Genomic DNA, 56,085 nt, shown 5'->3' on the forward strand with positions numbered 1-56,085 from the left:
GCGTAGCGGCCGAACTCGTCGAATGCGCGCTGCGTTTCCACCAGCGGGTTGGCCACGAACTGCCCATCGACCTTCAGCGCCGGCACCACGCCGGTGATCATTCCCATCTGGTAGGCCTTGTGCGCCGAGAACGGCTCGCACAGCACGCAGGCCGCCATGGCGCGCTCGGCGCCGATGATCACCGGCAGGAAGTCGGTGGCACCGCCGATCGGGGCCGAGCCGTGCTTGGGGCCGGCCTGGCCGAACCGGGCCAGGTCCTGCGCCACCGTGAAGTCGCAGGCCATGCCGATCTCCTGGCCGCCGCCGATGCGCATGCCGTTGACGCGGCAGATCACCGGCTTGTCGGCCGCCAGGATGGCGCTGACCATGTCGTTGAACAGCCGCATGTACTGGCGGTACTCCTGCGGCTGGCCGGCGTAGTACTCGGCGTACTCCCTGGTGTTGCCGCCGGTGCAGAAGGCCTTGTCGCCGGCGCCGGTGAAGACGATGCAGTTGACGTCGCGCGCATTGGACGCGGCGCGGAACGCCAGGATCACCGCCTTCACCATGTCGGTGGTGTACGAGTTGTACTGGGCCGGGTTGTCCAGCGTGATCCAGGCGTTGTACAGCCCGGGCACCTCGGTGCCGTCGGGCAGGCGCGCGGGGCGCTTGTCGTAGCGCACGCCGGGCGTGCCCGGTTGCGGCGCCAGGTCGTGGTCCTTGAAATCCAGTCGGGGCAGCAGGCGATCGGGGGCGTTCATGGCTTTGTCTCCTTCGGGGGTCAGTTCGGTTGCAGCACCACGCGGGCGCGGATCTCGTGGCGGTGCACGGCTTCGAATACGGGGTTGATGTCGTCCAGCCGGTGGGCCTCGACGAAGGGCGCGACCTGCACCTTGCCGGCCAGCACCAGCTCCAGCGCGGCCGGGTACTGCTCGGGCGGGCAGCCCCAGTTGCCGAGCGCGCGCGCATCGAACGCCATCAGGTTGGACAGGCGCAACTCGACCTTGTCCATGGTGAAGCCGACCACGCTCAGGGTGGCGCCGTGCACCAGCAGGTTCCAGGCCGACTGCTGGCCGGCGGCGGTGCCCGAGCACTCGAAGATGAACCACTCGGTGGCGCGCAGGCCGCGTTCCTTGGCGAAGGCGGCGACCGCCTGCTTGACGGCCTTGGCATCCAGGCCGCGGCTGTTGAGCGTCTGGGCGGCACCGAAGCCCGAGATCGCTTCCAGCTTGCGGTCGTCGACGTCGATCGCCAGCACGCCGGCGCCGAAGGCGTTGGCGACCTGCACGCAGTAGCCGCCGACGCCGCCGGCACCGATCACCACCGCCAGGCTGCCGGGCGTGACGCCGGCGCGGCGCACCGCCTGGTAGGGCGTGGTCAGGGCATCGGCCACCACCGACACCTGCCACAGCTGCAGGCCGGCGGCCGCCAGCCGCTGCTCGTCGACCTCGCACAGGCCGCGCGCCGGCACCACGATGTGCGAGGCGAAGCCGCCCTGGATGTCGTTGCCGGGCATCTTCTGGCCGCGGCAGATGGTGCCCAGCCCGCGCCGGCACAGGTCGCACTCGCCGCAGGGCAGCACGGCCGGCACGATGACGGCCTTGCCGAGCCAGGCTTGCGCGCCCTCGCCCGCCGCCGCCACCCGGCCGCTGACCTCGTGGCCCAGCGCCAGTGGCAGCGGCTGGTTGGTGCGCACGCCGTCGTAGAAGTAGCCCAGGTCGGTGTGGCAGACGCCGCAGCCGGCCACTTCCACCACCACCTCGCCGGCGGCCGGCGCGGCCCGGAAGCCGCGCCGCTCCATCGGGGCCTTCGGCTGCGTCATCACCCAGCGGTATGCGTCGATGCCCATTGCGTCTCCATCTCTCGTTTGCTTCCGCTCAGCTCGCGGATGCGGGTTTGTCCGGGGGCAAACGGTAAATTGGTACTCGATTGCCGATTTAGGGCATTCTGGGCAGCCGTTCCCGGCCAATCCTTGATCTGGTTCAAGGCCGCCGACGCATCGCGGGCGGTTTACTCCCACTCCACGAACCCGAGGAGACAAGCCCTGTGGATGCGAGCATCACCACCGAACAGCCGGCCCGCGCCGCGCCGGCCCACCGACTCGACAGCGTGTCGCTGGCCATCGCCGGCAGCGGCGGCAGCGGCGTCATGACCGCCGGCACCTGGCTGCTGGACGCCGCCGCCCGCAGCGGCCTGTACGGCCTGATGGTGCGCACCAGCGGCCCGCAGATCCGCGGCGGCGAGGCGGCCGCGCTGCTGCGGCTGGGCACGGCCCAGCTCGAGTCGCTGGACGACGCCTTCGACGTGCTGCTGGCGATCGACTGGCAGAACGTGCACCGCTTCGCCGACGAGATCCCGCTGCGCGCCGACGGGCTGCTGGTGTGCGACGCCGACGCCGGCGAAGTGCCCGAGGTCTTCCGCGCCACCGGCGCGAAGGTGATCGCCCTGCCGCTCAAGAAGATGGCCAAGGCGCACCCCGGCAGCTGGATCAACATGCTGGCGCTGGGCATCACCGGCACGCTGGCCGGGCTGGCGATCGAGCCGCTGGAGGACGCCGTGCGCGCCGGCTGGAAGCGCGACGGCGAGGTGCTGCAGGCCAACCTGCGCGCCCTGCGCGCCGGCGCCGAGGCGGTGGCCGCGCACGCGCTGGTCCAGCGCCCGCCGGCCCCGCCCAGCCAGCGCCGCTGGCTGCTCAGCGGCAACGAGGCGGCCGGCTTCGGCGCGCTGCGCGGCGGCGTGCGCTTCGTCGCCGCCTACCCGATCACGCCGGCCACCGAGCTGCTCGAGTGGATGGCGCCGGCGCTGGCCCAGGCCGGCGGCTGCCTGCTGCAGGCCGAGGACGAGCTGGCCTCGATCAACATGATCATCGGCGCCTCCTTCGGCGGCGTGCCCTCGCTCACCGCCACCGCCGGCCCCGGGCTGGCGCTGATGACCGAGGGCATCGGCCTGGCGGTCGCGGCCGAGGTGCCGATCGTGGTGGTCGACGTGATGCGCGGCGGCCCCTCCACCGGCATCCCGGCCAAGAGCGAGCAAAGCGACCTGTCGTTCGCCGTCGGCGGCCTGCACGGCGACGCGCCGCGGCTGGTGCTGGCGCCGACCTCGATCTCCGATTGCGCCGCCACCACCCAGTGGGCGGTCGAGCTGGCCGAGGCGCTGCAGGCGCCGGCGATCGTGCTGTCCGACCAGTTCATGGGCCAGTCGCGCGCCATCGTGGCGGCGCCCGAGCTGCCGCCACCGGCCGCCCGGCGCCTGCTGGCCGAGCCGCATGCCCCCGACTACAAGCGCTACCGCGACACCCCCAGCGGCGTCTCGCCCATGGCCATTCCCGGCGCGCCCGGCACCACCTACACGGCCGACGGCCTGGAGCACACCGAGGCCGCGATTCCCAGCAGCCAGGCGCGCGACCACGCCCGGCAGCTCGACAAGCGGCTGCGCAAGCTCACCGGCCACGACTACGGCGCGCGCTGGGCCGACATCGAGGGCGACGGCCCGCTGGCCGTGATCACCTTCGGCTCGGCCAGCGGCCCGGTGCACGAGGCGGCCCGGCGCGCCGCCGCCCAGGGCGTGCCGCTCAAGCGCGTCACGCTGCGGCTGCTGGCGCCGCTCGAGCCCGAGCTGCTGGCGCAGGCGCTGGCCGGGGTCGAGCGCGTGATGGTGGTCGAGCAGAACCACGGCGCCCAGCTGCTGCGCTACCTGCGGGGCATCGCCGACCTGCCCCACCCGCACAGTTTCCACAAGCCCGGACCGCTGCCGCTGCGGCCCGCCGAGATCTGCGCCGCCCTGGTGGAGTGGGCCGCGCGCCAGGAGCAGACCGCATGAACGACATGTGCCAACCCCCGGCCCTGGCGGCCGCGGCCGAACCCTTCGCCGCCAGGGACTACAAGTCCGACTACAAGCCGATCTGGTGTCCCGGCTGCGGCGACTACACGGTGCTCAACTCGGTGACCAGGGCGCTGTCGATCGTGCAGCGCCCGCCGCACGAGGTGGCCGTGGTCTCGGGCATCGGCTGCTCCTCGCGCATCCCGGCCTACACCGCCTGCTACGGCTTCCACGGCGTGCACGGCCGCGCGCTGGCGGCGGCCACCGGCCTGAAGGTGGCGCGCCCCGACCTCACCGTGCTCGTGGCCAGCGGCGACGGCGACGGCTATTCGATCGGCGGCAACCACTTCCTGCACGCCTGCCGGCGCAACGTGGACCTGACCTACATCGTGATGGACAACCACGTGTACGGCATGACCAAGGGCCAACCCTCGCCCACCACCGAGCCCGACTGGGACAGCAAGCTGTCGCCCGGCGGCACCGGCGTGCGCTCGTTCCATCCGCTGGTGATCGCGCTGGCCTCGGGCGCCAACTTCGTGGCGCGCTGCTTCTCGGGCGACCAGAACACCACCGCCGAGATCATCGCGGCCGGCATCCGCCACCCCGGCTTCTCCTTCATCGAGATCCTCAGCCCCTGCGTGACCTTCCGGCCCGAGCAGCGCGGCTGGAAGGACCTGGTGCACCCGGCCAGCGTGGCGCCGACCGACGATCCGGCGCGCGCGGCCAAGCGCATCATGACCGACGACGGCTTCAACATCGGCATCCTGTACGCCGGCCACCGCGCGCCCTACGGCGGCGGGCCGGTGCCTGCCACGCGCACGCCCGAGGAGATCGGCGAGGAGTTCGCGCTGTGAAGGCCGCCCTGCTGTCCCCGCCGCGCAGCATCGACGAGCTGATGGCGCGCGCCTGGCTGCTGGAGCAGGAGGCGACGCAGCGCTACACCGAGTTCGCCGAGGTGATGGAGACCCACAACAACCGCGAGGTGGCCGACCTGTTCCGCTCGCTGGCGGCGCAGGAGGCGGCCCACGCCGACCACATCCACAAGCGCATGGGCTGGGCGCGCCCGCCGGACGCCGCGGCCACGGTCGCCGCGCCCGAGGCGCCGCCGCTGGAGGAGGCCCACTACCTGATGCAGCCCTGGCATGCGCTGACGATCGCGCTGCAGGCCGAGCAGCAGGCGCACGACTTCTTCGCCTGGCTGGCCCAGTCCTGCGACGACCCCGAGCTGCGCCGCGCCGCCACCGACCTGCAGGCCGAGGAGAAGGAACACATCGCCCTGCTGCAGTCCTGGCTGCGGCGCGTGCCCGAGCCTGCGCCCGACTGGGACCAGGATCCCGACCCGCCTCGCTATACCGACTGACATGAAACACCCCCGAAGCGCCTTCGGCGCTCACCCCTCAAGGGGGCGCCGCGAGCGGCCCGGCAAAGCCGGTTCCGCGATGGCACTGGGTTTGGCCGTGCGTTTGCGTGCGCTGCGTGCCGCACGGCGCATGGTGGAGAACTGACATGCGTGTCTTGCTGCCCGAAGGCTGGACCCCGCCGCAGGGTTACGCCAACGGCATCGAGGTGCCGGCCGGCCGCATCGTGTTCATCGCGGGGCAGGTGGGCTGGGATGCGCAGCAACGCTTCCAGTCGGAACAGATCGCGCCGCAGTTCGCCCAGGCGCTGGACAACGTGCTGGCGGTGCTGGCGCAGGCCGGCGGCGAGCCGCACCACATCTGCCGCATGACCGCCTACTGCTGCGACAAGCCGGCCTACCTGGCCGCGCGCGCGGAACTGGGCGCGATCTGGCGCGCCCGCATGGGCCGCCACTACCCGGCCATGAGCATGATCTTCGTGTCGGACCTGCTGGACCGGCCCGGCCTCATCGAGCTGGAGGCGACGGCGGTGCTGCCCGCCGCATCATGAGCTCACACGCCCAGCAAGGCCTGCAGCGCCGGCTCGTCGGCGGCCAGCTGGGCCGAGGGGCCGGCCAGCGCCACCCGGCCCTTGCGCAGCACCAGCGCGCGATCGGTGTGGCGCAGCACCGAGCGGTAGTTGCGATCGACGATGAGGGTGCTGATGCCGCTGGCGCGGATCTGCGCAATCACCTGCCAGATGTGCTCGACGATGCGCGGGGCGAGGCCTTCGGTGGCCTCGTCCAGGATCATCAAACGCGGGTTGGTCATCAGCGCGCGGCCGATCGCCGCCATCTGCTGCTCGCCGCCCGAGACCTGCTGGCCGCCGGTGTCCAGCCGCTCCTTCAGCCGCGGGAAGGTCTCCAGCACCCGCTCGCAGGTCCAGTCGCAGCGGCCGTCGGGGCCGGGGCGCTGCGCCATCAGCAGGTTCTCGCGCACCGACAGGTTGGCGAAGATGCCGCGGCCCTCGGGCACGTAGCCGATGCCCAGGCGGGCGATCTCGAACGGCGTGCGGCGCGTGACATCCACGCCGGCGACGCGCACGCGCCCTTCGCGCGCGCGCACCAGGCCCAGCAGGGTCTTGATCAGCGTGGTCTTGCCCATGCCGTTGCGCCCCAGCAGGCCCAGCGCGCAGCCGGCCGGCAACTGCAGGTCCACGCCGTGCAGGATGTGGCTCTCGCCGTAGTAGCTGTGCAGGTTGGCGACATCGAGCATGGCGGCCTCCGGTTGCGGGCCATCGTAGGCAGGCGCGTCGCGCCGGCCTTGAACTCCTTCAAGAAATCCCCGAGCGGAGGACCCGTCCGATGAAGGTCGAAGAGAAGGCCGGCGCGCGCACCGAAGCCGCGGCCGCCGACGGCGGGCGCAGCGCCGAAGCGATGCTGGAGATCATCGTGCAGGGCCGCGGCGGCCAGGGCGCGCAGACCGCGGGCCAACTGCTGGCGCGCGCGTTCTTCGCCTCGGGCCGGCAGGTGCAGGCCTTCGCCAGCTACGGCGGCGCCCGGCGCGGCACGCCGGTCAGTTCCTTCCTGCGCGTGGCGGACCGGCCGATCCGGCTGCGCTGCGACATCGAGCGCGCCGGCGCCATCCTGTGCTTCGATGCCAGCCTGCTGGCGCCGCCGCTGCTGTCGCGCGCCGACGCCAGGACGCTGGTCGTGGTGAATTCGGCGCGGCCGCCCTCCGCGTTCGCGGCCGAGCTGCCGGGCCATCGCGTGGTGCCGGTGGACGCGCTGGCGATCGCGCGCAGCCAGGGCATGGGGCGCATCGTCAACTCGGCCCTGATCGGGGCCTTCGCGCGGGTGCTCGGATCACCCGCCCTGCCGGTGCTGCAGCAGCTGCTGCTGGCGCAATCGCCGACCAAGCCCGAGGAAAACGCCGCCGCCTGTGCGCTGGGCTGGGAAGCGGCCGGTGCACGGCTGCAGGACGTGAAGGCATGAGCATGAACGCGGCACTGACCCCCACCGCCTGGACCACCGGCAGCACCGAGGTCTTCAAGACCGGCACCTGGCGCGCGCTGCTGCCCGAGCACGTGATGCGGCCCTCGCCCTGCCAGCAGGCCTGCCCGGTCAACGGCGACATCGCGCAGTGGATCGGCCACGCGCGCGACGGCGACCTGCGCCGCGCCTGGGAAGTGCTCACCCTCCACAACCCGTTCCCGGCGATCGCCGGGCGCATCTGCCACCACCCGTGCGAGACCGCCTGCAACCGCGGCGCCTACGACGAGGCGCTGTCGATCTGCCGGCTGGAGCGGGCCGCCGGCGACGCCGCGCTGGCCGCCGATTGGCAGTACGCGCCGCCCGAAGAGGAACGGCCCGGCCACATCGCCGTCGTCGGCGGCGGCCCCTCGGGGCTGTCGGCGGCCTACCAGTTGCGCCGGCGCGGCTGGCGCGTCAGCCTGTACGAAGCGCGGGCTGAACTGGGCGGGCTGATGCGCTACGGCATCCCGCCGTATCGGCTGTCGCGCGCGGTGCTCGACGGCGAGATCGAACGCATCGTCCGGCTCGGCGTGCAGGTGCACGTGAACCGCGCGCTGGCCGGCCCCGGCGACCTGGAGCAGCTGGCCGCCCGCCACGACGCCGTCTACCTGGCCACCGGCGCGGCGATCAGCCGGCCGCTGCCGCAGTTCCCGGCCGACGCCCCCTGGCTGATGCAGGGCAGCGACTACCTGGCGCTGTCCAATGCCGGCAAGCCGCCGCGCCTCGGCCGGCGGGTCGCCGTGATCGGCGGCGGCAGCGCCGCCATGGACGTGGCGCGCAGCGCGCGCCGGGCCGGCTGCGAGGTGCTGCTGCTGGCGCTGGAGCCGCGCGAGCGCCTGCCGGCGCAGCGCGAGGAACTGCAGGAGGCGCTGGAGGAAGGCGTGGTGCTGCACGACGCCACCCTGCTGCGCACGGTGGTCGGCGATGCCGGCCAGCCCCTGTCGCTGGGCTGCATCGGGGTGCGGATGGAATCGGCCGTGCGCGGCGAAGCGCCGCGCATCACGCCGGTCGAGGACAGCAGCTTCACGCTGGAGGCCGACGCCGTGCTGGTGGCGATCGGCCAGCAGGCCGACCTGCAGCCGTTCGGCGCGCTGGAATCGGCCGGCAGACTGCTGAAGGTCGATGCCGGCCAGTCCACCTCGAACCCGCGCATCTGGGCCGGCGGCGACGTCGCCAGCCTGGCCCGCTTCGTGACCGAGGCAGTGGGCATGGGCAAGCGCGCGGCGCTGGACATCGACCGCGCCCTGCGCGAACTGCCGCGCGTGCGGCCGGTGCTGCCGCCGCGCACCACGCTGGCCGACATCGCCACCTGGTACTACCCGCCAGCGCGCCGGCCGGGCGAGCGGCGGCTGCCGCCCGGGCAGCGCCTGGCCGACGGCGCCGAGGTGCAGCTGGCGCTGACGCCGCAGGAAGTCGCGGCCGAGGCGTCGCGCTGCTTCTCCTGCGGCACCTGCACCAGTTGCGACAACTGCTTCCAGTTCTGCCCCGACCTGGCCATCACCCACGTCGACGGCGGCTACGCGGTGCTGGCCGACTACTGCAAGGGCTGCGGGCTGTGCGTGCGCGAATGCCCGACCGGATCGATGCTGATCCGCGAGGAGACGAAATGAACCAGTCCCAGACCCTGCTGCTGGACGGCAACCATGCCGTCTCCTGGGCCGCCCGGCTGGCGCGGCCGCAGGTGGTGCCGGTCTACCCGATCACGCCGCAGACGCCGATCCTGGAGCTGATCACCGAGTTCCACGCCAACGGCGAGATGGACGCCGAGATCCTCACGCCGGAGTCCGAGCACTCGGTGCTGGCCGCCTGCGTGCCGGCCTCGCTGGCCGGTGCGCGGGTGTTCACCGCCACCGCCTCGCAGGGCCTGCTGCTGATGCACGAGGTGCTGCACTACGCGGCCGGCGCCCGGGCGCCGATCGTGATGGCCAACGTCAACCGCACCGTCGCCTCGCCCTGGGCCTTCTGGCCCGACCAGACCGACAGCCTGGCGCAGCGCGACACCGGCTGGCTGCAGTACTACAGCGAGAGCCCGCAGGAGTCGCTCGACTCGGTGCTGCAGGCGTTCCGGGTGGCCGAGCAGGTCGGGCTGCCGGCCATGGTCAACCACGACGCCTTCTACGTCTCGCATTCGCTCGAGCCGGTGCAGGTGCCGGCGCAGGCGACCGTGGACGGGTTCCTGCCGCCCTACGCGCCGGCGCAGCGGCTGTCGCCCGAGCTCGGTTCGTCCTGGGGCAACGTCGTGAGCCAGGACATGTACTACCGGCACCGCCAGGCGATGGACGAGGCGATGGCGCGCGCGCTGGCGGCGGCGCAGGAGGCCGACCTCGAATGGGCGCGGCTGACCGGCCGGGCCTGGGGCATCCTGGAGCGCTACCGCTGCGAAGGCGCGCGGGTGGTGCTGGTGGCGCTCGGCAGCCTGTGCGGCACCACCCGCGAGGCCATCGATGCGCTGCGCGCCGAAGGCATCGCGGCCGGCCTGCTCAAGCTGCGGCTGCTGCGTCCGCTGCCGCAGGCCGCGCTGCGCGCCGCGCTGGCCGGCGTGCCCGACGTGCTGGTGCTGGACCGCGACCACTCGCCCGGGCTGGGCGGCATCCTGCACCAGGAGATCCGCGGCGCCCTGTACGGCCTGGAGCGCGCGCCGCGCGTGCACGGCCTGCTGGCCGGCGTCGGCGGCGTCAACGTGCCGCCGCAGCGCATCTGCGAGCTGGTGCGGGCGGCGATCGGCCGCGCGCCGGCCTTCGAATCGACCTGGGGATGACCACCATGCACGCCCTCGCACCCGCTGCCGACCCGATGCTGTGCTCCGGCCATGCCGCCTGCCCGGGCTGCATGGACGCCCTGTCGGTGCGCCACGTGCTGGCCCGCATCGGCACCAACGCCGTCGCGGTGATCCCGCCGTCGTGCATGGCGATCATCGCCGGGCCGCAGCCCTACAGCTCGCTGAAGATCCCGGTCTACCAACCGACGCTGGAAGCCAGCGCCGCCGCCGCGTCCGGGCTGCGCCGCGCCCTCGACGCGCAGGGCAAGCACGACACCCACGTGCTGGTGCTGGCCGGCGACGGCGGCACCTACGACATCGGCCTGCAGTGCCTGTCGTCGGCCGCCGAGCGCAACGAGAACATCCTGTACGTGTGCCTGGACAACGAGGGCTACATGAACACCGGGGCGCAGAAGTCGTCGTCGACGCCGCGCTACGCCCGCACCAGCTCCACGCCGGTCGGCAAGCCCACCCGCAAGAAGAACCTGACGGCCATCATGGCCGCGCACGGCGTGCCCTACGCCGCCACCGCCAGCATCGGCTTCCTGCCCGACCTGCTGCGCAAGGTGGACAAGGCCAAGGCGATCCGCGGTTTCCGCATCCTCACGCTGCTGGTGCCCTGCGTCGACGGCTGGGGCCTGGACGACGACGCCGGCCTGCGCGCGGCACGCCATGCGGTCGAGTGCGGCGCCTTCCCGCTGTACGAGGTCGAGGACGGCCACCGCTACACCCTGAACCACACGGCGCGCAACCGGCCGGTGGCGGACTACCTGGCCGTGCAGAAGCGCTACCGCGGCATGTCGCAGGCCGACATCGACGCGTTGCAGGCGGAGGTGGACGAGGGCTGGCGCTGGCTGCTGCGGCTGGCGCAGCCGGACGAAGGGCAGGTGGCGCCGTGAGGTATCTCAAGCCTGTGTCATGAGCCCGCCCGCTTTCCAGGCCACCCAGCCGAATGGGTTCTTGCACCCGCGCTGCGGTCTCCGCGGCGGACGGTGCCTGACGGGGCCGATTTGTGGGGCGCCGTGAAATTTCTCCGGCCTGGGGCCGCGCGCCGCAGGCGCGCGATCGTGATCTGACTGGCGGCATCTGTTTGAGCAGCGCGACGAAGGAGCGCAGCGAGTTATGCCGCCCGCCCCGGGCCGGAGAAATTTCGCGGGAAGCCCTGCGAGCGAAGCGTGCAGGGCCGTCACACCATGAGGCAGCGGCAGGCGCCGTCCGCCGCGCGCCCCGGACGTAACGCCGGTTTCCGCCAGCGCGTTGCGCTGGATCCCTCCTCGCGGAACGACGATGTCCATGGCTGTCGCCGATGCGGCGTCAACCCGCCTTCTGCACCAGCTTGAGCATCGTCGCGATGGTGATCGAGCTGAACGTGGCGCGCGCGATCTGGTCGATCTCGGACAGCACCTGCGAGATGGCCCGGTCGGCCGGAGCCACCGCCTCGCCGGCGCCCCGGTGCGGCACCGACGAGATGTCCTCGAACTGCCCGATCACGTCCATCAGCGTCAGCCGTTTCGCATTGGCGGCGAAGCGGTAGCCGCCGCCGACACCGCGCACCGACTCGACCACGCCGGCGCGCGCCAGCTCGGCCAGCACCTTGGCCAGGTGGTGCGCCGACACGCCGTACTTGGCGGCGATCTCCGAGGCCGGGATGTGCCGCTGCGGGTCGGCCGCGAACTCCAGCACGCTGTACAACGCCAGCAGGGTGTTGACCTGCAGCTTCACCGGCGCGCCCTCGGTGCCGGCTGCACGTCCATCTCCAGCGGGATCATCGGCGCGGCCATCATGCCCTGGCTGCGGAAGAACGACAGGATCAGCGTGTTGTCGCTGGCCAGCAGCGTGCGCAGCTGCCGCACCCCGGCGGCGCGCAGCGCATCGCACAGGGCGCCGAGCAGGCGCGTGCCGATGCCGGCCTGCCGCACGCGCGGGTCGATGTCGATGGCGAACACCCAGCCGCAGGGCGGCGAGCCGAACTCCCAGTCGCGCACCTCGCCGATCAGGAAGCCCACCACGTCGCGGCCGGCCACCGCGACCAGGAACCAGCGCTGCTCGCCGCGCGGCGCATGGCCGTAGCGGCGGTACACGCGCTCCCAGTAGCTGCGCTTTTCCACCCCGGTGACGGTGGCGTCGAGCGCGATCACCTGGTCGAGGTCGGCGCGGCGCACGGCGCGCACGGTGACGGCTCCCGAGCTCGGCGGTATCGGCGGCGGCGCGGGGCGCCGCGCGGTGGCGCGCGCAGCGGCCGGGGGGGCGTGGCGGATGGCGATGGCGGGACTCCGGGAAAGCTTATGCCAGATCAAGGAATTACGGCATCAGGCTACCAGAATGCCCTGCACTGCGGCGAACTCCATTCAGCCGCGGGCAACGAACACAGGAGACAACGGCATGGGCATGTTCAGGTTCAACCGGGCGCTGGCCCGGCAGGTGGCGGGCGCTGCGCTCGCCGTGTGCGGCGTGGCGGGCTTCGGCAGCGCCGGCGCGCAGGAGCAGCCGATCCGCATCGGCGCCTTCCTCTCGGTCACCGGGCCGGCGGCCTTCCTGGGCGACCCCGAGCTCAAGACGCTCGAGCTGTACGTCGATCGCATCAACGCCGAAGGCGGCCTGCTGGGCCGCAAGCTGCAGCTGTTCTCCTACGACGACGCCGGTGACGCCGAGAAGGCGCGCACCTTCGCCAAGCGCCTGATCGAGCAGGACAAGGTCGACGTGATCGTCGGCGGCTCCACCACCGGCACCACCATGGCCGCGATGCCGCTGGCCGAGCAGTCGTCCACGCCCTTCATCTCGCTGGCCGGCGCCGTGACCATCATCGAGCCGGTCAAGAAGTGGGTGTTCAAGACCCCGCACACCGACCGCATGGCGTGCGAGAAGATCTTCGTCGACATCAAGGCGCGCAACCTGTCCAAGGTCGCGCTGATCTCCGGCAGCGGCGGCTTCGACAAGTCGATGCGCGCCGAGTGCGTGAAGGTCGCGCCCAAGTACGGCATGGACCTGGTGGCCGACGAGACCTACGGCGCCACCGACACCGACATGACCGCGCAGCTCACCAAGATCAAGGGCAGCGGCGCGCAGGCGGTGCTCAACGCCGGCTTCGGCCAGGGCCCGGCGATCGTCACCCGAAACTACCGCCAGGTCGGCCTGGCGCTGCCGCTGTACCAGTCGCACGGCGTCGCCTCGCGCGAGTACATCAAGCTGTCCGGCCCGGCCGCCGAGGGCGTGCGCCTGCCCGCCGCCGCGCTGCTGGTGTCCGACATCCTGCCGGCCGAGGACGCGCAGAAGCCCGTGGTGGTGGCCTACCGCAAGGCCTACGAGGACAAGTTCAAGTCCGACGTCTCCACCTTCGGCGGCCATGCGTACGACGGCCTGATGATCGCCGTGAACGCCATCAAGGCAGCCAGGTCCACCGACAAGGCCAGGCTGCGCGACGCGATCGAGGCGACCAAGGGCTACGTCGGCACCGGCGGCGTGGTCAACATGTCGGCCGCCGACCACATGGGCCTGGACCTGAGCGCGTTCCGCATGCTCGAGGTCAAGGACGGCAACTGGTCGCTGGTCAAGTAGGCCCGTCCCGCCCCCCGAGGACCCCGGCAATGAGCGCCGCACGGCCGCCCGAAGGCGCTCGCACCGCAGTGCGCAGCACGGAGGTGATCAAGTGACTTCCGCCTGGCTCCAGTTCATCGCCAGCGGATTGACCGCCGGGGCGATCTACGCCCTGGTGGCGCTCGGCTTCGCCATCGTGTTCAACGCCAGCGGCGCGATCAACTTCGCCCAGGGCGAGTTCGTGATGGTCGGCGGCATGAGCGCGGTGAGCTTCCTCGCCATGGGCGTGCCGCTGCCGCTGGCCATCGCGCTGGCGGTGGCCGCCTCGGTGGTCGTGGCGCTGCTGATCGAGCGCGTCGCGGTCTCGCCGGCGCGCAACGCCGGCACCGTCACGCTGATCATCATCACCATCGGCGTGGCGCTGTTCCTGCGCGGGCTGGCCCAGCTGGTCTGGGGCAAGGGCGTGTTCCGCCTGCCCGGCTTCTCCGGCGAGGAGCCGATCGCCTTCTTCGGCGCCACCCTGCTGCCGCAGAGCCTATGGGTGATGGGCGGCGCCGCGCTGGCGGTGCTGGCGCTGGGCGCCTTCTACGGCCGCACCCTGGCGGGCAAGGCGATGCTGGCCACCAGCTACAACAAGCTGGCCGCGCAGCTGGTGGGCATCAACACCCGCGCCGTGCTGTTCGCCAGCTTCGGCCTGGCGGCGGCGCTGGGCGCCATCGGCGGCGTGCTGATCGCGCCGATCGCCTTCACCTCCTACGACGCCGGGATCATGCTGGGCCTCAAGGGCTTCGCCGCCGCCATGCTCGGCGGCCTGGGCAGCTTCGCCGGCGCCGTGCTCGGCGGCGTCGTGCTGGGCCTGCTCGAAGGCCTGGGCGCCGGCTTCGTCTCATCCGCCTACAAGGACGCGATCGCCTTCGTGGTGATCCTGGCCGTCCTGTTCTTCCTGCCTGGAGGGCTGCTCGGTGCACGCCACAGCGACCGTGTCTGAACCCGTGGCGCCGCGCCACTGGGCCGCGCACCCGCGCAGCGGGGGCACGCTGCTGCTGGCGGCCATCGTCGCCCTGCTGCCGCTGGCGCTGCCCAACAACTACGCCTGGGACGTCGCCATCCAGGTGGCGCTCAACGGCATCGTCTGCGTCGGGCTGAACCTGCTGATCGGCTATGCCGGCCAGATCAGCCTGGGCCATGCCGGCTTCTTCGCCCTGGGCGGCTACGCCAGCGCCATCGCGGCTTCGCGCTGGGGCGTGCCGGTGTGGCTGGCGCTGCCGGGCGCCTGCGCCGCGGTCGGCGCGCTGGCCTACGTGATCGGCCGCCCCACCCTGCGGCTGAAGGGCCACACGCTGGCGATGGCGACGCTGGGGCTGGGCGTGATCATCTCGATCGGCCTGACCACCGAGGACCGCATCACCGGCGGCCCCGACGGCATGCCGGTGCCGCCGCTGGTGCTGTTCGGCCTCATCGTGCAGGGCGAGAAGGTCTGGTACTGGATCGCCGGCGCGCTGCTGGTCGCCACGGTGTGGCTGGCGCTGAACCTGATCGACTCGCCCAATGGGCGCGCGCTGCGCGCGCTGCACGGCTCCGAGGTCGCCTCGCAGACGCTGGGCATCGACAGCGCCCGCTTCAAGCTGCAGGTGTTCACGCTGTCGGCGGTGCTGGCGGCGCTGGCCGGCGCGCTGGCGGCGCACTACGCCGGCTTCATCACGCCGGCCAAGTCGTCCTTCCTGCACTCGGTCGAGCTGGTGATCATGGTGGTGTTCGGCGGCATGGCCTCGGTGTTCGGCGCCGTGATCGGCGCCGCCGTGCTGACCATGCTGCCGCAGGTGCTCACGGTGCTGAAGGACTACGAGATGATGGTCTTCGGCGCCGTGCTGGTGGCCACCATGGTGCTGTTCCCCGAGGGCCTGGTGCCCGGCATCGCGCGCCGCTGGGCCGGGAGAAAACCATGACCGCCGCCCCGTGCCTGTTGCACGTCAGCGGCCTGTCCAAGGCTTTCGGCGGCGTGCACGCGGTCGCCGACGTCGAGATGCGCATCGCCCCGGGCGCGGTGCATTCGGTGATCGGCCCCAACGGGGCCGGCAAGACCACCCTGATCAACATGCTCAGCGGCGTGTACCGCCCCAGCGCCGGCTCGATCCGCCTCGACGGGATCGAGCTGGCCGGCCAGCCGGTGCACCGCTTCGCCGCCGGCGGCATCGGCCGCACCTTCCAGAACCTGCAGGTGTTCTTCAACATGACGGCGCTGGAGAACGTGATGACCGGGCGGCACCTGCGCGAGCGCTGCTCGCTGGCCGCCTCGCTGCTGCGCACGCGCGCCCTGGTGCGGGCCGAGGCCGAGTGCCGCGCCGTCGCCCGCGACCTGCTGCGCCAGGTCGGCCTGGCCGGCTTCGAGGACTCGCCCTCCGACGCCATGCCCTACGGCGCGCTCAAGCGGCTGGAGATCGCCCGCGCCCTGGCGGCCCAGCCCAAGCTGCTGCTGCTGGACGAACCGGCCGCCGGCCTGAACGCCACCGAGGCGCGCGAGATCGACGCCCTGATCCAGCGCCTGGCCGAGGGCGGCACCACCATCGTGCTGGTCGAGCACAACATGGCGCTGGTGATGGAGGTGTCCGACCACGTGTTCGTGATGGACCACGGCCGCAAGCTGGCCGAGGGCACGCCGGCCGAGGTCTCGCGCGATGCGCGCGTGATCGAGGCCTACCTGGGCAGCGAGACCGCGCCCGCAGCGCAAGCGGAGGCGGCCGATGCTTGAAGTCGAGCAGCTCCGGTCGCACTACGGCCGCATCCCCGCGCTGGGCGGCGTCAGCCTGCGCGTGGACGCCGGCGAGCTGGTCGCGCTGGTCGGCGCCAACGGCGCCGGCAAGACCACGCTGCTGCGCGCCATCTCCGGCGTGCAGCCGGCCAGCGGCGGATCGATCCGTTTCGACGGCCAGGACCTGGCGCGGCGCCATGCCCGCCAGCGCGTGCAGCTGGGCATCGTGCAGGTGCCCGAGGGCCGGCAGGTGTTCGGCCCGCTGTCGGTGGAAGACAACCTCAGGCTCGGCGCCTTCGCCCGCGGCAAGGCCGACGAGCTGGAGCCGGTCTACGCCCTGTTCCCGGTGCTGCGCGACAAGCGGCGGCAGGCGGCCGGCAACCTGTCGGGCGGCCAGCAGCAGATGCTGGCGATCGGCCGCGCGCTGATGGCCCGGCCGCGCCTGCTGCTGCTGGACGAGCCCGGCATGGGGCTGGCGCCGCGCCTGGTGGCGGAGATCTTCGCGCGCATCGCCGCCCTGCGAAAGCTGGGCACCACCATCCTGCTGGTGGACCAGAACGCCCGCGCCGCGCTCGGCGTCGCCGACCGGGGCTACGTGATGGAAACCGGCCGCATCGTGCTGGCCGGCGCCGCCCGCGACCTGCTGGCCGACCGCGCGGTGCAGCAGGCCTACCTCGGCGCCGCCGCCTGAACCCCACGGAAAGAGAAGGAACCATGAAACCCAGCCTGCAACCCGGCCTGCGCCACACCGCCCGCTTCGAGGTCACGCGCGAGCGCACCATCGACTTCATGGGCGAGAAGGCCCGCGTCTATGCCACGCCGATGCTGGTGCGCGACGTCGAGGTCGCCTGCCGCGAGCTGCTGCTGCCGCACCTGGACGCGGGCGAGGACTCGGTCGGCACCCGCATCGAGCTGGACCACACCGCCGCCACGCTGCAGGGCATGGCGGTCACGCTGGAGGTGGAACTCACCGCGCTCAAGGGCCGGGCCGCCACCTTCAGCATCACCGGCAGCGACAGCGTCGAGCCGATCTGCCGCGCCACCCACCACCGCTTCATCGTCGACGTCTGCACCACCGAGCAGCGGCTGGCCGCCAAGGCGGCCAAAGCAGGATTGGCATGAGCGTCGCCGGGCCGCCCCAAGACGCTCGCACCGCAGTGCGAAGCACGGAGGTCTTCCCATGACGGCTCAGGCCGCCACCCGCAAGGTCCCCACGTACTGCTACCAGTGCGTGGCCGGGCCGGACCTGCTCACCGTCAAGGTGCAGGGCGGCGTGGCGACCGAGGTCGAGCCCAACTTCTGCGCCGCCGAGGTGCACCCGGGCGGCGGCAAGGTCTGCGTCAAGGCCTTCGGGCTGATCCAGAAGACCTACAACCCGAACCGGGTGCTCACGCCCATGAAGCGCACCAACCCGAAGAAGGGGCGCGACGAGGATCCGGGCTTCGTGCCGATCGCCTGGGACGAGGCGATGGCGCTGATCGCCGGCAAGCTCAACCAGGTGCGCGAGGAGGGCCTGACCGACGAATCGGGCTACCCCAAGGTCGCGGCCAGCTTCGGCGGCGGCGGCACCCCGCAGTCGTACATGGGCACCTTCCCGGCCTTCCTGTCGGCCTGGGGGCCGGTGGACATGGGCTTCGGCTCGGGCCAGGGCGTCAAGTGCTACCACTCCGAACACCTGTACGGCGAGTTCTGGCACCGCGCCTTCATCGTCGCGCCCGACACCCCGCTGTGCAACTACCTGATCTCCTGCGGCACCAACATGGAGGCCTCCAGCGGCGTCGCCGGGATCTGGCGCCATTCGCGCGCCCGCGTGCGCGGCATGAAGCGGGTACAGGTCGAGCCGCACCTGTCGATCACCGGCGCCTGCTCGGCGCAGTGGGTGCCGATCAAGCCCAAGACCGACGCCGCCTTCCTGTACGCCCTGATCCAGGTGATGCTGCACGAGGCCCGGCGCGAGCAGCTGGACGTCGAGTTCCTGTGCCGGCGCACCGGCTCGCCCTACCTGGTCGGGCCCAACGGCTACTTCCTGCGCGAGCGCGAGACGAGCAAGCCGCTGGTGTGGGACACGCTGCGCGGAGCCGCCTGCGCCCATGACACGCCCGGCATCCGCGAAGCGCTGGAAGGCCGCTACACGGTGGACGCGGTCGAGACCGGTCCCGACGGCGACCTGCTGGCCGAGGGCCTGCTGGAGGGCCAGACCGCCTTCGGCCGGATGGTCGAGCACATGCGGCCCTACACGCCCGAGTGGGCCGCGGGCGTGTGCGATGTCGACGCCGCCACGATCCGCCAGATCGCCCACGAGTACCTGGACCACGCCTGCATCGGCCAGACCATCGAGATCGACGGCCAGGTGATGCCCTACCGCCCGGTGGCGGTCACGCTCGGCAAGACCGTCAACAACGGCTGGGGCGGCTACGAATGCTGCTGGGCCCGCACCATGCTGGCCACCCTGGTCGGCGCGCTGGAAGTGCCCGGCGGCACCATCGGCACCACCGTGCGGCTGGCGCGCCCGATGGCGCAGCGGCTGGAGAGCGTCAAGCCCGGCCCGGACGGCTTCATGCACTTCGGCCTGAACCCGACCGACAAGCAGAACTGGTCGGCCAGGCCCAACATCCGCAACGCCTACCGCACCATGGTGCCGCTGGCCAGCGACGGCCCCTGGAGCCAGGCGCTCGGGCCGACGCACTTCTCGTGGATGTTCCTGGACCAGACGCCCCAGGGGCTGCCGCGCGTGACGCTGCCGGAGGTCTGGTTCTTCTACCGCACCAACCCGGCGATCTCGTTCTGGGACACGGCGTCGCTGGCGCAGAAGATCGCGCGCTTCCCCTTCGTGGTGGCGTTCGCCTACACGCACGACGAGACCAACCACTTCGCCGACGTCCTGCTGCCGGACGCGATGGACCTGGAGAGCCTGCAGCTGATCCGCATCGGCACCACCAAGTTCATCGAGCAGTTCTGGGAGCACCAGGGCTTCGCGCTGCGCCAGCCGGCGGTGGCCCCGCGCGGCCAGGCGCGCGATTTCACCGACATCGCTACCGAGCTGGCCGCGCGCACCGGGCTGACCGACCGGTACGTGGCAGCCATCAACAAGGGCGCGGCCGGGGTGCCGCTGAAGAACCCGCACGGCGACTTCTCGCTGCCGGCCGACCGGGTGCCCGAGCTGGAGGTCATCTGGGACGCCGTGTGCCGCGCCGCCAGCGCCGAACTCACCGAGGGCCGGGAGATCCACGGCCTCGACTGGTGGAAGGAACACGGGCTGGCCACCAAGCCGTTCCCGCGCCGCGAGTGGTACCTCTACCCGACCCTGGGCGAGCGCGGGCTGCGCTTCGAACTGCCCTACCAGGAACGGCTCGCGCGCGTCGGCGCCGAGCTCGGCCGCCGGCTGCACGAGAACGGCATGCACTGGTGGGACGAGCAGCTGAAGGAATACCAGGCGCTGCCGCCCTGCAAGGACTTCGGCGCGCCCTGGATCGCGTCCCTGCGCGCCGACGGCGGCACGCCGGAGGACTTCCCGTTCTGGCTGCTCACCGCGCGCAGCATGCAGTACGCCTGGGGCGGCAACGTCGGCCTGCAGATGATCAAGGAAGTGGCCGACAACATCGCCGGCCACAAGGGCCTGATCATCAACACGCGGGTTGCGCAGCGGCTGGGCATCGCCGAGGGCGACCCGGTGGAGATCGCCACGCCGCAGCGCCGCGTCAGCGGCCGCGCCGTGCTGCGCCAGGGCATCCGGCCCGACACGCTGCTGGCCATCGGGCAGTTCGGCCACTGGAACACGCCGCTGGCCAGGGACTTCGGCGTCCCCAGCATGAACACGCTGACCTCCATGAAGCTGGAGCTGACCGACGCCACCGGCTCCGGCGCCGACATCGTGCGGGTCTCGCTGCGCCGCCTGAAGGAGGCCGCATGACGCGCTGGGCCATGGTCGCGGACCTGCGGCGCTGCGTCGGCTGCCAGACCTGCACGGCCGCCTGCAAGCACGCCAATGCCACGCCGCCGGGCGTGCAGTGGCGCCGCGTGCTGGACATCGAGGTGGGCGAGTTCCCCGACGTGCAGCGCGCCTTCGTCCCGATGGGCTGCCAGCACTGCGACGAGCCGGCCTGCGTGGCCGTGTGCCCCACCACCGCCACCCGCAAGCGCACCGACGGCATCGTCACCATCGACTACGACCTGTGCATCGGCTGCACCTACTGCGTGGTCGCCTGCCCCTACCAGGCGCGCTTCAAGACCCCGCTCGGACAGTTCGCCTACGGCGACCAGCCGACCGAGAACGAGGCCTTCCGCGAGGACGAGGCCCGGCGCGAGGTCGCCACCAAGTGCACCTTCTGCGTCGAACGCATCGACAGCGGCCTGGACAAGGGCCTGAAGCCGGGCGTGCACCCCGAGGCCACGCCGGCCTGCGTCAACGCCTGCATCGCCGAGGCGCTGGCGTTCGGCGACATCGAGGATCCGGACAGCAACGTGTCGCAGCTGCTGGCGCGCAACCAGCACTTCCGCATCAACGAGGAGGCGGGCACCGGCCCCGGCTTCTTCTACCTGTGGGACCGCAAGAGGGACGCGACATGAACGCCAACCCCCTGCAGCGGCTGCAGACCTACTGGGACTGGCGCGCGGCCGGCAACTTCATCTGCGGCGGCGCCGGCGCCGGGCTGGCCGTGGTGACCACGGTGCACGCGATGGACACGCCCGGCGCGCGCTGGATCGTGGCCGCCGGGCTGGCGCTGGTCGGCCTGGGCCTGTTCTGCGTCTGGCTGGAGATCGGCCGGCCACTCCGGGCGCTGAACGTGTTCCTCCACCTGCGCAGCTCCTGGATGTCGCGCGAGGCGGTCGCCGCGGTCGTGCTGTTCCTGCTGGGCAGCGGGCTGGTGCTGGGCATGCCCTGGCGCGCCTGGCCGACCGGCATCGCGGCGCTGGTGTTCCTGTACTGCCAGGCGCGGATCCTGCGCGAGGCGCGCGCGATTCCGGCCTGGCGCGCGCCGCTCACGCTGCCGCTGGTGATGCTCACCGGGCTGGCCGAGGGCATCGGCCTGTTCTGGCTGCTGGCCGCCTGGCTGCGCCCGGAAGCCTTCCTCATGCTGCCGCTGGCCGGGATGCCGATCGCGCGCGGGGCCTTGTGGCTGGTGTGGCGGCGCCAGCTGGAACGCCGCGCCTCGCCGGTGGCGCTGCGCGCGCTCGACCGCAACGGCCGCTGGTTGCTGGGGGCCGGCACCGTCGCGCCGGTCACGCTGGCGGCGCTGGGCGCCAGCGGCTGGCTGGCCTCGCCAGTCGCGGCCGCGGCGCTGGCGCTGGCCGGCGCACTGGTCGCGGGCACCGGCGCCGCCTTCAAGTTCTGCCTCATCACCCGCGCCTCGCACCACCTGGGCTATTCAATCCCGCGCATGCCGGTGCGCGGGGTGGTGCACACCGCCTCCCACTGACGACAACGAGACAACCAGAGACCAACAACACCATGGATGCCGCCAGTCCCACCGAAGCCGGCCGCGAGCAGCGCTTCCTGCACGCCGAACTGGAGACGATGCCGCGCGAGAAGATCGCGGCGCTGCAGTTGCGCCGCCTGCGCGACACGCTGGAGAACGCGTACGCCCACGTGCCGCCGGTGCGCCGCAGGCTCGACGAAGCCGGCGTGCGCCCGTCGGACGTGCGCCGGCTGGAGGACGTGGCGCTGCTGCCCTTCACGAAGAAGACCGACCTGCGCGACAACTTCCCGTTCGGCCTGTTTGCGCGGCCGGTGGCGCAGCTGGCCCGCCTCCATGCCTCCTCCGGCACCACCGGCAAGCCCACCGTGGTGGGCTACACCCGCCAGGACCTGGACCAGTGGGCCGACCTGATGGCGCGCTCGCTGTTCGCGGCCGGCGCCCGGCCCGGCGACATCGTGCACAACGCCTACGGCTACGGCCTGTTCACCGGCGGCCTCGGCGCCCACTACGGCGCCGAGCGGCTGGGCGCGGTGGTGGTGCCGGTGTCCGGCGGCGGCACCGAACGCCAGGTCGACCTGCTGCAGGACTTCGGCGCCCGCGTGCTGTGCTCGACTCCCTCGTACGCACTGGCCATCGCCGAGGCGGCCGAGCAGCAGGGCGTGGACCTGCGCCGCAGCCGGCTGCGCATCGGCCTGTTCGGCGCCGAGCCCTGGAGCGCGGCCATGCGGCGCGAGATCGAGGCGCGCATCGGCCTGAAGGCCGTCGACGTCTACGGCCTGTCCGAGATCATGGGCCCCGGCGTGGCCTGCGAGTGCGAATGCCAGGACGGCCTGCACGGCTGGGAGGACCACTTCCTGTTCGAGGTGATCGACCCCGACACCGGGGTGCCGGTGCCCGAGGGCCAGGCCGGCGAGCTGGTGATCACCACCCTGACTAAGCAGGCGCTGCCCATGCTGCGCTACCGCACCCGCGACATCACCCGCCTGACCACCGAGCGCTGCGCCTGCGGCCGCACCCATGCGCGCATCCTGCGCATCACCGGCCGCAACGACGACATGCTGATCATCCGCGGCGTCAACGTCTATCCCTCGCAGATCGAGGCGGTGCTGGTCGGGCGCGCGATGCTGGCGCCGCACTACCAGCTGGTGGTCACCCGCGAGGGCATCCTGGACGAGGTGGCCATCGAGGTGGAGGCGCAACCGGGCGTGCCCGCCGACGACTACGCCCACCTGGGCCGCGACCTGGCCCACCACGTCAAGGTGCACGTCGGCATCAGCACCCGCGTCAGCGTGCTCGAGCCCGGCCGCGTCGCCCGCTCGCAAGGCAAGGCCGTCCGAGTGCGCGACCTCAGGCCAAAGGAATCCTGAAATGCCACACGAAGTGCTCACGCTCGAAGTCAACGGCCGCAGTCAGCAGGTGGTGGCGCCAGGCAGCGCGCTGCTGCTGGAGGTGCTGCGCGACAAGCTGGGGCTGACCGGCACCAAGCAGGGCTGCGACGGCGGCGAATGCGGCGCCTGCACCGTGCTGGTGGATGGCGAGCCGCGGCTGGCCTGCATCACGCTGGCCCGCAGCGTCGCCGGGCGCCGGGTCGAGACCATCGAGGGGCTGCTGCGGTCGGGCCGCATGGGCCGGCTGCAGCAGGCTTTCCACGAGAAGCTCGGCACCCAGTGCGGCTTCTGCACGCCCGGCATGGTGATGGCGGCCGAGGGCCTGCTGCGGCGCGAGCCCGATCCGACCGAGGCGCAGATCCGCGAGGCGCTGGCCGGCAACCTGTGCCGCTGCACCGGCTACGTGAAGATCGTCGAATCGGTGCAGGCCGCCGCGGAGCCCCGGCCATGAAGCGCGACCCGCACGCGCCGCAGCGGCCGGTGGCGCCGCCCACCCATTCGGTGGGCGAGCGCACGCCGCTGGTCGACGGCATCGAGAAGGTGACCGGCCGCGCCCGCTACACCGCCGACCTGCCGGTCGGCCCCACGCTGGTCGGCCTGATCGGCCGCAGCCCGGTCGCCCACGGCGTGATCCGCTCGATCGACGCCAGCCGCGCGCTGGCCCTGCCCGGCGTGCGCGCCGTCGTCACCGGCCAGGATTTCGCCGCGCCCTACGGCGTGATCCCGATCGCCCAGAACGAGTGGCCGCTGGCGCGCGACAAGGTGCGCTACCGCGGCGAGCCGCTGTTCGCCGTGGCTGCCGACGACGAGGCGGCGGCGCGCGCCGCGCTGGCCGCCGTGCAGGTGGAGATCGAGGCATTGCCGGCGTACTTCGACGCCGCCGCCGCGCGCGCCGACTCCGCCGTGCTGCTGCACGACAACAAGCCGGGCAACCTGGAGCGCCAGGTCGAGCAGCACTTCGGCGACGTCGAGGCCGGCTTCGCCGCCGCCGACCTGGTGCTGGAGCGCCGCTACGAATGCGCCGAGGTCGCGCACGGCCAGATCGAGCTGAACGCCAGCATCGCGCAGTGGGAGCCCGAGCGCGAGCGCCTGACGATCCACTCGGTGACCCAGGTGCCCTACTACCTGCACCTGATGCTGGCCCAGACGCTGGGCCTGGACAGCGCCCAGGTGCGGGTGGTCAAGCCCTTCGTCGGCGGCGGCTTCGGCCACCGCGTCGAGCCGCTCAACTTCGAGATGGTGGCGGGCGCGCTGGCCCGCGCCGCCGGTGGCACGGTGAAGCTGGAGCTCACGCGCGAGGAGGTGTTCCTCACCCACCGCGGCCGGCCGCACACCGAGGTGCGACTGAAGATCGGCCTCCAGCGCAGCGGCGAGATCACTGCGGTGGACTGCGAGGTGGTGCAGCGCGGCGGCGCCTACGGCGGCTACGGCCTGGTCACCATCCTGTATGCCGGCGCGCTGCTGCATGCCCTCTACAAGGTCGGGGCGGTGCGCTACCGCGGCTATCGCGTGTACACCAACCTGCCGCCGTGCGGCGCGATGCGCGGCCACGGCGCGGTCAACGTGCGCTTCGCCTTCGAGTCGCTGCTCGACGAGATGGGCCGGCAGCTCGGGCTCGACCCGTTCGCGCTGCGGCGCGCCAACCTGATCGAGGCGCCGTACCGCACGCTCAACGACCTGCAGGTCAATTCCTACGGCCTGCCCGAGTGCCTGGACGCGGTGGAGCGCGCCTCCGGCTGGCACGAGCGCCGCGGCCGGCTGCCGCCCGGCCGCGGCCTGGGCATGGCCTGCTCGCACTACGTCAGCGGCTCGGCCAAGCCGGTGCACTGGAGCGGCGAACCGCACGCGGTGGTCAACCTCAAGCTCGACTTCGACGGCAGCATCACCATCCTGACCGGCGCCGCCGACATCGGCCAGGGCTCCAACACCCTGCTCACGCAGGTGGTGGCCGAGGTGCTGCTGCTGCCGATGTCGCGCATCCGGGTGGTGTCGGCCGACAGCCTGCTCACGCCCAAGGACAACGGCTCCTACTCGTCGCGGGTGTCGTTCATGGTCGGCAACGCCGGCCTGCGCGCCGCCGAGGCGCTCAAGCGGGTGCTGGTCGAGGCCGCCGCCAGGCACCTGCAGGTGGCGCCCGAGCAGCTGGAATGGGGCGGCGAATCGTGCTGGGTCGCCGGCACCGAACGCTCGCTCGACTGGGCCGGCTGCGTGCAGGCGGCGCTGGCCGACGCCGGCACCCTCACCGTCAAGGGCGCCTGGTCGACGCCGCCGGAAACCCAGGGCGGCAAGTTCCGCGGCGCCGCCGTCGGCTCCACGGCCGGCTTCAGCTACGCGGCGCAGGTGGTGGAGGTGCAGGTCGACGAGGACACCGGCGCCGTGCGCGTCGAGCAGGTCTGGATCGCGCACGACTGCGGCCGCGCCCTCAACCCGCTGGCGGTCGAAGGCCAGGTGCAGGGGGCCGTCTGGATGGGCATGGGCCAGGCGCTGAGCGAGGAGACGCAGTACCACGCGGGGCTGCACCTGCGGCCCAACCTGCTCGACTACCGCATCCCGACCATCGCCGAGTCGCCGCCGATCGCCGTCACCCTGGTCGAGAGCCTGGACCCGCTCGGCCCGTTCGGCGCGAAGGAGGGCAGCGAGGGCGGCCTGCACGGCTTTCCGCCGGCGCTCACCGCCGCCATCGCGGACGCGCTGGGCCTGCGGCTGTCGGCCCTGCCGGTCACGCCCGATCGCCTGTTCGATGCGCTGCAGGCGCGGCGCCGCGGGCAGAAGCGCCAAGGCGCCAGGCGCACCCTGCCGGAGGCCTCCTGATGCACGCCCTGCCCGAGTTCACCCTGCGCCGCCCGGCCAGCCTTGCCGAAGCCGCCGCCCTGCTGGCGGCCGAGCCCGCTGCGCGGCTGGTCGCCGGCGGCACCGACCTGCTGCCCAACCTGCGCCGTGGGCTGGAGCAGCCGCCGGTGCTGGTCGACCTGTCGGGGCTGCAGCAACTGGCAACGATCGAGGTTGGCCGCGACAGCGGCCTGCTGCTGGGCGCCGGCCTGACGCTGGCCGAACTGGGCCGCAACCGGACCCTCGCCGAGCGCTGGCCGGCGCTGGCCGAGGCGGCGCGGCAGGTCGCGGCCCCCGGCCACCGCACCGCCGCCACGCTGGGCGGCAACCTGTGCCAGGACACCCGCTGCGTCTTCTACAACCAGAGCGAGTGGTGGCGCGCCGCCAATGGCTACTGCCTCAAGCGCGGCGGCGACACCTGCCACGTCGCGCCGCAGGGCGATCGCTGCCACGCCGCTTTCGCCAGCGACCTGGCGCCGGTGCTGCTGGCGCTGGGCGCCGAGGTGGAACTGCACTCGGCCACCGGCTCGCGCTGGATCCCCCTGCCGGCGCTCTACCGCGACGACAGCGCGGCCCACCTGGCGCTGGCGCGCGGCGAATTGCTGACGCGGGTGCGCCTGCCGGCCGGCCGGCCCGGCCAGCGGTGCGGCTACCGCAAGGCGCGGGTGCGCTCGGCGGTCGATTTCCCGCTGGCTGCCGTGGCCGTCTCCTGCGTGCTCGAAGACGGCCGCCTGGCTTCGCTGGCGATCGGCTTGTCGGGAACCAACTCGTTCCCGGTGCTGCTGGCCGGCACCGGCACGCTGGCCGGCCGCCCGGTCGACGGCGACCTGCTGGCCGCGGTGGGCAAGCTGGTGCAGCAGCAAGCCAGCCCGATGCGCAGCACGGTGACACCGTCCCACTACCGGCGCCAGGTGGCGGCCGCGACCGCGCAGCGGCTGCTGCGCGAACTGGCCCTCGGCTGACGCAGGGCATCCGCCGCTTCGACCCTGGCCCGCACCATCGAGGAGACGCCGATGTCCTGCCCCCGGTGCCAAGCCCCCGACGCTGACGAAGCGGGTGACGACTCGATCTGCTGCGCCGGTGCCCCGACGCAGTGGCAATGCGACCTCTGCGGCAAGGTCAGCGAAGGCTTCGCATTTCCCTACGGCGGCTGCCCGCTGTGCGGCGGCAAGCTGGTGCTGCGCCCGCCGGGGCACGACGCGCGTCCCGAGGGCGCCGCGCTGGAAGCCGTGCGCATGGCCTTCGAGATCGAACTGGGCGGGCGCGCCTTCTACCAGCAGGCGGCCGTGGAAGCCGGCGACCAGGCGATGCGGGCGCTGTTCGGCGGCCTGGCCGTGCTCGAGGGCGAGCACATGGAACTGCTCTCGCGCCGCTACCACGTCGAGCCGCCCGCACCGCAGCCGCCGTTCCCGGTGCAACGGGCCGCCCTGTTCGCCGAAGTCGAGCACCGTCCGCAGGACCCCGACAACCTGTTCCGCATCGCCATCGGGCTGGAAAAGCGCGCCGCCGCGTTCTTCGCCGCCCACGCGGCGCAGGCCGCGGCCGGCTCGACCGAGCAGCGCCTGTACCTGGAGCTCGGCGCCGAGGAGCGCGAGCACGTCGCGCTGCTCACCGCCGAACACGCGCGCTGGCGCACCGGCAAGGCCGGCCTGTCCGGCGGCCGGCCGTTCGGCGACCCCGTGCCTGCGGCCGCGCCGCAGGCTGGCGCGCCGTTCAACGCGGCCGCGCTGCTGCTGGCCGGGGGCAAGCCGGACCACGTCGCGCTGGTGTGCGGCGACCAGCAGCTGACCTATGGCGAGTTGCGCACGCGCGTGGCCCAGGCCGCGGCGGTCTGGCAGGCGCGCGGGCTGCGACCGCGCGACCGGGTCGCCATCAAGCTGCCCGACGGCATCGACTGGGTCGTGGCCTTCCTCGGCACCATCTGGGCCGGCGGCGTGGCGGTGGCGGTCAACCCGCAGATCCCGGCCCCCGAATGGCACTACATCCTCGACGAAGCCGGCTTCAACGTGATCCTGGCCGAGAGCGCGCAGGACACGCCGGCGCCCTGGTGCGACCGGGTGATGCGGGTGGACGAGGGCCGGCGCGCCGTGGCGGCGGCCACGCCGGTGCCGCCGCACGCCGTCGGCGGCGAAGAGCCGGTGTTCTGGGTCCACTCCTCCGGCACCTCGGGCAAGCCCAAGGCGGTGGTCCATGCGCACCGCTTCGTGCACGAGATCGAGCGGGTCTCGCGCGAGCGGGTCGGCATCACCGCGGATGACCGCCTGTTCGCGACCTCGCGCCTGTTCTTCTCCTACCCGCAGACCAACAGCCTGTTCGCCGGCCTGAAGATCGGCGCCACCGTCATCCTCGATCCGCAGTGGCCGACGGCGGCCTCGGCGGTCGCCACCGCCGAGCGCACCCGGCCCACGGTGTTCCTGAGCGTGCCGTCGCTGTACCGCTCGATCCTGCACGCCGGCCTGGCGCCGCGGCTGGCCGCGGCCGGCGTCCGCTGCTGCGTCTCGGCCGGCGAAGCCCTGCCGGCCAGCCTGCGTGCCGCCTGGCGCCAGGCCTGCGGGCTGCCGATGCTGGACGGCTACGGCGCCTCGGAGACGCTGGTGCTGGTGCTGACCGCCGCCGACGGCGACGACGGCCTGCAGCCCTCGCCGGGGGTCGAGATCGAGCCGGCCGATCCGCAAGCCGCGGCGGCGGGCCTACCGACCCGGCTGCAGTTGCGCGTGTCGACGCTGGCGCTGGGCTACCTGGACCGGCCGCTGGCCCAGGCCGAGACCTTCCGCGACGGCGCCTTCTGCCCGGCCGACCTGTTCCTGCGCACCGCCGGCGGCGGCTGGCGCTTCGCCGGGCGCGAGGACTCGCTGGTCAAGATCAAGGGCCGCTGGGTCAACCTGGTGGAGCTGGAAGAGAAGCTGGCCGCCGGCGCCGCCGGCCTGCTGGAAGCCGGCGCGGTCTGCGTGCCGGACGCCGACGGCGTCGACAGCGTGGCGCTGTTCTACGTGGCGCGCGACGGCCAGGCCGAAGCCGTGGCCCAGGTGCTGCGCGAGCGGGCGGCGGCGCTGCCGCCGTACCAGCGGCCGAGCCTGCTGCTTGCGGTGCCGGCGCTGCCGCGCACGCCCACCGGCAAGCTGCTGCGCCGCCGGCTGGCCGAACTGCTGCCGCCACCGGCCGGGCGGCCGGAGCCCGGACCATGACCGAACCCGCCGATCGCATCAACGCCGCCGCGCTGCTGCTGGCGCGCGGCCTGCCTTCGCAAGCGGCCGTGGCCGGCCCCGACGGCAGCGCGGACTACGCCGCCTTGCGCTCGCAAGTGGCGCAGGCCGCGGGCGCCTGGCACGATTTCGGGGTGGAACCCGGCGAGGTCGTGCTGCTGCGCCTGCCGCCGGGCTTGGAGCGCAGCGTCGCCTTCCTCGGCGCGATTTGGGCCGGCGCGGTGCCGGTGCCGCTGGGCGAAGGCGACGAGGGCCATCGCGGCGACCCCTGGGACGCGCACGCGCCCGCCCGCTTCATCCTGGCCGCCTCGCGCGCCGGCTACGCCTCGGCCTGGCGCGACAGCGTGCTCACGCGGCTGGAGTGGCGTGCCGGGCTCGGCGCGGCCGGCGCCGCCGAGCCCGTCGCGCTGCCGCCCCAGGCGCCCTGCTGCTGGACCGAGCCGCGCCGCCGCGGCGGCGACGGCGCCCGGCTGCTGCGGCACGCGTTCGCGCAATTGCAACCGCGCGAAGTGCCGAGCGCCGGCGGCGAGCCGGTCGAGGCGCCGACCATGCTGGCGCTGCTGCGGGCGTTGCGGCGCGGCGCCAGCGCCGTCATCGGCGACGCGGCCGGCGCCGGCTCCGCACCGCGGCGCACCGCCCCGGCCGAAGCGCTGGCACTGCCATGAACGCCGCATCCGTCCCGACCTGGACCGAGGACGGCCTCGAGCACCTGGACGTGCGCGGCCTGCCGCCGCCGCAGCCGCTGGTGATCATCCTGCGCTGGCTGCAGCAGGGCGCGCGCCGCGCGCCGCTGCTGGTGCACCTGGAGCGCGACCCGGTGATGCTGTACCCCGAGCTGGCCGAGATCGGCTGGGAGGGCGTGCGGCAACCGGGTGCGCCGGGCGACGTCCGATTGCTGCTGAGGCCGTCGTGATGAGCGCCGTCCGCCCGCCCGCGTGCACGGCCGCCCGCGACTGGGAGGTGCGGCCGTGAACGCGATCGGCGGCGCCTTCCTCGGCGGCGCCAGCGGCCGGCTGCTGCCCGCCTCGGTGCCGCTGCGCTTCTTCGGCACGGCGGCCGCCTGCCACGTGCTGGCCTGGCTGGCCCTGGCGCTGGCGCCGGGCGACTGGCTGCAGTTCGCCGGCGGACTGGGCTGGCCGCTGGCGGGGCTGCACCTGTTGACGCTGGGCGTGTTCGGCATGACCGCGCTGGGCGCCGCCGCCCAACTGCTGCCGGTGGCCACGCGCCAGGCGCCCGTCGGCGAGCGCGCCCTGGCGGCGATCTGGTGGTTCTACAGCGGCGGGCTGGCGCTGCTGGCGCTGGGCATGGGGCTGGCGCGGCCATCGTGGCTGCTGGCCGGCGGCAGTGCCGTGGGCGCCGCGCTGGCCGCCTGGTCGCTGCTGGTGGCGCGCCACCTGCTGGGGGCGCGCGGCATGCCCGGCGTGCTGATGCATGCCTGGGGCGCGCTGGCGTCGCTGCTGGTGCTGCTGGCGTCGGCCCTGCTGCTGATCGCCGGCTGGCAGGGCTGGCCGGCGCCCGCGCGCGCCGAGCTGCTGCCGCTGCACCTGCTGTTCGCCCCGTTCGGCTTCATGGGGCTGCTGGTGCTGGGGCTGTCGTACATCCTGGTGCCGATGTTCACGCTGGCGCATCCCACGCCCAGCGAACGGCTGCAGCTGGCCTCGGGCGGGCTGGTCATGGCGGGGCTGCTGCTGGGTGCGGCTGCGGTGCTGATGCCGGACCTGGCGCTGCTGCGCGGCGCCGCCTGGGCCGCCGGCAGCACCGGCGTGCTGCTGCACCTGGTCCTGATGCGCCGCTCGATCACCCAGGGCATGCGCAAGTCGCTCGGCCGCTCGTTCGTGCTGCTGCACCTGGGCTGGGGCGCGCTGCTGCTGACGCTGGTGCTGGGCGGCGTGCTGTGGGCCGGCGTCGACGACGCGCGGCTGCGCGCCGGCTTCGCGCTGGCGCTGCTGGCCTGGCTGCTGAGCACGGTGCTCGGCTTCATGCAGCGCATCCTGCCGTTCCTGGCGGCGCTGCACGCGGCGGCCGGCCGGCGGCGCGGGCCCACGGCGTCGTCGCTCACCCACGAGCCCTCGCTGCGCGTGCACTTCGCCTGCCACGCGGCCGCGTTCGGCCTGCTGGCGCTGGCGGTGCTGCTGCAGGCGCCGCTGCTGGCGCGGCTGGCCGCGGTCGTCGGGCTGGCGGGCGCGGGCGCGTTCGCGGCCTTCCATGTGCACCTGCTGCGGCGCCTGCGCGCCGCCCGGAATTGAAGAAGGTCAAGGCGGCGGCGACGCCTTGTGCCTATCGTGGATCGACCGGAAGTTCCCGAGGAGACGCAACATGAGCACCACCCAAGTCGGACGCATGCTGGACGAAGAGCACCGCACCAACCTCGACCTGCTGGCCCGGGTCGAGCAGGCGATCGGGCGTGCGCCCGCGGCCACCGAGGAGCTGACGCGCCTGCTGCAGCGGTTCGCGCATGCGATCGAGTTCGACATCGGCCGGCACTTCCAGTTCGAGGAGGAGTTCCTGTTCCCGCGCATGGCGGAGGCCGGCGACGGCGCCATGGCCGAGCTGATGACCGAGGAGCACCAGTCGATCCGCGAGGTCGCCGCCGAACTGCTGCCGCTGGTGCGCCTCGTCGCCGCCGGCCAGGTCGACGAGGAATCCTGGGACCGGCTGCGCATGCTCACGCTGGAACTGGTGGAGCGCCAGGTCAGCCACATCCAGAAGGAGACCATGGCGCTGCTGCCGCTGCTGGAGGACCTGCTGGATGCGCAGACCGACGGCGAGCTGGCGCTGGAGTATTCGGCAGAGGCTTGAGGCGCCTCAAAGCAGGAAGCCGTCTTACCGGGGTTGCCGGGAGGACCGTGCCGAGCCGGACCCAGAAAGTGTCGTGGTTGCTTGCACCCGTGCTGCGGTTCCCGCGGCGAGCGGCGCCTGGCGGGGCTGATTTGTGGGGCGCCGCGAAATTTCTCCGGCCTGGGGCAGCGCGCCGCAGGCGCGCGACCGTGCTCTGACTGGCGGCATCTGTTTGAGCAGCGCGACGAAGGAGCGCAGCGAGTTATGCCGCCCGCCCCAGGCCGGAGAAATTTCGCGGGAAGCCCCTGCGAGCGACAGCGAGCAGGGGCCGCCACACCATGAAGCACCGCCAGGCGCCGCCCGCCGCGCCCCCCGAACGTCGTGCGGGCTCCCGGGCCGAAGGCGCGTTGCGCAGGATCCCCCGGCTTCGCGGGGACGACGAGGTTGGGCTTCTCGTCCACCTATTCAAATCGCCGAAACCAAAGCGGGTCACAACCCCAGCCCCTCGCACAGCACCCGGGCCCGCTCGCGCACCGCCGCCTCCATCTCGATCGGCCGGCCCCACTCGCGCGACGTCTCCCCCGGCCACTTGTTGGTGGCGTCCATCCCCATCTTGCTGCCCAGCCCGGCTTCCGGCGAGGCGAAGTCCAGGTAGTCGATCGGGGTGCGCTCGACCAGCATCGTGTCGCGCGCCGGGTCCATGCGGGTGGACATGGCCCACACCACCTCGCGCCAGTCGCGCACGTCCACGTCGGCGTCGACCACGATCACGAACTTGGTGTAGAGGAACTGGCGCAGGTGGCTCCACACGCCCATCATCACCCGCCGTGCGTGGCCGGGGTAGGCCTTGCGGATCGCCACCACCGCCACCCGGTAGCTGCAGGCCTCGGGCGGCAGGTGGAAATCGGTGATCTCGGGAAAGGCGCGCTGCAGCAGCGGCACGAACAGCTCGTTCATCGCCAGCCCCAGCACCGACGGCTCGTCGGGCGGCTTGCCGGTGTAGGTGGAGTGGTAGATCGGCTCGCGCCGCATCGTGATGCGCTCCACCGTCAGCACCGGGAATTCGGCCTGCTCGTTGTAGTAGCCGGTGTGGTCGCCGTAGGGCCCTTCCAGCGCGTGCTCGTAGCCGCTGGCGTGGGCGGCGTCGGGGCGGATGTGGCCTTCCAGCACGATCTCGGCCGTGGCCGGCACCACCAGCGGCACGCCGAGGGCGGGCGTGACCTCGCTGCGGCTGCCGCGCAGCAGGCCGGCGAACTGGTACTCCGACAGCGCATCGGGCACCGGCGTCACCGCGCCGAGCAGGGTGGCCGGATCGGCGCCCAGCGCCACCGCCACCGGGTACGGCTGCCCGGGGTGCGCCAGCCCGTGGTCTCGGAAATCCAGTGCGCCGCCGCGGTGCGGCAGCCAGCGCATGATGAGGCGATTGCGACCCAGCACCTGCTGGCGGTAGATGCCCAGGTTCTGGCGCGGCTTGTGCGGCCCGCGCGTGATGACCAGGCCCCAGGTGATCAGCGGCGCGACGTCGCCCGGCCAGCAATGCTGGATCGGCAGCCCGCCGAGATCGACCTCGGCGCCCTCCAGCACGCGCTGCTGGCAGGGCGCTCCCGACACCTGGCGCGGGTTCATGTGCCACAGCCGGCGCAGCAGCCCGCCCACGCCCATCATCTCCTTCAGGCCCTGCGGCGGCGCAGGCTCGCGCAGCCGCGCCAGCAGCTCGCCGATCGGCCGCAGCTCGCGCAGGTCGGACACTCCCATCGCCCGCGCCACCCGCTGCGGCGTGCCGAACAGGTTGCCCAGCACCGGCATCGAATGCCCGGCCGGCTGCTCGAACAGCAGCGCCGGGCCGCCGGCGCGCAGCACGCGGTCGCACACCGCCGTCATCTCCAGCACCGGCGACACCGGCTCGGCGATGCGGCGCAGCTCGCCGTCGGCCTCGAGCTGGCCGATGAACTCGCGCAGGTCGCGGTACATGGGCCGGTTCAGGCGGCGTCCTGCAGCCCGGCCCAGCGCGCCGACAGCGCGTGCGGCACATCCAGCAGGTCCAGCACCCGGGCCACCGCGTGGTCGACGATGTCCTCGACACTGCGCGGGCGCAGGTAGAACGCCGGCACCGGCGGGCAGACGATGGCGCCCATCTCGGTGACCGCCACCATGTTGCGCAGGTGGCCCAGGTGCAGCGGCGTCTCGCGCGCCAGCAGCACCAGCCGGCGGCGTTCCTTCAGCGTGACGTCGGCGGCGCGCGTGACCAGGTTGTCGCCCAGCCCGTGGGCGATGGCGGCCAGCGTGCGCATCGAGCACGGTGCGACGATCATTCCGCGGCAGGGGAAGCTGCCGCTGGCGATGGTGGCGCCGACGTCGCGCGGGTCGTGGCTGACGTCGGCCAGCTCGGCCAACGATTGCGGCGCCATGCCCAGCTCGTGCCGGATGCTGCGGCCGGCCGCCTCCGACATCACCAGGTGGGTCCGCACGCCCTCGCAGCCGCGCAGCACCTGCAGCAGCCGCCGGCCATAGACCGCGCCGCTGGCGCCGGTGATGGCGACGATCAGGGACGTCAAGAACGGCCCCGCCGCGGCCAGCCGCCATGCAGCAGCGGCCGCTCCAGCGCATCGAGCGTGTTCTTCACGATCAGGCCCAGCTCGGTGTCGCCTTCCATCGACAGGCGGCGGTCGAAGAACAGCATGTCGGCATCGACCGTGCGCTGCGCCAGGCGCAGGAAGTCGGGCCCGCTGGCCGTGATGGCGAGGTCGACCTGCGGTTGCCGCGGCAGCGGCTTGAAGCGCCGGCCGTCCCAGGTGAAGTCGAGCTGCACGCGGGCATCGCGCACGCCGATGCGCAGGCGCTTGCCGCGCAGCCGCTCGGACACGTCCAGCGGCAGTTGCGGGGCCAGGCCGACATTGAGCGCGGTGGCCAGCGCCAGGCTGGCGGGAAAGGAAGGCAGCCGCTGCAGCACCGCGGCGATGGGCGCCGGGCACTCGGGCAGGCGCAGTTCGGTGGCTGCCATCAGGCCGCTCCTGCGACCTGGGCCAGGCCGGCCTTGCCGTGCCAATAGCCGTTGCAGGGCTCTCCGGGCAGCAGCTCGCGCAAGGCCTGCTGCCCGCTGCCGGCGGCCAGCTCGCCGCGACGCACCGCGTCGAACAGCCGCACCACCTCGGCCATCTGCCTGGACTGCGGGCTCAGCCGCAGCACGTCCACGCCCATCGCCTGCAGTTCCGGCACCTCGCCGATCAGGCTGTGCACGCGCGCCGATTGCGTCTGGATGCCGTTGAGCACCAGGAAGGGTTCGCCCTCGCGCGTGGACAGCAGCAGGCCGTCGGGGTCGTTGATGCACAGGAAGCCGCAATCGTCCTTGGGCAGGTTGTGGTGGCGGGCGGTGAAGCAGCGCGCCGAGTACGCCAGCGGCAGGCGCCCGAACGCGAACACCTCGGTCTGCAGGCCCGCCGGCCGGGCCGCCTGCAGCGCCGGCAGGCCTTCGCGCCCGATCTCCAGCGGCACCACCCAGCGCATGGCGCCCAGCCCGGCCATCCACTGCAGCGAGTCGGCGTTGAACAGGTTCAGGTGCACGCCGGCCACGAAGGGCCCGCGCGCGGCGACGCTGCGCACCGCGCCCATGTCGTTGGCCTCGACCCGGAATGAGCCGTTGGCGGCGATGCGCTGCATGGCCGCCACGTCGCTGCCCGACTCCAGCAGCACCTGGGTGGACAGCACCACCTGCTTGCCGGCGTCCTGCAGCATCCGGGCGATCTCCAGCCAGTCGGCCGGGCGCAGCTCGTGGCGGCGCGAGCACACCACCTCGCCGAGGTAGACGATGTCGACCGGCCAGCCGGCGGCATCGGCATAGAAGGACAGCACTTCCGGGCGGGGCCAGTAGTACTGGATGGGACCGAGCGACAGCTGCATGCTCATTTCCAGGGGCGGTGGTAGGCGCCCAGCGTGTGCTGCTGGCCCTCGGCGAGCTGGTCCAGCTGCACCATCCAGCGCGTGTTGACGGCGTAGCGGTGCGACAGCGCCAGGCACTGGTCGATCGCCTCGCGCCAGACCCGCGTGACCTGCGCCACGTAGGCTGGGCTGCGCTGGCGACCCTCGATCTTGACGGCGCGCACGCCGATCTTCACGAGTTGCGGCAGCAGCTCCAGCGCATTGAGGCTGGTGGGCTCTTCCACCGCGTAGTAGGCCTTCTCGTCGGCGACGTCGAAGCGGCCCTTGCACAGCGTGGGGTAGCCGGCCTTCTCGCCGGCGCCGTAGCGATCGATCAGCACGCCGCCCAGGCGCGCCTCCAGCCCCTGCGGCTTTTCCTCCCAGCGCACCGCCTTGGCCGGCGAGCACACGCCGTGCATGTTGGGCGACTCGCCGGTGGCGTACGACGACAGCGCACAGCGGCCCTCGACCATCACGCACAGGCTGCCGAAGCCGAACACCTCGATCTCCACCGGCGTGTGGGCTATCACGTGGCGCACCTGCTCGAGCGACAGCACCCGCGGCAGCACCGCCCGCTGGATGCCGAACTGCTCGTGGTACAGGTTGATGGCCTCGTGGTTGGTGGCCGAGCCCTGCACCGACAGGTGCAGCCGCAGCTTCGGGTGCTGGCGCGCGGCGTACTGCATCAGGCCGGGGTCGGCCAGGATCACCGCATCGACGCCCATCGCCGCGGCGGTGTCGACGGCAGCGCGCCAGCGGCCCGGGTCGCCCGGCGCCGGGTAGGTGTTGATGGCCATCAGCACCTTGCAGCCGCGCCCGTGGGCGTGGCGGATGCCTTCCGCGATGGCCTTCTCGTCGAAGTTCAGGCCGGCGAAGTTGCGCGCGTTGGTGGCGTCGCGCAGGCCCAGGTAGACGCAGTCGGCGCCTTCGTCGACGGCGGCGCGCAGGGCGGGCAGGCTGCCGGCGGGGCAGACGAGTTCGAGCCGGGCCGGCTCGGCTGTGACGGATGGGGCAGGCACGTGGCGGGCAGCGGACGCGAAGCGGTGACAACCTGCACGATAGGGCCGGGCTTGCGAAAAAACCTTGATCTTCTTCAAGGTCTCGCGCCGCGGCCCCTGCTGGAATCGTCACCGTGCCGTTTTCTGCACACGGCACCGGAGACCGCCATGTTCGACATGCCCACGCAACCCCATGCCGGGGAGCCGGCGCCCGCCGGCGAACCGGTGCCGCCGCTGGAGGCGGGGCGGCCCTGCGCGGCCTGCGGCCTGCTGCCACTGTGCTTCCCGCACGGCCGCGGGGTGCCGGCGCCGATCGCCATCCGCCACCAGCGGGTGGCCAAGGGCGACAGCCTGTTCCGCCGCGGCGACAGCTTCCTGCACGTGCAGGCGGTGAAGACCGGCTACTTCAAGACCGTGATCTCCGACCGGCTCGGCACCGAGCAGGTGATCGGCTTCCACCTGCCGGGCGACCTGCTCGGGCTGGACGGCATGCTGCACGGCCAGCACGGCTGCGACGCCATCGCGCTGGAAGACGCCGAAGTCTGCGTCGCCTCCTGCTTCGACGCCGGCGAGATGTGCCGCCAGTCGGCGCAGGTGCAGGAGGGCTTCTGGCGCTCCTTCGCGCAGGTGCTCACCGGTCACGAGCGCCGCGCCCTGCTGCTCGGCCAGGGCGTGCAGGCGCAGCAGCGGCTGGCGATGTTTCTGGAAGACTGGTCGCGCCGCCTGCGCGCCGCCGGCCTGCCGCACCAGGAGATCGTGCTGCCCATGACCCGGCAGGAAATCGGCAGCCTGCTCGGCCTGGCGCTGGAGACCATCAGCCGCTGCTTCGCCAAGCTGGAAAGCAAGGGCGCGATCGAGGTGCGCCAGCGCTCGATCCGGATCGTCGATGCAAAGCTGCTGGCGGGCGCGGGCTTGTGGCCGGGCGAAGGCGGCTGAGTCGGCCGTCGCCCGCCCACTGGCGGCATTCGCCTGGCCTGGCAGCCGCGGCCGGCAGTACCGGCGTCCCGTGACGGAAAGGACATCCCTCCCATGGCGTGCGCCTCACGGCCAGCGCATGCTGGATGCGCGGCGCCGGGGCCCGGCGCACGCAAGACCCTGCCCTTCATGGAATTCTTAGGAGAAGCGCCATGTACACGTTTGTGCGGGAAGTGACGTTCCGGACCATGGCCGACATGATGCGCGGCCTGCCCGTCGCGGCGGAGATCGTCAAGTTCTACAAGGATGTCGCCGGCACCGAGATCCGGGTCCAGCGCGCGTTGACCGGTTCGCCGGTCTGCATCCGCTACGTGGCGGAACTGGACTCCCTGGACGAGTGGCAGCGGATCCAGGAGCAGGTGGCGCAGAACCCCGTGTTCCACAAGCTGCTGGCCGAGATGGGGCCGCTGGTGGACGGCAGCCGGACCCACGACCAGATCTGGCGGACCTGACCGCGCCGCTGGCGAGCCACGGCGACTGCCGTCCGTCGCCTGGCCACGGCAGCGACCGGCCGCTGGCGGGACGGCGGCAGCACGGTGCTAACCTGCGTCCGGTCCACCCGCGGAGGCGATCGACGTGAATGCCGCATCCAGCACCTTCCTGGCCACCGATGGCGACGGCTACGAGTTGAACATGGGCCGGTGGAGCCGGCAGCTGGCTCGCCACTTCCTGGACTTCACCGGCACCGGCGTCGGCGACGGCGAGCGCATCCTGGACGTGGGGTGCGGGACGGGTCACCTCGCCGCCGCCGCGGCTGAACGGTCCGCCTCGGCGCAGGTGCTCGGGGTCGACATCTCGCCGGTCTATGTCGAGTACGCGCGACGGCAGTACCCCGAGGCCCGCATCTCGTTCCGGGTCGGCGATGCCTGTGCCCTCGATTGCGCCGATGCGTCGTTCGACCGGGTGCTGTCGATGCTGGCGCTGCACTTCGTGCCACGGACGGAGGCCGCCATCGGCGAGATGGTGCGGGTCGCGAAACCCGGCGGCGTCGTGGCGGCCACGGTCTGGGACGTGCGGGGCGGCTACGTCGCGAACCGCCTGTTCTTCGACACCGCGGCCGCGCTGGACCCGGCCGCCGGCATCCGGCGGGCGCGCAACTACACGCGGCCGCTGACCCGTCCGGGCGAACTGGGGGCGGCCTGGCGCGCCGCAGGCCTGGCCGACGTGCAGGAGACCGTGCTGGCCATCCGGATGGCCTTCGCCTCGTTCGCCGACTACTGGCAGCCCTACCTAGGCAACGATGGCCCGGGCGCCGAGTACGTGCACGGCCTGGACGAAGCGCGGCGCAGCCGGCTGCAGGAAGCCGTCCAGGCGGCGTACCTCGATGGCGAGCCGGACGGGCCGCGCTCGTACGCCGCCCTGGCCTGGGCCGTGCGCGGCGTGGTGCCCGCCGCGGCCTGAGCGGGCCGGGGCCGGCCCGCGTTCAGGCAACCGGGGCGACGATGCGCGCCAGCCCTACTGATGCCCGTGCGGCGTGCCCGTTTCCCCCATCGGGGTGTGGTGGGTGCTTTGCTGCCCCACGAAGTTCAGCTCGCCGGGCTGGTCGGGATTGCGACCCGGGCCCATCCTTCCGCCGCCCATCCTCCCGCCGCCCATCCAGCCGGCGCCCATCCCGCCCGCGCCCATCCGGTTGACGTCCGGGGCGGGCGAACTGCCCGGCATGGCCTCGCTGGCGCCGAGCACCTGCTGCGGGCGCTGGAAGGCATCGCCGTGCGGCGAGCCTGTCTCGCCCATGGGCGCCTGCCAGCTGTTCTGCTGGCCATAGATCGTCATGCTCGGGTCGAGCTGGCCCGAATAGCCCATTCGCGCCTGAGCCGCCGCGCCGCCCGCGAGGGTGGCGGCGGCTGCGAAAGTGAGGAAACCCTTGAGGAGAGGGGAAGGTCGCATCGTCAAACTCCTGAGCACCGCCAGGGCGCCGGCGGCTCGCGACCGACACGTTAGTCCGGCAGCCCCCCTCGCCGGCGTCGGCCTCCCCGCAGCCTTCGCGTCGGAGATTCCTTCGGTCGGCCTGGGTGCGTGCCGGCGACGGCCCCGCGCCTCAGGTACGTGGCGACGACGCCTTCTTCCCGGCCGTGGCCTTGGCCGGCGCCGGGGGCTTGGCATCGGCTTCGGCCTTGGCCGCCGCCGGGCCGGCCCCGCGCTGCGCCATCCGGTCCACCAGCTTGTTCAGGTTGGACAGCGACAGCAGGTGCATGGAGACCAGGTGCAGCTCGCCGCTGCGGAACAGCGACAGCACCTTGTCGTCGGGCAGCTCGCGCAGCTTGTTCTCGTCGACCACCATCAGCCCGGCGATGGTGAAGCTGCGGCCATCGACCAGGTCGGCCTTGGCGCTCATCTCCACCAGCACGCCGGCGTCCACCAGCTTGCGGCAGAACGACTCGGTGCGCAGGTACTCCATCTGGTAGCGCTGCAGGAAATCCAGCGCGTTCTGCAGGAACGGCGTGTTGCCGCCCCTGTCGTCGAACAGCGCCTCGCCGTCCTGCTCGTTCAGGCCGGGGAAGGCCTCGTCGATGCACACGCCCATCTGCTCGCCCGGCAGCTCGGCCAGCACGAAGGGATAGCGGCGCACGAAGGCCGGGATGTAGGCCGCGGTCCAGCGGTCCTCGCCGTCGACGAACAGGTTCTCCTGGTTGCGCAGGCCCAGCATCACCACCGGCGCGACCTTGCCGCCGGGCTGGCGGGCAAAGACGATGGCGTACTCCTTGCACGCCTCGGTGAACTCGACCCCCGCCAGGTACAGCGAGTTGGCCTGGCGCGCGAAGCCGAAGCCGCTGCTCGGACGGATCTTGCGGCTGCGGTGCAGCTCGCGGTTGAGCAGCACCGGCTTTTCGTAGTACAGGGTCTCCGTCATCCTCACTCCTCGTTCGTATCGTCCGTCCGGGGCAGGGCCAGCACCTTGTCGATGCGCTTGCCGTCCAGGTCCACCACCTCGAAGGTCCAGGCTCCGCACTCTATCCGCTCGCCGACCCCCGGCAGGTGGCCGGACACCGCCATCAGCAGGCCGGCCACGGTGTTGTAGCGCCCGCGCTCCTCCTCCGGCAGCTCGCGGATGTCGAGCCGGGCCTTGAGCTCCGCCACCGGCATCAGGCCGTCCAGCAGCCAGGTGCCGTCCTCGCGCGGGGTGGCCCAGGGCTCGGTGGTCGCCTCCGGGCTGAGCTCGCCGGTGATGGCCTCCAGCAGGTCGCGCGGGGTCACCATGCCCTGCACCACGCCGTATTCGTCGACCACGAACACGATGCGGTGCGACTGGCGCCGGAACTGCTCGAGCAGCTCCATGCCCGACAGGGTCTCGGGCACGAAGGCGGCCGGCACCGCCTGCGCCTCGATCGTGCCCTGGTGCTGCGGCCCGAGCGACAGCAGCCGGGACACGCTGACCAGGCCCACCACGTCGTCCAGGCTGCCGCGGCACACCGGGTACCACGAATGCGCGCCTTCCTGCCCGGCCTGGCGCAGGCCGTCGGCCACCGGGGTGGACGCCTCCATCCATTCGATGTCCGAGCGCGGCACCATCATCGAGGTGAGCGGGCGGTCGTCGAGGTGGAACACGTTGCGCACCATCTGGTGCTCGTGGGCCTCGATCACGCCGGCATCGACCCCCTCTTCCAGGCTGTGCGCGATCTCCTCCTCGGTCATGCCGCGCGGCTGGGTGGTGTCGATGCGCAGCAGCTTGAGCGTGGCCTGGGTGGTGGCGGCCAGAAGGCGCACGAACGGCGAGGCGATGCGCGCCAGCCAGGTCATCGGCCGCGCGACCAGGCGCGCCACGTTCTCCGGGTAGAGCTGGCCGATGCGCTTGGGCACCAGCTCGCCGAACACGATGCTGACGAAGGTGATGATGGCCACCACGACGGCGGTGGCCGCCACGCTGGCGACGCCTTCGGAGGCGCCCAGCCCCTCCATCCAGGCCGCCAGGCCGGCGCTGAAGGCGGCCTCGCCGACAATGCCGATCAGCATGCTGATCGAGGTGATGCCCACCTGCACGGTGGACAGGAACTGGGTCGGGTGCTCCAGCAGGCGCAGCGCGGACGTGGCGGCGGCATCACCGTCCTCGGCCAGCGCCAGCAGGCGGGCCTTGCGGCTGGACGCGAGGGCCATCTCGGACATCGCGAACACGCCGTTGAGCAGCGTCAACAGCGCGATCAGCAGAAAATCCACGACTCTCGAGGGGATGCGGACACGATGGGACGACTTTATCTGATCGGGGACGTGCAGGGCTGCGACGCCGCGCTGGGGCGCCTGCTGGACGAAGTGGGCTTCTCCCCCAGCCGCGACCACGCGATCCTGCTGGGCGACCTGGTCAACCGCGGGCCGGCATCGGCCGCGGTGCTGCGCCGCATGATGGCCCTGGGCGCCTCGGCCACCTGCCTGCTGGGCAACCACGACCTGAGCCTGCTGGCCACGGCCCACGGCCAGCGCGCGCCGCACCGCAACGACACCATGGACTCGGTGCTGCGGGCGCCGGACCGCGAGGCCATGCTGGCCTGGCTGCGGCAGCAGCGCATGGCGCTGCACGCGCACGGCCTGCTGATGGTGCACGGCGGCGTGCTGCCGCAATGGGACCTGGCGCAGGTGCTGGCGCTGGCCGGCGAGGTCGAGGCGGTGCTGCGCGGGCCGGACCTCGGGGAATTCCTGGCGCAGATGTACGGCAACGAGCCGGCGCGCTGGGACGACGGGCTCGCCGGCGCCGACCGTTTGCGGGTGATCGTCAACGCGCTGACGCGGCTGCGCTTTTGCACGCCCGACGGCGTGATGGACCTGAAGGCCGATGGCCGCGCCGACCAGGCGCCGGCCGGCCTGCTGCCCTGGTTCGAGGTGCCCGGGCGGCGCACGGCCGGCACGCCGATCGCGTTCGGCCACTGGTCGCAGCTCGGCCTGCTGCTGCGCGAGGACGTGATCGCGCTGGACACCGGCTGCGTCTGGGGCGGCTGCCTCAGCGCCCTGCGCTACGACCCGGCAACGGGGTCACGCGAGGTGGTGCAGGTGAAATGTGAGCAGGCGCAGGCGCCGGGGAAGTAGGCGCCACAGGCGCGTTGCGCTGGATCCCCCGCCTGCGCGGGGGGTGACCGGATCTCGGAAACGCCGGCCTTACTGCTCCGCCGCCGGCTGCTTGAACAGCGCGGCCACCTTGCGCCGGGTCTTGATGTTGGCCGACACGCGGCTGACCGCCGGCTTGGCGGCAGTTTCCCAGGCCGGCCTGGCGTCGTCGGCCGGCGGCTGGTAGGGCTGCTCGAAGAACGGGTCGCGTGGTGCCTGCGGCGCGCGCGCCGGCCGCGCGCTGCGCTCGCGCGGCGGATCCAGCGCATCGCGCGGGTCGCCCAGCTCGCCGCGCTCGCGCCAGGTGCGGCGGCCGTCGTTGATGCGGCCGCGCGGGCGCTCGTCGTCGAACTCGAGCGGCTCCAGCTCGACCTTCTTCTTCAGCAGCTTCTCCAGGTCGGCCACCAGCCGGCCGTCGCCGGGCGACACCAGCGTCACCGCCAGGCCGGAGGCGCCCGCCCGGCCGGTGCGGCCGATCCGGTGCACGTAGTCCTCGGGGTTGAACGGCACGTCGAAGTTGAACACGGCCGGCACGTCCTTGATGTCCAGCCCGCGCGCGGCCACGTCGGTGGCCACCAGCAGGTCGACCTCGCCGGCCTTGAAGGCGGCCAGCGCCTTCAGCCGCTCGTCCTGGCTCTTGTCGCCGTGCAGGGCGGTGGTGCGCAGGCCATCGCGCTCGAGCGAGCGCGCCAGCCGCGCGCAGCCGAGCTTGCTGTTGACGAACACGAAGGCCTGGCTGAGGCCGCGCTGGCGCACGATCTGCTTGACGGCTCGCCGCTTGTCGTCGTCGCTGACGCTGTAGAAATGCTGTTCGACCGTCGAGGCCGTGGCGTTGGGCCGCGCGACCTCGATGGTGACCGGCTCCTTCAGGTAGCTGTTGGCCAGCCGCTTGATCTCGGGCGAGAAGGTGGCCGAGAACAGCAGCGTGGTGCGCTGCTTGGGCAGGTACGACAGGATGCGCTGCAGGTCGGGCAGGAAGCCGATGTCCAGCATGCGGTCGGCCTCGTCCAGCACCACGTACTCGACCTGGTTGAGCACGGCGTTCTTGGCCTCGATGTGGTCCAGCAGGCGGCCCGGCGTGGCCACCAGCACCTCGACGCCCTTCTTCAGCTCGGCGGTCTGCGGCTTCATGTCGATGCCGCCGAACACCACCGTGCTGCGCAGCTGGGTGTACTTGGCGTAGAGCTTGACCTGCTGGGCCACCTGGTCGGCCAGCTCGCGCGTGGGCAGCAGCACCAGCGCCCGCACCGGGTGGCGCGCCGGCGAGGTGGAGCTGTTCTCGTGCTTGAGCAGGCGCTGCAGCAGCGGCAGCGAGAACGCGGCCGTCTTGCCGGTGCCGGTCTGGGCCGCGCCCATCACGTCCTGGCCGGTCAGCACCACCGGGATGGCCTGCGCCTGGATCGGCGTCATCTGCTCGTAGCCCATTTCGGCCACGGCCCGCGCCAGCGGCTCGGCCAGGGAAAGCTTGGAAAAGGATGCAGTCATCAACCCGCGATTGTCTCACCCGGCCACGGATGAGGCCGGGACGCCCCGGATGGGGGCTCAGACCGCCCGGGCGCCGAAGGTGTCGCAGGCCTGCACGCTGCCCGTGCGCAGCCCGGTGGCGAACCAGCGCTGGCGCTGCTCGCTGGTGCCGTGGGTGAAGCGCTCCGGCACCACGGCGCGGCCGGCCGAGCGCTGCAGGGCGTCGTCGCCGATGCGGGCGGCGGCGTTCATCGCCTCCGCCACGTCGCCCTGCTCCAGGACCTGCCGGGCGTTCTGCGCGTGGTGGGCCCAGACGCCGGCAAAGCAGTCGGCCTGCAGTTCCAGCCGCACGCTCATGGCGTTCTGCTCGGCCGGGCTGGCGCGCGCCCGCAGGCGGTCCACCCGGGCGGTGATGCCCAGTTCCTGCTGCACGTGGTGGCCCACCTCGTGCGCGATCACGTAGGCCTGGGCGAAGTCGCCGGGCGCGCCCAGCCGGTTCTTCAGCGTCTGGTAGAAGTCCAGGTCGATGTAGACCTTCTGATCGGCCGGGCAGTAGAACGGCCCCATCGCCGACTGGCCGCTGCCGCAGGCGGTGCCGATCGCCCCGCGGAACAGCACCAGCCGGGGCTGGTCGTAGCGCGCCCCGCCCTGCTGGAACAGCTGGCCCCAGACGTCCTCGGTGTCGGCCAGCACGGTCGAGACGAAGCGCGCCAGGGTGTCGTTGGCCGGGATCGGCTGCGGCTGGCCCTGCTGCTCGGCCACCGGGCCGCCGCTGAGGATGCCCAGCAGGGTCAACGGGTTGATGCCGAAGAGCGCCCCGCCGACCAGCGCGATCACCAGGGTGCCGATGCCGATGCTGCGGCCGCCGAAGCCGAAGCCCCCGCCGCCGCTGCGCATGTCCTCGACGTTGTCCGATTCCCGGTTGCCTTCCCAGCGCATGATCCGAACCCCTGCGGTACAGTGATCCGATGCTAGGGAACGCCCCGTCCGCCGGTGTCGGCCTGCACCGCGTCCTCGTCACCGGTTTCGACCCGTTCGGCGGGCAGGCGGTCAACCCGAGCTGGGCGGCCGTGCAGGCCCTCGATGGGCTGCAGCTCGACGGCCACCGGGTGGTGGCGGCGCAACTGCCCACCCGGTTCGACCGCTGCCTGCACGAGCTCGACGAGCTCATCACGGCCCACCAGCCGGCCCTGGTGCTGTGCACCGGCCAGGCCGGCGGCCGCTCGGCGATCTCGCTGGAGCGGGTGGCGATCAACGTCGTCGACGCCCGCATCCCCGACAACGCCGGCGCCCAGCCGATCGACACCCCCGTGCAGCCGGACGGGCCGGCCGCCTACTTCAGCACCCTGCCGATCAAGGCCATGCTGGACGCCCTGCTGGCCGGCGGCATCCGGGCCGAGGTCTCGCAGACCGCCGGCACCTTCGTCTGCAACCATGTGTTCTACGGCCTGATGCACCGGCTGGCGAGCGATCCGGCCTGCGCCGGCGTGCGCGGCGGCTTCGTCCACCTGCCCTGGCTGCCCGAGCAGGGCCGCCCCTCGATGACGCTCGAGCAGGCGGTGTCCGGCCTGCAGATCGCCCTGCGCTGCGCCCTGCGCACCCGCACCGACATCCGCCGGCAGGCCGGCGCGCTGGACTGAGGGTCATCCATGGACGCGACGGCACAGCCGGGGCCGCGCTCCTAGAATCGATCCGGTGCCGATCCTCAACGCCGACCTCCATTGCCACTCGGTCGTGTCCGACGGCACGCTCACGCCGGAAGAGCTGGCCGCCCGGGCCAAGGGCAACGGCGTCGAACTCTGGGCCTTGACCGACCACGACGAAGTCGGCGGCCAGCACCGGGCCGCCGAGGCCGCCCGGGCCCAGGGCCTGAACTACCTCACCGGCACCGAGATCTCGGTCACCTTCGCCGGCGAAACCGTGCACATCGTCGGCCTGGGCTTCGACGCCGACGACCCGCGCCTGCGCCTGGGCCTGGCCGCCACCCGGGGCGGCCGCGGCCAGCGGGCGCTGGAGATGTCGGCGCAACTGGAGCAGGTCGGCATCCGCGGGGCCTACGAGGGCGCGCTGCGCTACGTCGGCAACCCCGAACTGGTCTCGCGCACCCACTTCGCGCGCTTCCTGGTCGAGGCCGGCGTGTGCAAGGACACCGCCGAGGTGTTCCGCAAGTACCTCACCGAGGGCAAGCCCGGCTTCGTGGCGCACCGCTGGGCCACGCTGAAGGACGCCGTGCACTGGATCACCGAGGGCGGCGGCGTCGCCGTGATCGCGCACCCGGCCCGCTACCGGTTCAGCGCCAACGAGGAGTACGCGCTGTTCACCGAATTCAAGGCGCACGGCGGCCAGGCGGTGGAAGTCGTCACCGGCAGCCACACCGCGGCGGAAGCCCAGCGCTATGCGCAGTCTGCGCTGGAGTTCGGCCTGGCCGCCTCGCGCGGCAGCGACTTCCACAGCCCCGACGAAAGCCACACCGACCTGGGCCGGCTCCCCCCGCTGCCCGAAGGCCTGACGCCGGTCTGGCACCTGCTGGCGGACCGCATCCGGTGAGCGCAGCGGCCATTCCGCGGCCGCGCAGTGCCGGCGCCGAGCTGGCCGGCATCGCCCTGGTGCTGGCCGCCTGCGCCTGCTTCGCCGCGCTGGACACCACCACCAAGGTGGTCAGCGCCTCGGTGCCCATGCTGATGGCGCTGTGGGTGCGCTACGCGTTCCAGGCGGTGGCGACCACGGCGGCCGTGCTGCCGGCACGCGGGCTGGCGGCGCTGCGCACCCGGCACCTGCCGTTCCAGTGCCTGCGCGGCGTGCTGCTGCTGGCCAGCAGCATGTTCGCGTTCCTGAGCCTGCGCTACCTGCCGGTGGGCGAATTCACGGCGATCATGATGATCGCGCCGCTGGTGGTGACCCTGCTGGCCGCCACCTTCCTGAAGGAGACGGTCTCGCCGCTGCGCTGGACGCTGGTGGCGGGCGGCTTCGCCGGCACGCTGGTGATCATCCGGCCCGGCGGCGAGGGCTTCACCTGGGTCATGCTGCTGCCGCTCGGGCTGGTCGCCACCAATGCCTGGTTCCAGGTCATCACCAGCCAGCTGGCGCGCACCGAGGACCCGGTCACCATGCACCTGTACACCGGCTGGGTCGGCACGCTGCTGGCCTCCGCGGTGCTGCCCACCGTCTGGGTGTCCGACCTCGCCAGCCCGTGGCTGTGGGCCGGCATGGGCTTCATGGGCCTGACCGCCACGGTCGGCCATTTCCTGCTGATCCTGGCCTACCGCAACACGCCGGCGTCGACGCTGACGCCCTACCTCTACTCGCAGATCGGCTTCGCCATGCTGGGCGGCTGGCTGGTGTTCGCCCACATGCCCGATGGCGGGTCGCTGATCGGCATGGGGCTGATCGCGCTGTGCGGCGCTGCCGGCGCCTGGCTCACGGTGCACGAATCGCGCAGCGGGCTGCGGCCCGCCAGAGCTTGACATGGCCCAGTACTTCGAACTCCATCCCGACAACCCGCAGGTGCGGCTGCTCAAGCAGGCCGTCGCGCTGCTGCAGCAGGGCGGCCTGCTGGCGGTGCCGACCGACTCCAGCTACGCGCTGGTGTGCCACCTGGACGACAAGGCCGCGGTGGATCGGCTGCGCCAGGTGCGCGGGGTCGACGAGAAGCACCACCTCACGCTGCTGTGCCGCGACCTGAGCGAGCTGTCGAACTACGCGCGCGTCGACAACCGGCAGTACCGGCTGCTGAAGCTGGGCACGCCCGGGCCGTACACCTTCATCCTGGAGGCCACTCGCGAAGTGCCGCGGCGGGTGAGCCATCCGCAGCGCAAGACCATCGGCCTGCGGGTGCCCGACCACCAGGTGCTGCAGCAGGTGCTGGAGCTGCTGGGCGAGCCGCTGCTGGGCACGACGCTGATCCCGCCGAAGGAGAGCGAGCCGCTGAACGACGCGCAGGACATCCGCCGGCGCTACGAGCGCCTGATCGCCGGCGTGATCGACGCCGGCGCCTGCCCGCTCGAGCCGACCACGGTGGTGGACCTGACGCCGATGGGAACCGGCGGCGAGGCGGTGGTCGTGCGGCAGGGACGGGGCGACGAGGACCGCCTGGGGCTGTGAGGCCCTGCGCCGTTCCGCGCAGGCGGGAACGAGCCGCGACGCGGCGCAGGAGCGCCGCGGGCGAGCAGGCGGCGGCGCACTGGCCGTCTGAGACAATCTCCTCTTCCATGGAAAACATGATCCAGACGGCGCTGATCTTCGCGCTGCCCGTCCTTTTCGCCATCACCGTGCACGAGGCCGCCCACGGCTACGTGGCGCGCTACTTCGGCGACAACACGGCCTACGCGATGGGCCGCGTCACGCTCAACCCGATCCCGCACATCGACCCGATCGGCACCATCGCCATGCCGGTGCTGCTGTACTTCGCCACCTCGGGCGCCTTCCTGTTCGGCTATGCCAAGCCGGTGCCGGTGGACTTCGGCCGGCTGCGGCACCCGCGCCGCGACATGGTCTGGGTGGCGCTGGCCGGCCCGGCCTCCAACTTCGTCCAGGCCATCCTCTGGGCCGTGCTGTTCACCGTGCTGGCCGGCACGGGCGTGACCGAGCGCTTCTTCCTGGAGATGGCCAAGGCCGGCGTGCTGGTCAACCTGGTGATGTGGGCCTTCAACCTGTTCCCGCTGCCGCCGCTGGACGGCGGCCGCATCCTGGCCGGGCTGCTGCCGCCGCGCGCGGCCTGGGCCTTGAGCCGCATCGAGCCCTGGGGTTTCTTCATCGTCATGGGCCTGGTGATCGCCGGCATCGTCGGCAACCTGTGGCTGCGCCCGCTGATCTCCTTCGGCTACGGCGTGCTGGGCGTGCTGCTCGCGCCGCTCAGCGCGCTGCTTTCCTGACCCGACATGAACGCCACCCTCACCCGCTACCTCACCGGCATCACCACCACCGGCACCCCGCACCTGGGCAACTACGTCGGCGCCATCCGCCCCACCGTGCAGGCCAGCCGCCGGCCGGGCACGCAGAACTTCTATTTCCTGGCCGACTACCACGCGCTGATCAAGTGCGACGAGCCGGCCCGCATCCAGCGCTCGACGCTGGAGATCGCGGCCTGCTGGCTGGCCGCGGGGCTGGATCCGGAGCACGTCTACTTCTACCGGCAATCGGACATCCCCGAGATTCCGGAGCTGACCTGGTTCCTCACCTGCGTCACCGGCAAGGGCCTGCTCAACCGGGCCCACGCCTACAAGGCGCAGGTGGACAAGAACAACGCCGCCGGCGTCGACCCGGACGCCGACGTCACCGCCGGCCTGTTCATGTACCCGGTGCTGATGGCCGCCGACATCATCCTGTTCAACGCCCACAAGGTGCCGGTCGGCCGCGACCAGGTGCAGCACCTGGAGATGGCGCGCGATATGGCGTCCAGCTTCAACCACCTGTACGGCGAGCACTTCACCCTGCCCGAGGCCCAGATCGACGAGGCCGTGGCCACGCTGCCGGGCCTGGACGGGCGCAAGATGAGCAAGAGCTATGACAACGTCATCGCCCTGTTCGGCCCGCGCGAGCAGGTGCGCAGGCAGATCTTCTCCATCGTCACCGACTCGCGCGCGCCCGGCGAGCCCAAGGAGGTGGAAGGCTCGGCGCTGTTCCAGATCTACCAGGCCTTCGCCGACGCGGGCGAGACGCAGGCGCTGCGCAAGGCCTATGCGCAAGGCATCGCCTGGTCGGACGCCAAGCAGCTGCTGTTCGAGCGCATCGACCGCGAGATCGCGCCGATGCGCGAGCGCTACGACGCGCTGGTGAACAACCCGGCCGAGCTGGAGAAGATCCTCAAGGCGGGCGCCGAGAAGGCCCGCGCGATCGCCACCCCCTTTCTCGGCCGGCTGCGCCACGCCGTCGGCCTGCGCAACCTGGCCGACCAGCCGCAGGCCGCCGGCAAGGGCAAGGCCAAGGCCGCGCTGCCCTCGTTCAAGCAATACCGCGAGGCCGACGGCCGGCACTACTTCAAGCTGGTGGACGCGGGCGGCGCCCTGCTGCTGCAAAGCAGCGGCTTCGCCTCGCCGCAGGACGCGGGCCGCGCCGTCGCGCGGCTGAAGCAGGAAGGCCTGGCCGCCCTGGGCGGCGCCGCTGCGCTGGCCGAGGGCGTCAGCGAGGACCAGGCCCGCGCCGCGCTGGCGCAATTGGCAAGCGGCTGAGCCATCGCGCTATCCTTGCGGTCCGAGATGAAAGCCACTCCCAACCCCACCACCCTGTACGTGATCGACGACCACCCGCTGATGCGCGAGGCGGTCGTCATGCTGCTGCGCCGGTTGCGGCCGGGGGCGCGCGTGATCGAGCTCGATCGCATCGGGGGCATGGAATCGGCCGTGCGCGAGCACGGTTTCCCGGACCTGATCTGCCTCGACCTGAAGCTGCCGGACACCACCGGCACCTCGGGCGTGCACGAGATGAAGAACCGGTTCCCGCAGGCGCCCCTGGCCGTGCTGTCGGCCTCGCCCGCGGCCGACGCGGAGGAAGCCTGCATCGAGGCCGGCGCCGACATCTACATCGAGAAGTCGGCCGGGGCGCAGGAGATCGGCAACGCGCTGCGCGCTCTGCTGAACACCGACGGCAGCTTCGAGGAACTGGCGCCGACCGACAACAAGCTGTCCAAGCGCCAGAAGCAGCTGATCGTGATGCTGGACCGCGGGCTGTCCAACCGCGAGATCGCCGACGAACTGGGCATCAGCGAGCACACCGTCAAGGTCCACCTGTGGCGCCTGTTCCGCCGCCTGGGCGTCAAGAGCCGCACCCAGACCATCCATTTCGCGCGCACGCACGGGCTGCTGTCGAGCTAGGCACTCCCGCCGCCTGGCTGTCATGGCGGGCTTGACCCGCCATCCACCTCCCGACCTCGACCAGCGCAGTGGCTGGGTCCCGGCTTGCGCCGGGATGACACCGTCGGACGCCCGCTCGCCGGCCCGGCCCTACCGCCCCGCCTCCAGCGCCGCCGGCTGGCGCGCCGCGCTGTCGACGATCGGCGAGGCGGCGCGCTCGGCCGCCTCCTTCGGATCGGTCGGCTGCACCAGCAGCCGGAACACCGTCCCGCGACCCGGCCGCGACGCGAAATTCAGCGGATGGCCCAGGATGTTCGACAGCCGGGCCACGATGTACAGGCCCAGGCCGAAGCCCTCCTCCGTGCCCGCATGGCCGGGCACCTTGAAGAACTCGCGGAAGATCTCGCGCTGGTGGGCCGGCGTGATGCCGATACCGGTGTCCCAGATCTCGATGCGCGGCCCGTGCCGGGTGCGGCGCGCCGCCACCAGGATGCCGCCCTTGCGCGTGTACTTGACCGCGTTGGAGATCAGGTTGCCGACGATGCGCTGCAGCAGGATCGGGTCGCTGGTCACGGTGCCGGGCACCGCATGCACGCGGAACTGCAGGCCCTTGGCCTCGGCCAGCGGGCGGTAGTGCAGCTCCAGGTCGTGCAGCAGCTTGTCCAGCCGCAGCTCCTCGACCTTGAGCTTGATCTTGCCGGTGTCCAGCCGCACCAGGTCGAACAGCGAGTCGAACAGCGCATTCACCGCCTTGGTCGATTCGACGATCTTGGGCGCGATGTCGTGCACCAGTTCCGGCTCGCTGCCCAGCCAGTCGGCATACAGGCCCAGCGCGTGCACCGGCTGGCGGATGTCGTGTGCCGCGCTGGCCAGGAAGCGGTTCTTGATCTCGATGGCCTCCAGCGCGGCCTGGGTCTGGCGCGTCAGCGATTCGATCAGCTGGTTGTTGCGGAACTGCAGCTCGAAGTTGCGCCGATGCGTCAGGTGCAGCCGCAGGCCGGCATGGCGCACCACCTGCCAGAAGATCACCAGCAGCAGCACCATCCAGCCATGCTGGTTGGGCCCGCTGAAATGGATGTCCACCCCGACCCGCCAGCCGATCACGGCCAGGGCCGTCAGGGCCAGCGTGTCCAGGTAGCGCCGCATGGTCGGCAGGTGGCTCGACAAGCTGTTGATGGAGAACATGCCCAGCCCGGCCAGCACCATCCAGCAGATGAACTGGTCGGCCAGCGGGGCCCGCTCGAAGAACATCAGCGTGGACATGCCCCACAGGGCGCCGGTCACCGGCCAGGCGAGGCGGAAGCGCCGCAGGAAGGCCAGGTGGGCGTCGGCTCCGGCGCCGGCGACGTCGCGCTCGTAGACGCGGATCACCTGCATGCGGCCCAGCGCCACCGAGGCGGTGGCGGCGGCCCAGAGCAGCAGGCCGATGCGCGGCGCGTCGGTCCACAGCACCGCCACGAACAGCGGCACCAGCGCCAGTGCCAGCAGCTGCGTGCTGCGCTGGGTGCGCATCAGGCTGCGGATCAACTCGCCCTGGACCCAGTGGTCCTCCGCCGCGCCGGCGGCCGGCGGGTCGGTGTCGGGAGGAGCGCTGTCGGCGGTCACGGCAGCGGTATTGTCCACCCGCCCGCCAGCTGCCATCCGCGAAGCCGGGGGCCCTGCGCACCGGCATCCCTCCGCAATGCCGCAGGATCCAGCGCACAAGCCGTCGTCCTCCGCGAAGGCGGGGCTGCGGCGCTCACTCCCGCGTTGCGGGTGGATTCCCGCCTTCGCGGGAATGACGAAAACGGACCTCAGGCCGCCGCCCGCCTGCGTTCGGCCGGCTCGATCTTCATCAGCTGCCGGTACTTGGTCACCGTGCGCCGCGCCACCTTCAGGCCCTGGCCGTCCAGCTGGCGCGCGATCTCCACGTCGGACAGCGGCTGCGCGGCGGATTCGGCGGCGATCATTTCCTGGATCAGGCCGCGGATCGCCGTGGGCGAGCACTCGCCGCCGCTGGCCATCGCCAGCCCGCGCGAGAAGAAGTACTTCAGCTCGAACACGCCGGCCGGGGTGGCCATGAACTTGTTGTTGGTCACGCGCGAGACGGTCGACTCGTGCACCCCCACCTCCTGCGCGATCTCGCGCAGCGCCAGCGGCTTCATGGCCATCGCCCCGTAGGCCAGGAACCGGTGCTGGCGCTTGAGGATGGCCTGGGCCACCGCCAGGATGGTGGAAAAGCGCTGCTCCACGTTGTGCACCGTCCAGCGCGCCTCCTGCAGGTGCGCGCCCAGCTCGGCGTGCTCGGGCCGCCGGTGGCGGCGGAACAGCTCGGCATAGCTGCGGTTCAGCCGCACGCGCGGCACCACTGCGTCGTTCAGCAGCGCGGTCCACTGGCCGCGCACCTTGCGCACGATCACGTCGGGCGTGACGTACTGCACCGATGCGGCTTCATGGCGCCAGCCGGGGCGCGGGTCGAGCCGGCGGATCGCCGCGCAGGCGGCCTGCGCCTCGTCCAGCGGAACGCGCAGCTTGCGCGCCACCGCCGGCAGGTCGCGGCTGGCCAGGCACTGCACGCACTCGCCCAGGATGCGCCCGGCCAGTTCGCGCTTGCGCGCGCATTCGATCGAAGGCAGTTGCAGCCGCAGGCATTCGATCACGTCGCGCGCGCCGACGCCGGCCGGCTCCAGCGACTGCACCCGGCACAGCGCGATGGCCAGTTCCCCCGGCTCGGGCAGCGGGTCCAGCGGCACCACGGTCGCCAGCTCCGACAGCGGCGCGCGCAGGTAGCCGTCGTCATCGAGCGACTCGATCACGGCCGCGGCCAGCACCCAGTCGCGCTCGGGCAGCGGCAGCAGGTTGAGCTGGCCGAGCAGGTGGTCGGCCAGCGACGTGCGGGCCACCAGCGTGTCGAATACGCCATCGTCATCGACCATGCGGGCCCGCGCCACCGTGCCGCCGCCCCAGCCGCCCGCATCCGGCGGGCGCTCGGGCCCTTCGCCGTCCGCCTCGGCCACCGCGCCGGCATCGGGCAGCAGGCCGCTCTCGTCGGTTTCCAGGAAGGGGTTGGTGTCCAGCGCATCGCGCACCGCGCGCGAGAAGTCGAGCGAGGACATCTGCAGCAGCCGCACGGCCCGCTGCAGCCGGGGCGACAGCGCCGGGTGCAGGGCGGCGCCGGCGTGCAGGCTCAAGGATGGCATCGGTTCTCCTCTGGCGAGCCGCCAGCGTAGGCAATCCGGCCGCCCGCAGGGTCTCGCCATCTGTAAAGGTTGCGAGCCGAAGCGGCACGACGGCGGCGAGGCGCGGACACACTCTGTTGCCGCACCGCCCACGCCGGCCGCTGCCGGGCTACGCTGGCGTGGGAACGCCGCGAGCGACCCGGCCTGGTGTTCGCCCCGCGGCCTCCGATCGCGCGATGCCCGCCGCCCACCCGTCCCCGCCGCCGCTGGAGCGCTACTGGCCGAGCGCACCGCTGCGGCGCTACCTGGTGGTGGTGATCGTGCTGGCGATCCTGCCGCTGGCCGCCCTGGTCAGCTGGCAGATCTTTGCCGACGTGCGCGACGAGCAGCGGCAGATCGAAGCCAACCTGGCCGGTTCCGCCGCGGCGCTGGCGCAGGCGGTGGACAGCGAGCTCAATGCCTCGCTCGACGCGCTGGGCAACCTGGCGCATTCCGAGCTGCTGCAGCCGGGCCAGGCCGACGCGTTCCAGCGTGGACTGCTGCAGCGGCCGCCGGCGCGGCGCGACTGGCACAGCGTGTTCCTGGTCGATGCCGACAGCATGCTGCGCTTCGACAGCGCGGCCGGCGCGCAGCCCGGCGCGCCGGTCTCGGGTGATCTGGGACACGTGACCGCGCAGGTGACGCGCGATGCGCAGCCGGCCGCCTCGGGGCTGGTGGCCACGCGCGGCCCGGAAGGCCTGGCCGTGCTGCTGGCCGTGCCGGTGGTGCGCGAAGGCCGCATCGCCTACGTGCTGGGCGCACGCGTGTCGGGCGCGGCGTGGCAGCGCCTGGTCGGCGCCGCCAGCCGCCCGGACGGCGGCTACGTCGCCCTGCACGATGCGCGCCAGCGCCTGATCGCCTGGACGCTGCCGCGCGAAGTGCCGCTGGGCGCCGGGCTGCCCGCCGACGCGGCCGATGCGATCCGCAGCCGCCCGTTCGGGGTGCAGCGGCTGCCGGGCCCGGACGGCCAGCCGGTGTACGCGGCCTGGCAGCGGGTGGGACCGTCGGACTGGCAGGTCCAGGTGGCCGCACCCGCCGGCCCGATCGAGGCCGGGCACCGGCGCGCGATCCTGGGCGCCCTGGCCGCCAGCGGCGGCAGCCTGCTGCTGGGCGTGCTGCTGGCCACCGCCGCGGCGCGCCGCATCAGCCGCCCGCTGCAGACCCTGGCGGCGCGCGGGCATGCCGGCCTGCCCGGCCGCGTGCCGGTGCGCGAGATCGCCAGCCTGCGCGATGCCTTGCGCGCCGCCGCCGAGCGCGACGAGCAGGCGCGCCGCACCCTGGAGGCCGACATCGCCGAGCGGCGGCGGGTCGAAGGCGAGTTGCTGGCCGCGCACGAACAACTGAGCGCCGGCCAGCGGCTGATGGACCTGGCGCAGGAAGCCGGGCATGTCGGCTTCTTCCACCACCGCTTCGGCCCCGACGAGCTGGAGTGGACGCCGGGCCATTGCAAGCTGTTCGGCATCGACCGGCTCGAGCCGCCGCGGCTGGCCGGCTGGCTCGAGCGCATCGCGCCGGGCGACCGCGACCGGATCGAGCGCGAGATCCGCCAGGCCTGGGCGCAGCGCCACGAAGTCCAGACCCTGGAGTACGCGGTCGCGATGCCCGGCGGCGGCGCGCGCTGGATGTCCAGCCGGGTGCTGCTGCGCTACGCCCCCGACGGCCGGCCGCTGCAGATGACCGGGGTCACGGTCGACATGACGGACCAGCGCGAGGCCGAGCTGCAGCGGGCCGGGCTCACCGAGCAGGCGGTCGCCGCGCGCCGCGCGGCCGAGGCGGCCAGCCGCGCCAAGGACGAGTTCCTGTCGATGCTGGGCCACGAACTGCGCAACCCGCTGGGCGCCATCTCCGCCGCCATCGACGTGCTGGAGACGGCCGACCCGGCCGGCCCGGAGG

The 56,085-nt window shown here is 72.5% G+C and carries 55 protein-coding genes (2 of these 55 cut by a window edge); 38 read left to right on the forward strand and 17 right to left on the reverse strand.

Annotated elements, in window-relative coordinates; all coding sequences use genetic code 11:
• Both oah and had read right to left on the reverse strand, forming a co-directional pair.
• A protein-coding gene (gene oah / locus PE066_RS06605; RefSeq protein WP_271235762.1) for a 6-oxocyclohex-1-ene-1-carbonyl-CoA hydratase crosses the window boundary here: on the reverse strand, positions 1-740 show its 5' portion. Its footprint begins 379 nt before the window's first position; only the first 740 of its 1,119 coding nucleotides appear in the window; its start codon is at positions 738-740; the stop codon falls past the left edge of the window.
• A gap of 20 nt (positions 741-760) precedes the next feature.
• Entirely contained in the window at positions 761-1,828 is a 1,068-nt protein-coding gene (gene had / locus PE066_RS06610; protein ID WP_271235763.1) for a 6-hydroxycyclohex-1-ene-1-carbonyl-CoA dehydrogenase, read from the reverse strand.
• Positions 1,829-2,025: 197 nt separating this feature from the next.
• Here had and PE066_RS06615 point away from each other — a divergent pair, with 197 nt between their 5' ends.
• The 4 genes from PE066_RS06615 to PE066_RS06630 all read left to right on the forward strand — a co-directional run bounded on the left by PE066_RS06615 (position 2,026) and on the right by PE066_RS06630 (position 5,706).
• Positions 2,026-3,798, forward strand: coding sequence for a 2-oxoacid:acceptor oxidoreductase subunit alpha (locus PE066_RS06615; RefSeq protein ID WP_271235764.1), 1,773 nt, complete (start codon positions 2,026-2,028; stop codon positions 3,796-3,798).
• Positions 3,795-4,652 (forward strand): 2-oxoacid:ferredoxin oxidoreductase subunit beta, encoded by an 858-nt coding sequence (locus tag PE066_RS06620; RefSeq protein ID WP_271235765.1) that lies wholly within the window; start codon positions 3,795-3,797, stop codon positions 4,650-4,652. The genes PE066_RS06615 and PE066_RS06620 overlap by 4 nt, the downstream gene beginning before the upstream one ends.
• On the forward strand, positions 4,649-5,158 hold the full coding sequence (locus PE066_RS06625) for a ferritin-like domain-containing protein (protein WP_271235766.1): 510 nt from the start codon (positions 4,649-4,651) through the stop codon (positions 5,156-5,158). Before PE066_RS06620 ends, PE066_RS06625 begins: the two co-directional genes overlap by 4 nt.
• A 146-nt stretch (positions 5,159-5,304) precedes the next feature.
• Positions 5,305-5,706, forward strand: coding sequence for a RidA family protein (locus PE066_RS06630; RefSeq protein WP_271235767.1), 402 nt, complete (start codon positions 5,305-5,307; stop codon positions 5,704-5,706).
• A 2-nt stretch (positions 5,707-5,708) separates the two neighbouring features.
• Here the strand turns inward: PE066_RS06630 and PE066_RS06635 are convergent, their stop codons facing one another.
• A complete protein-coding gene (locus PE066_RS06635) occupies positions 5,709-6,410 on the reverse strand; it encodes an ABC transporter ATP-binding protein (RefSeq protein ID WP_271235768.1) in 702 nt (233 codons plus the stop codon).
• Positions 6,411-6,499: 89 nt separating this feature from the next.
• On the opposite strand from PE066_RS06635, the gene PE066_RS06640 reads away from it, so the two are divergent.
• From PE066_RS06640 to PE066_RS06655, 4 genes are read left to right on the forward strand one after another with little or no spacing between them, the layout of a single operon-like run.
• Entirely contained in the window at positions 6,500-7,129 is a 630-nt protein-coding gene (locus PE066_RS06640) for a 2-oxoacid:acceptor oxidoreductase family protein (protein WP_271235769.1), read from the forward strand.
• A gap of 2 nt (positions 7,130-7,131) precedes the next feature.
• Positions 7,132-8,778, forward strand: a complete 1,647-nt coding sequence (locus PE066_RS06645) for an FAD-dependent oxidoreductase (protein ID WP_271235770.1) — start codon at positions 7,132-7,134, stop codon at positions 8,776-8,778.
• On the forward strand, positions 8,775-9,926 hold the full coding sequence (locus PE066_RS06650) for a transketolase C-terminal domain-containing protein (protein ID WP_271235771.1): 1,152 nt from the start codon (positions 8,775-8,777) through the stop codon (positions 9,924-9,926). The genes PE066_RS06645 and PE066_RS06650 overlap by 4 nt, the downstream gene beginning before the upstream one ends.
• Positions 9,927-9,931: 5 nt before the next feature.
• Complete coding sequence (locus PE066_RS06655) at positions 9,932-10,825, forward strand: thiamine pyrophosphate-dependent enzyme (RefSeq protein ID WP_271235772.1); 894 nt, start codon at positions 9,932-9,934, stop codon at positions 10,823-10,825.
• A gap of 415 nt (positions 10,826-11,240) precedes the next feature.
• On the opposite strand, the gene PE066_RS06660 is transcribed toward PE066_RS06655, so the two are convergent.
• The gene (locus PE066_RS06660) at positions 11,241-11,648 is read right to left on the reverse strand and encodes an Rrf2 family transcriptional regulator (protein WP_271235773.1); all 408 of its coding nucleotides are present in this window, start codon (positions 11,646-11,648) and stop codon (positions 11,241-11,243) included.
• Positions 11,645-12,097, reverse strand: a complete 453-nt coding sequence (locus PE066_RS06665; RefSeq protein WP_271235774.1) for a GNAT family N-acetyltransferase — start codon at positions 12,095-12,097, stop codon at positions 11,645-11,647. The genes PE066_RS06660 and PE066_RS06665 overlap by 4 nt, the downstream gene beginning before the upstream one ends.
• 211 nt (positions 12,098-12,308) lie before the next feature.
• On the opposite strand from PE066_RS06665, the gene PE066_RS06670 reads away from it, so the two are divergent.
• The 18 genes from PE066_RS06670 (at position 12,309) to PE066_RS06755 (ending at position 31,845) form a co-directional block, all read left to right on the forward strand.
• A complete protein-coding gene (locus PE066_RS06670) occupies positions 12,309-13,481 on the forward strand; it encodes an ABC transporter substrate-binding protein (protein WP_271235775.1) in 1,173 nt (390 codons plus the stop codon).
• Between the two features lie 91 nt (positions 13,482-13,572).
• Positions 13,573-14,448, forward strand: coding sequence for a branched-chain amino acid ABC transporter permease (locus PE066_RS06675; protein WP_271235776.1), 876 nt, complete (start codon positions 13,573-13,575; stop codon positions 14,446-14,448).
• Positions 14,441-15,406, forward strand: coding sequence for a branched-chain amino acid ABC transporter permease (locus PE066_RS06680; RefSeq protein ID WP_271235777.1), 966 nt, complete (start codon positions 14,441-14,443; stop codon positions 15,404-15,406). Before PE066_RS06675 ends, PE066_RS06680 begins: the two co-directional genes overlap by 8 nt.
• Positions 15,403-16,209, forward strand: a complete 807-nt coding sequence (locus tag PE066_RS06685) for an ABC transporter ATP-binding protein (protein ID WP_271235778.1) — start codon at positions 15,403-15,405, stop codon at positions 16,207-16,209. The genes PE066_RS06680 and PE066_RS06685 overlap by 4 nt, the downstream gene beginning before the upstream one ends.
• Positions 16,202-16,900 carry an ABC transporter ATP-binding protein gene (locus tag PE066_RS06690; RefSeq protein WP_271235779.1) on the forward strand — a complete coding sequence of 233 codons (699 nt, stop codon included), beginning with the start codon at positions 16,202-16,204 and terminating at the stop codon, positions 16,898-16,900. The genes PE066_RS06685 and PE066_RS06690 overlap by 8 nt, the downstream gene beginning before the upstream one ends.
• 23 nt (positions 16,901-16,923) lie before the next feature.
• Positions 16,924-17,331, forward strand: a complete 408-nt coding sequence (locus PE066_RS06695; RefSeq protein WP_271235780.1) for a thioesterase family protein — start codon at positions 16,924-16,926, stop codon at positions 17,329-17,331.
• 58 nt (positions 17,332-17,389) lie between these two features.
• Positions 17,390-20,119, forward strand: a complete 2,730-nt coding sequence (locus PE066_RS06700) for a molybdopterin-dependent oxidoreductase (RefSeq protein WP_271235781.1) — start codon at positions 17,390-17,392, stop codon at positions 20,117-20,119.
• Positions 20,116-20,775, forward strand: coding sequence for a 4Fe-4S dicluster domain-containing protein (locus tag PE066_RS06705; RefSeq protein WP_271235782.1), 660 nt, complete (start codon positions 20,116-20,118; stop codon positions 20,773-20,775). The genes PE066_RS06700 and PE066_RS06705 overlap by 4 nt, the downstream gene beginning before the upstream one ends.
• Complete coding sequence (locus PE066_RS06710; protein ID WP_271235783.1) at positions 20,772-21,626, forward strand: DmsC/YnfH family molybdoenzyme membrane anchor subunit; 855 nt, start codon at positions 20,772-20,774, stop codon at positions 21,624-21,626. The genes PE066_RS06705 and PE066_RS06710 overlap by 4 nt, the downstream gene beginning before the upstream one ends.
• A gap of 32 nt (positions 21,627-21,658) precedes the next feature.
• Positions 21,659-22,993, forward strand: coding sequence for a phenylacetate--CoA ligase family protein (locus tag PE066_RS06715; RefSeq protein WP_440480584.1), 1,335 nt, complete (start codon positions 21,659-21,661; stop codon positions 22,991-22,993).
• A 1-nt stretch (position 22,994) separates the two neighbouring features.
• Complete coding sequence (locus PE066_RS06720; RefSeq protein WP_271235784.1) at positions 22,995-23,465, forward strand: (2Fe-2S)-binding protein; 471 nt, start codon at positions 22,995-22,997, stop codon at positions 23,463-23,465.
• The gene (gene hcrA / locus PE066_RS06725) at positions 23,462-25,825 is read left to right on the forward strand and encodes a 4-hydroxybenzoyl-CoA reductase subunit alpha (protein ID WP_271235785.1); all 2,364 of its coding nucleotides are present in this window, start codon (positions 23,462-23,464) and stop codon (positions 25,823-25,825) included. Before PE066_RS06720 ends, hcrA begins: the two co-directional genes overlap by 4 nt.
• Positions 25,825-26,805: a 4-hydroxybenzoyl-CoA reductase subunit beta gene (gene hcrB, locus PE066_RS06730; RefSeq protein WP_271235786.1), complete on the forward strand. Its 981-nt coding sequence runs from the start codon at positions 25,825-25,827 to the stop codon at positions 26,803-26,805. The genes hcrA and hcrB overlap by 1 nt, the downstream gene beginning before the upstream one ends.
• A gap of 51 nt (positions 26,806-26,856) precedes the next feature.
• Positions 26,857-29,028, forward strand: a complete 2,172-nt coding sequence (locus tag PE066_RS06735) for an AMP-binding protein (RefSeq protein ID WP_271235787.1) — start codon at positions 26,857-26,859, stop codon at positions 29,026-29,028.
• On the forward strand, positions 29,025-29,711 hold the full coding sequence (locus tag PE066_RS06740) for an AMP-binding protein (protein WP_271235788.1): 687 nt from the start codon (positions 29,025-29,027) through the stop codon (positions 29,709-29,711). The genes PE066_RS06735 and PE066_RS06740 overlap by 4 nt, the downstream gene beginning before the upstream one ends.
• A complete protein-coding gene (locus tag PE066_RS06745) occupies positions 29,708-29,959 on the forward strand; it encodes a DUF2249 domain-containing protein (protein WP_271235789.1) in 252 nt (83 codons plus the stop codon). Before PE066_RS06740 ends, PE066_RS06745 begins: the two co-directional genes overlap by 4 nt.
• 55 nt (positions 29,960-30,014) lie before the next feature.
• Positions 30,015-31,292, forward strand: a complete 1,278-nt coding sequence (locus PE066_RS06750) for a hypothetical protein (protein ID WP_271235790.1) — start codon at positions 30,015-30,017, stop codon at positions 31,290-31,292.
• 70 nt (positions 31,293-31,362) lie between these two features.
• On the forward strand, positions 31,363-31,845 hold the full coding sequence (locus PE066_RS06755) for a hemerythrin domain-containing protein (RefSeq protein WP_271235791.1): 483 nt from the start codon (positions 31,363-31,365) through the stop codon (positions 31,843-31,845).
• Between the two features lie 468 nt (positions 31,846-32,313).
• Here PE066_RS06755 and PE066_RS06760 read toward each other — a convergent pair whose 3' ends face one another.
• The 5 genes from PE066_RS06760 to ubiU are packed head-to-tail and all read right to left on the reverse strand — an operon-like array spanning position 32,314 to position 36,758.
• The gene (locus tag PE066_RS06760; protein ID WP_271235792.1) at positions 32,314-33,795 is read right to left on the reverse strand and encodes a UbiD family decarboxylase; all 1,482 of its coding nucleotides are present in this window, start codon (positions 33,793-33,795) and stop codon (positions 32,314-32,316) included.
• Positions 33,796-33,803: 8 nt separating this feature from the next.
• A complete protein-coding gene (locus PE066_RS06765) occupies positions 33,804-34,379 on the reverse strand; it encodes a UbiX family flavin prenyltransferase (protein WP_271235793.1) in 576 nt (191 codons plus the stop codon).
• Entirely contained in the window at positions 34,376-34,825 is a 450-nt protein-coding gene (gene ubiT / locus PE066_RS06770; protein ID WP_271235794.1) for a ubiquinone anaerobic biosynthesis accessory factor UbiT, read from the reverse strand. Before ubiT ends, PE066_RS06765 begins: the two co-directional genes overlap by 4 nt.
• On the reverse strand, positions 34,825-35,721 hold the full coding sequence (ubiV, locus tag PE066_RS06775; protein WP_271236520.1) for a ubiquinone anaerobic biosynthesis protein UbiV: 897 nt from the start codon (positions 35,719-35,721) through the stop codon (positions 34,825-34,827). Before ubiV ends, ubiT begins: the two co-directional genes overlap by 1 nt.
• A 2-nt stretch (positions 35,722-35,723) precedes the next feature.
• On the reverse strand, positions 35,724-36,758 hold the full coding sequence (gene ubiU / locus PE066_RS06780; protein WP_271235795.1) for a ubiquinone anaerobic biosynthesis protein UbiU: 1,035 nt from the start codon (positions 36,756-36,758) through the stop codon (positions 35,724-35,726).
• Positions 36,759-36,905: 147 nt separating this feature from the next.
• On the opposite strand from ubiU, the gene PE066_RS06785 reads away from it, so the two are divergent.
• The 3 genes from PE066_RS06785 (at position 36,906) to PE066_RS06795 (ending at position 39,113) form a co-directional block, all read left to right on the forward strand.
• Positions 36,906-37,673 (forward strand): Crp/Fnr family transcriptional regulator, encoded by a 768-nt coding sequence (locus tag PE066_RS06785; protein ID WP_271235796.1) that lies wholly within the window; start codon positions 36,906-36,908, stop codon positions 37,671-37,673.
• Between the two features lie 191 nt (positions 37,674-37,864).
• Positions 37,865-38,164, forward strand: coding sequence for a hypothetical protein (locus tag PE066_RS06790; protein WP_271235797.1), 300 nt, complete (start codon positions 37,865-37,867; stop codon positions 38,162-38,164).
• Positions 38,165-38,288: 124 nt separating this feature from the next.
• Entirely contained in the window at positions 38,289-39,113 is an 825-nt protein-coding gene (locus PE066_RS06795; RefSeq protein WP_271235798.1) for a class I SAM-dependent methyltransferase, read from the forward strand.
• A 54-nt stretch (positions 39,114-39,167) separates the two neighbouring features.
• Here the strand turns inward: PE066_RS06795 and PE066_RS06800 are convergent, their stop codons facing one another.
• From PE066_RS06800 to PE066_RS06810, 3 genes are all read right to left on the reverse strand, one after another.
• Positions 39,168-39,599 (reverse strand): hypothetical protein, encoded by a 432-nt coding sequence (locus tag PE066_RS06800; RefSeq protein ID WP_271235799.1) that lies wholly within the window; start codon positions 39,597-39,599, stop codon positions 39,168-39,170.
• A gap of 151 nt (positions 39,600-39,750) precedes the next feature.
• Positions 39,751-40,563 carry a SapC family protein gene (locus PE066_RS06805; RefSeq protein ID WP_271235800.1) on the reverse strand — a complete coding sequence of 271 codons (813 nt, stop codon included), beginning with the start codon at positions 40,561-40,563 and terminating at the stop codon, positions 39,751-39,753.
• Positions 40,564-40,565: 2 nt separating this feature from the next.
• Positions 40,566-41,864 carry a hemolysin family protein gene (locus PE066_RS06810; protein ID WP_271235801.1) on the reverse strand — a complete coding sequence of 433 codons (1,299 nt, stop codon included), beginning with the start codon at positions 41,862-41,864 and terminating at the stop codon, positions 40,566-40,568.
• Positions 41,865-41,888: 24 nt separating this feature from the next.
• On the opposite strand from PE066_RS06810, the gene PE066_RS06815 reads away from it, so the two are divergent.
• The gene (locus PE066_RS06815; RefSeq protein WP_271235802.1) at positions 41,889-42,725 is read left to right on the forward strand and encodes a symmetrical bis(5'-nucleosyl)-tetraphosphatase; all 837 of its coding nucleotides are present in this window, start codon (positions 41,889-41,891) and stop codon (positions 42,723-42,725) included.
• 69 nt (positions 42,726-42,794) lie between these two features.
• Here the strand turns inward: PE066_RS06815 and PE066_RS06820 are convergent, their stop codons facing one another.
• Positions 42,795-44,228, reverse strand: a complete 1,434-nt coding sequence (locus PE066_RS06820) for a DEAD/DEAH box helicase (protein ID WP_271235803.1) — start codon at positions 44,226-44,228, stop codon at positions 42,795-42,797.
• 57 nt (positions 44,229-44,285) lie between these two features.
• Positions 44,286-45,146, reverse strand: a complete 861-nt coding sequence (gene ypfJ, locus PE066_RS06825; protein WP_271235804.1) for a KPN_02809 family neutral zinc metallopeptidase — start codon at positions 45,144-45,146, stop codon at positions 44,286-44,288.
• A gap of 62 nt (positions 45,147-45,208) precedes the next feature.
• Between ypfJ and pcp the strand changes: the two genes are divergently transcribed.
• The 7 genes from pcp (at position 45,209) to PE066_RS06860 (ending at position 51,016) form a co-directional block, all read left to right on the forward strand.
• The gene (gene pcp, locus PE066_RS06830; protein ID WP_271236521.1) at positions 45,209-45,847 is read left to right on the forward strand and encodes a pyroglutamyl-peptidase I; all 639 of its coding nucleotides are present in this window, start codon (positions 45,209-45,211) and stop codon (positions 45,845-45,847) included.
• 55 nt (positions 45,848-45,902) lie between these two features.
• Positions 45,903-46,754, forward strand: coding sequence for a 3',5'-nucleoside bisphosphate phosphatase (locus PE066_RS06835; protein ID WP_271235805.1), 852 nt, complete (start codon positions 45,903-45,905; stop codon positions 46,752-46,754).
• A complete protein-coding gene (locus tag PE066_RS06840; protein ID WP_271235806.1) occupies positions 46,751-47,671 on the forward strand; it encodes a DMT family transporter in 921 nt (306 codons plus the stop codon). The genes PE066_RS06835 and PE066_RS06840 overlap by 4 nt, the downstream gene beginning before the upstream one ends.
• A gap of 1 nt (position 47,672) precedes the next feature.
• Positions 47,673-48,308: an L-threonylcarbamoyladenylate synthase gene (locus tag PE066_RS06845; RefSeq protein ID WP_271235807.1), complete on the forward strand. Its 636-nt coding sequence runs from the start codon at positions 47,673-47,675 to the stop codon at positions 48,306-48,308.
• A gap of 107 nt (positions 48,309-48,415) precedes the next feature.
• The gene (locus tag PE066_RS06850) at positions 48,416-49,078 is read left to right on the forward strand and encodes a site-2 protease family protein (RefSeq protein WP_271235808.1); all 663 of its coding nucleotides are present in this window, start codon (positions 48,416-48,418) and stop codon (positions 49,076-49,078) included.
• 6 nt (positions 49,079-49,084) lie between these two features.
• Positions 49,085-50,374, forward strand: coding sequence for a tryptophan--tRNA ligase (locus PE066_RS06855; RefSeq protein ID WP_271235809.1), 1,290 nt, complete (start codon positions 49,085-49,087; stop codon positions 50,372-50,374).
• A 27-nt stretch (positions 50,375-50,401) separates the two neighbouring features.
• Positions 50,402-51,016: a response regulator transcription factor gene (locus tag PE066_RS06860; protein WP_271235810.1), complete on the forward strand. Its 615-nt coding sequence runs from the start codon at positions 50,402-50,404 to the stop codon at positions 51,014-51,016.
• Positions 51,017-51,145: 129 nt separating this feature from the next.
• Here PE066_RS06860 and PE066_RS06865 read toward each other — a convergent pair whose 3' ends face one another.
• Both PE066_RS06865 and rpoN read right to left on the reverse strand, forming a co-directional pair.
• A complete protein-coding gene (locus tag PE066_RS06865) occupies positions 51,146-52,600 on the reverse strand; it encodes a sensor histidine kinase (RefSeq protein ID WP_271235811.1) in 1,455 nt (484 codons plus the stop codon).
• Between the two features lie 188 nt (positions 52,601-52,788).
• Entirely contained in the window at positions 52,789-54,174 is a 1,386-nt protein-coding gene (gene rpoN, locus PE066_RS06870; RefSeq protein ID WP_271235812.1) for an RNA polymerase factor sigma-54, read from the reverse strand.
• A gap of 215 nt (positions 54,175-54,389) precedes the next feature.
• Here rpoN and PE066_RS06875 point away from each other — a divergent pair, with 215 nt between their 5' ends.
• Positions 54,390-56,085, forward strand: partial view of an ATP-binding protein gene (locus PE066_RS06875; RefSeq protein WP_271235813.1) — the 5' portion only. 947 nt of this gene lie beyond the right edge of the window; 1,696 of the gene's 2,643 nt are visible here — the first part of the coding sequence; it begins with the start codon at positions 54,390-54,392; its stop codon lies off the right edge, out of view.

This window comes from Ramlibacter tataouinensis (assembly GCF_027941915.1).
GTDB lineage: Bacteria > Pseudomonadota > Gammaproteobacteria > Burkholderiales > Burkholderiaceae_C > Ramlibacter > Ramlibacter tataouinensis_C.

Excerpts from the sequence above, each read along its gene's own strand:
- PE066_RS06705 (WP_271235782.1), top strand. The coding sequence starts at position 20,116 with ATGACGCGCTGGGCCATGGTCGCGGACCTGCGGCGCTGCGTCGGCTGC.
- PE066_RS06745 (WP_271235789.1), top strand. The coding sequence starts at position 29,708 with ATGAACGCCGCATCCGTCCCGACCTGGACCGAGGACGGCCTCGAGCAC.
- ypfJ (WP_271235804.1), bottom strand. The coding sequence starts at position 45,146 with ATGCGCTGGGAAGGCAACCGGGAATCGGACAACGTCGAGGACATGCGC.
- ubiT (WP_271235794.1), bottom strand. The coding sequence starts at position 34,825 with ATGGCAGCCACCGAACTGCGCCTGCCCGAGTGCCCGGCGCCCATCGCC.
- PE066_RS06850 (WP_271235808.1), top strand. The coding sequence starts at position 48,416 with ATGGAAAACATGATCCAGACGGCGCTGATCTTCGCGCTGCCCGTCCTT.
- PE066_RS06860 (WP_271235810.1), top strand. The coding sequence starts at position 50,402 with ATGAAAGCCACTCCCAACCCCACCACCCTGTACGTGATCGACGACCAC.
- PE066_RS06700 (WP_271235781.1), top strand. The coding sequence starts at position 17,390 with ATGACGGCTCAGGCCGCCACCCGCAAGGTCCCCACGTACTGCTACCAG.
- PE066_RS06645 (WP_271235770.1), top strand. The coding sequence starts at position 7,132 with ATGAACGCGGCACTGACCCCCACCGCCTGGACCACCGGCAGCACCGAG.
- had (WP_271235763.1), bottom strand. The coding sequence starts at position 1,828 with ATGGGCATCGACGCATACCGCTGGGTGATGACGCAGCCGAAGGCCCCG.
- PE066_RS06735 (WP_271235787.1), top strand. The coding sequence starts at position 26,857 with ATGTCCTGCCCCCGGTGCCAAGCCCCCGACGCTGACGAAGCGGGTGAC.
- PE066_RS06740 (WP_271235788.1), top strand. The coding sequence starts at position 29,025 with ATGACCGAACCCGCCGATCGCATCAACGCCGCCGCGCTGCTGCTGGCG.
- PE066_RS06670 (WP_271235775.1), top strand. The coding sequence starts at position 12,309 with ATGGGCATGTTCAGGTTCAACCGGGCGCTGGCCCGGCAGGTGGCGGGC.
- PE066_RS06755 (WP_271235791.1), top strand. The coding sequence starts at position 31,363 with ATGAGCACCACCCAAGTCGGACGCATGCTGGACGAAGAGCACCGCACC.
- PE066_RS06685 (WP_271235778.1), top strand. The coding sequence starts at position 15,403 with ATGACCGCCGCCCCGTGCCTGTTGCACGTCAGCGGCCTGTCCAAGGCT.
- PE066_RS06710 (WP_271235783.1), top strand. The coding sequence starts at position 20,772 with ATGAACGCCAACCCCCTGCAGCGGCTGCAGACCTACTGGGACTGGCGC.
- PE066_RS06635 (WP_271235768.1), bottom strand. The coding sequence starts at position 6,410 with ATGCTCGATGTCGCCAACCTGCACAGCTACTACGGCGAGAGCCACATC.
- PE066_RS06820 (WP_271235803.1), bottom strand. The coding sequence starts at position 44,228 with ATGACTGCATCCTTTTCCAAGCTTTCCCTGGCCGAGCCGCTGGCGCGG.
- PE066_RS06760 (WP_271235792.1), bottom strand. The coding sequence starts at position 33,795 with ATGTACCGCGACCTGCGCGAGTTCATCGGCCAGCTCGAGGCCGACGGC.
- PE066_RS06790 (WP_271235797.1), top strand. The coding sequence starts at position 37,865 with ATGTACACGTTTGTGCGGGAAGTGACGTTCCGGACCATGGCCGACATG.
- PE066_RS06630 (WP_271235767.1), top strand. The coding sequence starts at position 5,305 with ATGCGTGTCTTGCTGCCCGAAGGCTGGACCCCGCCGCAGGGTTACGCC.
- rpoN (WP_271235812.1), bottom strand. The coding sequence starts at position 54,174 with ATGCCATCCTTGAGCCTGCACGCCGGCGCCGCCCTGCACCCGGCGCTG.
- PE066_RS06800 (WP_271235799.1), bottom strand. The coding sequence starts at position 39,599 with ATGCGACCTTCCCCTCTCCTCAAGGGTTTCCTCACTTTCGCAGCCGCC.
- PE066_RS06815 (WP_271235802.1), top strand. The coding sequence starts at position 41,889 with ATGGGACGACTTTATCTGATCGGGGACGTGCAGGGCTGCGACGCCGCG.
- PE066_RS06695 (WP_271235780.1), top strand. The coding sequence starts at position 16,924 with ATGAAACCCAGCCTGCAACCCGGCCTGCGCCACACCGCCCGCTTCGAG.
- PE066_RS06805 (WP_271235800.1), bottom strand. The coding sequence starts at position 40,563 with ATGACGGAGACCCTGTACTACGAAAAGCCGGTGCTGCTCAACCGCGAG.
- hcrA (WP_271235785.1), top strand. The coding sequence starts at position 23,462 with ATGAAGCGCGACCCGCACGCGCCGCAGCGGCCGGTGGCGCCGCCCACC.
- PE066_RS06715 (WP_440480584.1), top strand. The coding sequence starts at position 21,659 with ATGGATGCCGCCAGTCCCACCGAAGCCGGCCGCGAGCAGCGCTTCCTG.
- PE066_RS06855 (WP_271235809.1), top strand. The coding sequence starts at position 49,085 with ATGAACGCCACCCTCACCCGCTACCTCACCGGCATCACCACCACCGGC.
- PE066_RS06640 (WP_271235769.1), top strand. The coding sequence starts at position 6,500 with ATGAAGGTCGAAGAGAAGGCCGGCGCGCGCACCGAAGCCGCGGCCGCC.
- PE066_RS06785 (WP_271235796.1), top strand. The coding sequence starts at position 36,906 with ATGTTCGACATGCCCACGCAACCCCATGCCGGGGAGCCGGCGCCCGCC.
- hcrB (WP_271235786.1), top strand. The coding sequence starts at position 25,825 with ATGCACGCCCTGCCCGAGTTCACCCTGCGCCGCCCGGCCAGCCTTGCC.
- PE066_RS06845 (WP_271235807.1), top strand. The coding sequence starts at position 47,673 with ATGGCCCAGTACTTCGAACTCCATCCCGACAACCCGCAGGTGCGGCTG.
- PE066_RS06620 (WP_271235765.1), top strand. The coding sequence starts at position 3,795 with ATGAACGACATGTGCCAACCCCCGGCCCTGGCGGCCGCGGCCGAACCC.
- ubiV (WP_271236520.1), bottom strand. The coding sequence starts at position 35,721 with ATGCAGCTGTCGCTCGGTCCCATCCAGTACTACTGGCCCCGCCCGGAA.
- PE066_RS06650 (WP_271235771.1), top strand. The coding sequence starts at position 8,775 with ATGAACCAGTCCCAGACCCTGCTGCTGGACGGCAACCATGCCGTCTCC.
- PE066_RS06690 (WP_271235779.1), top strand. The coding sequence starts at position 16,202 with ATGCTTGAAGTCGAGCAGCTCCGGTCGCACTACGGCCGCATCCCCGCG.
- PE066_RS06655 (WP_271235772.1), top strand. The coding sequence starts at position 9,932 with ATGCACGCCCTCGCACCCGCTGCCGACCCGATGCTGTGCTCCGGCCAT.
- PE066_RS06720 (WP_271235784.1), top strand. The coding sequence starts at position 22,995 with ATGCCACACGAAGTGCTCACGCTCGAAGTCAACGGCCGCAGTCAGCAG.